Genomic DNA, 55,513 nt, shown 5'->3' on the forward strand with positions numbered 1-55,513 from the left:
CAAGGCGCGCGAACCGACCGGCAGGCCGTCGGCGATATATCGCTCGACCAGGGCTTTCAGCAGTGTTTGGGCACGTGTATCGAGTTGCATGGTGTTTTATTTAGGCAAGTATTTTGTTAAGCAAGCGGCAACGAAAGCGGCCGAACGTGCATCAACAGCGCCTATTATGCACGTTCGCCCGGCCTGCGGCGATCAATCTTCCAGTTGCCCTTGCAGCCACAGCAACAATTCATCAAAGTTGGCGCAGATGGCGTCGGGCTGCACGCCGGCCGCCAGGTGCGCATCGCTGCCCTTGCGGTTCATCCAGACGGCGCGCATGCCCGCCCCCTGCGCTCCCGTCACGTCGAAATACAGGTCGTCGCCCACATACACGGCTTCATGGGGCGCGACGTCCAGCGCGGCGCAAGCTGCCAAGAAAATGCTGGCGTCGGGCTTGGCCACGCCAAAATCGCTGGCGGCGATCGATACCTTGAAATGCTGCGCCAGGCCGATAATGTCAAGGTCCGCATTGCCATTCGAGATCGAACCGACCAGCATGCGCTGGCGCATCCAGGCCAGGCCCGGCAAGACGTCGTCATACGGCTGGACGCGGTTGCGCGCGGCCAGGAATTGCAGGATGGCGCCGTCGACCAGGGCGGGATCCTCGCCGGCAGCCTCGAAGGCGGCCAGCAGGCCCGCGCGGCGCAACTCGATCAGGTTGCCATGGAAATGCGGTTGTTCCTTGAGCATGGCCAGGCGGTGCTGGCGCAGCACCTCGATGGAAAACTGCCGCGCCACCTTGGGCGCATGCGTGGCCAGCCAGTCGTGCAGCAGGGTTTCCGCGGCGGCGATCACGGGCGCGATGGGCCACAAGGTATCGTCGAGGTCGAACAGGATGGCCTTGGGCGGCACGGCGGGTTTTACAGGGGCAAGGGACATGGGACTCACAATGGGATGCTGCGTCACGTTGCGCAGGGTGCGTCTATTGTCGCACCGATCGACGCCGCCGGCATGGCTGCGCCCCCGTGAAATGGGGCCGGGCCAGCGCTTCCCGGCGAAAAATTGTTACAGGGTGATACAAGGCAAGGTCATCCAGCTTGCCAGATAGACTAAAATAGGCGCCATTCCAATGCGGCGCCAGCGTCCGCGTTGCGCTACCCAACTTAATTCGTTTTGGAGAATGTATGAAAAATTTGTACCTGCGCTCGATGCTGGCGGCGGCTTGCGCCGTCACCCTGGCAGCCTGCGGCGGCAGCGGCGGCAACCTGTATCTGCAAGTCTCAGTCAGCGGCCTGGCCAAGGATGGCCTGATTCTCCTGAATGACGGGGAACGCTTGCCGGTTCCTGTGGGCCAGGGCACCGTCGTCTTCACCAAGCTGGTCAAGAACGATGACCGCTACAATATTACCATCGCGGAACAGCCCAAGGGCGCCGTTTGCACCATCGCCAATGGCGCCGGCAAGGCATCGAGCTATTCCGTGAACACGGCCTTGGTGAGCTGCACAACCAACAGCTACCCGCTGAATGGCACGATCACAGGCCTGAGCGCCGATGGCTTGCGCCTGGTGATGGGCCCCAAAGGCATCACCCTATCGGCTGGCGCCACCGCCTACACATTCACTTCGGTAGCTGACGGCGCCCCGTACGGTATTTCCATACTGACTCAGCCAACGGGCCTGACGTGCCGCTTCCAGGGTTCAAAGAGTACCGACGCCAGCGATACGGTCGGCACGATGGGCTCTGCCGCCACGACCGCGGCCACACTTGACTGCACGCCGCAGTAATCCTTGCGATCCGTCACCTATTTTTTGGAGAAATACATGAAGTTATCTTGCTTGCGCCCACTCGCCGCGCTGCTGCTGACCCTGGGACTGGCCGCTTGCGGCGGCAAGGCCTCGTATGAGGTCGGCGGAACGATCTTTGGCTTGACCAATGAAGGGCTGATCCTGGCAAATGGCAGCGACACCCTCCCGGTTCCTGCGGGCAAAACGTCGTTCACTTTTATCAAGCGCATCGACTATGGCACCGACTACAACATCACCTTCAACAAACAACCGGCCCACATGACTTGCAGCATCAGCGGCGGTTCCGGCTCGGCTGGTCATTACATCAATATTAGCGCCGCTGTTACTTGCTTGCAAAACAAATATACCGTGGGCGGCACGATTTCCGGCCTGACCGTGGATGGCCTGGTGCTGATTAACGGTAGCACAATAACAACGGTGGCCAAGGACACCACGACGTTTACCATGGCCGGCCCAGTCGACTATGGCGACACCTATGCCGTCAGCGTCTCCGTTCAGCCGAAGGGTCTGCAGTGCGACCTGGCCCCAGGTACCGAAAAAGGCACCATGGGCGAAGGGAATGTAACGGCGGTGAAGATCGCCTGCAAACCCGTCTGAGTTGCGGCAACGGTAGCCGCCAGGCGGCTACCGGGAAGAGATATCATGGAAATCTATAGTTGATATTCCAAAGATAAATTGGAGTTATATGTGGCGATGCAGCATAATGCATCTGTCTCCTCCAACTCTTCCAAGAATTGGATTTAGCCCGCTTTTACCAGCGGGCTTTTTTTTGCCCAGAATTTCTCACGCGGGTTTATTCAAGCCCGGCTGCAACATCTGCACGATGCTGGAAAAATCCTGCTGCGCATAACCGGCTTGCGCATGCATCTGGTACATCTGCCGCACCAGGCCGCCCAAAGGCGTGGGCGCGTTCGCCGACAGGGCCGACTGCTGCGCCAGGCCCAGGTCTTTCAGCATCAGCGCCGTGCCAAAGCCGCCCGTGTAATTGCGCGACGCGGGCGTGCCATCCATGACGCCGGGCCACGGGTTGTACACTTCCAGGGTCCAGTTGCGGCCCGAACTCTTGGCCATGATGTCGGACAACACTTTCGGGTCCAGGCCATGCGCCACGCCCAGGTTCAGCGCTTCGGCCGTACCGGCCATCAAGATGCCCAGCAGCATGTTGTTGCAAATCTTCGCCACCTGGCCCGCGCCCGCCTCGCCCGCATGGAAGATGTTCTTGCCCATCTTTTCCAGCAGGGGACGCGCCTGCTGCAAGGCCGCTTCGCTGCCGCCGACGATAAAGGTCAGGGTGCCGGCCGCCGCGCCCGCCGTGCCGCCCGAGACGGGCGCATCGATCATGGTAAAGCCCCGCTCGCTGGCCGCCTGCGCCACCTGCCGCGCCACATCGGCGGCGATGGTGCTGCAATCGATGAACAGGGCGCCGGGCTTGGCCGAGTCCAGCACGCCGCCCGCCGCCAGGTACAGCTCCTGCACGTGCTTGTTGGCTGGCAACATGGTGATGACGGCGTCAGCCGTCTGCACGGCCGCGCTGGCGGAGGCGGCCGCCGTGGCGCCCGCCTCGACAAGCGACGCCACTGCCGCCGGCGTCAGGTCGAATACGGATACGTGGAAGCCGGCGGCCACCAGGTTGCGGGCCATCGGCGCGCCCATGTTGCCCAAGCCGATGAAAGCGATATGTTGCATTTTAAAATCTCCTGTTGTTCTTTTAATGTAGGTCGCGCAAAGGATGGCTATCCCACGGCGCCGTGAAATACCCATTGAGATACGCGTCGCCGACGTCGGCCAGGCTGGCTGGCTGCCACTGCGGCGCGTTGTCCTTGTCGATCAGCAAGGCGCGCACGCCTTCGCTGAAGTCCGCATGGGCGCAGCACTGCACGGCAACGATCAATTCCAGCTGGAACACTTGCGCCAAACTCATATGGCGCGTGCGTACACGCATGGCCCAGACCAAAGCGGCGGAACTGGGCGCGCCCTTGTGCAGCGAGTGGGCCGCCTTTTGCAGCCAGGCCGAATCGCCGTCATACGCGGCGATGGCGGCCACCACTTCGGGCAAGGTGGGCGCTTGCGTCAGCGCGGCGATGGCGTCGAAGTTGGCGCGCACTTCGGACACGGGCAGCAAGGACGCGGGAGCCGAGAAGCCGCGCAGCAGGCGGTCCAGCTGCTCGCTGTTCGCCTGCGGGCTGGCTTGCCATTGCGCCAGCGCCAGCGCGTCGAGCACCATGTTCCGCTCTTCCTGGCGCAGGAAATAGTCGCCCAAGCCCGCAAACAGGGCGTCTGCCGCGTTCATCGGCGCCCCCGTCAGCCCCAGGAACAGGCCGCTGCGACCCGGCATGCGGCCCAGGAACCAGCTGCCGCCCACGTCCGGGAACAGGCCAATCGTAATTTCCGGCATGGCGATGCGCGTGCCTTCCGTCACGACGCGGTGGCTGGCGCCCGCCATCAGCCCCAGGCCGCCGCCCATGACGATGCCGCCGCCCCACACCAGCAGCGGTTTCGCATACGTGTGGATGCGGTGGTCGAGCCGGTATTCCTCGGCAAAGAAGGCCAGCGCCTGCGGATTCGGCACGACACCCGCTTGCTCGACGACGGCCGAACGCAGGCTGCGCACGTCGCCGCCCGCGCAGAAGGCCTTGTCGGTCGACGATTGCAGCACCACGCAGGCGATGGCGTCGTCACCGGCCCAGCGCACGAGGGCGCCATCGATGGCGCGGATCATGTCCAGGGTCAAGGCATGCAAGGACTTTGGCGCATCGAGGGTGATGACGCCCAGCTTCATGCCGCCGGGACAGTCGCGTTCCTCGATTTTCACAGTTTCAATCAGGGTACTTTCAGCCATTCTTCCACTCCGCCGGACGTTTTTCCAGGAACGCTTGCACGCCTTCTTTCTGGTCTTGCGTATCGAACAGGCCGAGGAACAGGGTGCGTTCATCGGGCAAGGAAGCGACCAGCGGATGGCTGCGCGCGCCCTGGATCAGGGTCTTGCACGCCGTCACGCTGCTGGGGCTTTGGCGGGCCACCTTGGCGGCCAGGGCCAGCGCCGTGGCGGCAGCCTTGCCGGTTGGCACGACTTCCTCGACGAGGCCGATGGCCAGGGCCTTGGCCGCATCGACCCGCTCGCCGCACAGAATCATGCGCTTGGCCCAGCCTTCGCCCACCAGCCACGGCAAATGCTGCGTGCCGCCCGCGCACGGCAGCAAGCCGACGGAAGCTTCCGGCAAGGCCATCTGCGCATGTTCCTCGGCAATGCGGATATCGCACGCCAGCGCGCATTCCAGGCCGCCGCCCATGGCGTAGCCATTGATGGCGGCGATGCTGACGCCGCGAAACGCGGACAGCGCCTCGAACGCCTCGCCAAAGGCGGCGGCCATGGCGAACGCCATATCCTTGTCGCCGTCGGCAAACACCTTTAAATCGGCGCCGGCCGAGAAGAACTTGGCGCCGCCGCCCGTGATCACGAGCGCATACACGTCCGGGTCCCCATTCAGGTCGGCCACCAGCTCCTTCAGGGCGCGCAGGCTGTCCAGGGTCCACGTGTGGGCGGGCGGGTTGTCGAGGGTCACCAGGGCCGTATGGCCACGGCGTTCCAGCAGCAGATTGGTATACACTCTGGTCATCGTAAGGTCTCCGTGGCGCCGTCTTTCAAAATCGCTCGCGCGACGATCAGGCGCATGATTTCATTCGTCCCTTCCAGGATCTGGTGCACCCGCGTGTCGCGCACGTGGCGCTCGAGCGGATACTCGCGGATATAGCCGTAGCCGCCATGCAATTGCAACGCATCGTTGGCCACATTGAAACCTACATCCGTGGCGAAACGTTTTGCCATAGCGCAATATGCCGTGGCGTCCGGGCTTTCCTGGTCCAGTTTCCAGGCCGCCAGGCGCACCATCTGGCGCGCCGCCACCAGTTCCGTCAGCATGTCGGCCAGCTTGAATTGCAGGGCCTGGAATTGCGCCAATTCGCGGCCGAACTGCGTGCGCTCCTTCATGTACGCCTGCGCCCGCGTCAGGGCCGCCTGCGCCGTGCCCACCGAGCACACGGCGATATTGATGCGTCCGCCATCGATGCCCTTCATGGCGATGGCAAAGCCTTCGCCTTCCGCGCCCAGCAAGTTGCCAACAGGCACTTTCACCTGGTCGAAGCTGATGATGCGCGTGGGCTGGCTGTTCCAGCCCATCTTTTCTTCTTTCTTGCCATACACGATGCCGGGCAGGTTCGCCGGCACGGCAAATGCGGAAATGCCGGCCGCGCCCTCGCCGCCCGTGCGCGCCATGACGATCAGCATGTCCGTCTGGCCCGCGCCGGAAATGAAGGCCTTCGTGCCGTCGAGAACATAAAAATCGCCCTCTTTCACTGCCTTGGTGCGCAGGGACGCCGCGTCGGAGCCTGATTGCGGTTCCGTCAGGCAATAGCTGGCCAGCTTCTGGCCGGCCGCCAGAGCAGGCACCCACTCGTCGCACAGGGCTTCCTGCCCCCAGCGCGACAGCATCCAGGTGGCCATGTTGTGGATCGTGATGTAAGCCGTGGTCGAGGTGCAGCCACCGGCCAGCTCCTCGAAGACGATGGCCGCATCCTGGCGGGACAGGCCCAGGCCGCCCCAGCGCTGCGGCGTGTACAGGCCGCAAAAGCCCATCTCGCCCGCCTTGGCGATGGTTTCCACCGGGAAAATCGATTCCGCATCCCAATGCGCCGCGTGCGGCGCCAGTTCGCCTTCGGCAAACGCGCGCGCCGCCTGCTGGAACTCGCGCTGCTCGTCGCTCAGTTCAAAGTCCATGCCAGCTCCTTATTTGAGGCTGATGGTGGTGTTGACCTTGCCCACCGAGGCCGCGTCCGTGAACCAGCGCTGGGTAATCGTCTGCGTCTGCGTGTAGAACAGCACGACTTGCTTGCCGAACGGGCCCAGGTCGCCCAGTTTCGAGCCGCGCGACCCCGTAAAGCTGAACAGGGGCACGGGCACGGGGATGGGCACGTTGATGCCCACCTGGCCCACGTCGATTTCTTCTTGGAAATAACGCGCGGCCGCGCCGCTTTGCGTAAACAGGGCCGTGCCGTTGCCATTCGGATTCGCGTTCACCAGGGCAATCGCTTCATCGAGCGTGTCGACTTCGACGACAATCAGGACGGGGCCAAAGATTTCCTGGTCATACACGACCATGCCGGGTTTCACGCCAGACAGAATCGTCGGTCCCACGAAGTTGCCGTTCGGATAGCCATCGACCTTCACGTCGCGGCCGTCCAGGGTCAGTACGGCGCCCTGCTCGATGCCCTTGGCGACGAGGCTGTGCACGCGATCCTTGGCTGCGCAGGAAATCACGGGACCCAGGTCCGGATTGTCCTTGCCCGCGCCCACGGTCAGGGTTTGCGCCTTGGCCGCCAGTTCCGGCAGCCAGTCGCGCGCTTCGCCCACCAGCACGGCGACGGACGCGGCCATGCAGCGCTGGCCGGCGGCGCCGAAGCCTGCGCCCAGCAACTGGTTCAGGGTTTGTTCCTTATTTGCGTCAGGCAAGACGACGGCGTGGTTCTTGGCGCCCATCATGCATTGCGCACGCTTGCCGTTGAGGCTGGCGCGCTGGTACACATGCGTGCCCACCTTGCTCGAACCCACGAACGAAATCGCCTTGATGTCCGGATGGTCGCACAGGGCATTGACCACGTCTTCGCCGCCGTGAATCACGTTCAGCACGCCGGCAGGGATGCCCGCCTGCAAGGCCAGGCGCACGAGTTTTTCCGTCACCAGCGGATCTTGCTCCGATGGTTTCAACACGAAAGTATTGCCGCAGGCAATCGCCATCGGGAACATCCACAGGGGGATCATGGCGGGGAAATTGAACGGGGTAATGCCCGCGCACACGCCCAGCGGCTGCATCACGCTGTAGGTATCGACGCCGCCGGCCACGTTTTGCGCGTACTCGCCCATTTGCAGGGTGCCGATATTGGCCGCATGTTCCACCACTTCCAGGCCGCGGAAGACGTCGCCTTCCGCGTCGAGCAGGGTCTTGCCCTGTTCCATCGTCAAGGTGGCGGCCAGGTCGGCCATGTTTTCACGGATCAGCTGCTGCAATTTGAGGAAGATGCGGGCGCGCGCGCCGATCGGCGTCTTGCGCCAGGTCTTGAAGGCGCGCTGGGCAGAGGCGATGGCGGCGTTGACTTCCTCCGGCGTGGCGAACGGCACACGGGCCAATACTTCCTGCGTGGCAGGGTTGACGACGTCGCGCCAGACGGTGGTGGTCGATTCGACCCACTCGCCGTTGATCAGCAGTGGAACGGTAGGGATGGCAGTTTGCGTGGTCACTCGGTGTCTCCTCGTTGGGGGTATAGGTCTGTTTGCATTATTCGCACAATACGGGCCGCAAACAAGGCGTGAAAATGCGAGATAATGCAAAGCTGAATCTGTTAATCTGCAAAGATTGTAAATTTGCAGATTCCACAAACCGGGGAAGGAGAAGCGCGATGGCAAAGGTTTTCATGGGCGTGCGCCTGCAGCGCCTGCGCGAGGAACGGCGCATGACGCAGGTGGCGCTGGCCAAGTCCCTGGGCATCTCGCCCAGCTACCTGAACCAGATGGAGCGCAACCAGCGCCCGCTGACGGTGCCGATTTTGCTACGCATCGGCAGCGTGCTGGGGGTCGATCCGCAGATCTTTTCCGAACACGACAGCGCCAGCCTGGTGGCCGACGTGCGCGACGTGTTCGGCGAATTGCCCGACGCGCCGCCCACCTCGATGGCGGAATTGAAAATGCTGGTGGAAAACATGCCGGAACTGGCGCGCTCGATTTTGCTCTTGCAGCGGCGCTACCGGGTGATGGCGGAGCGGGCCGACACGCTGGCCGCGCGCCTCGACGACGGCAGCCGCGGCGCCAGTTCGGCCGCGCCGTCCACGGACGAGGAAGTGCGCGAATACCTGAACCGGCGGCAAAATTACATCGATGAGCTGGACCGGGCGGCGGAAAGCGTGGCGGGTGAACTCGATCCGGCCCTGCGCACGCTCGATGCGCTGCAAGGGCGTCTGCTGGATCGCCACGGCATCCGGGTGCAACTGTCCGATGGCGACGCGGGCATGGTGCGCAAGCACCGCTATGACGCCCAGCAACACATCTTGTGGCTGCCCGACACCCTGACGGGCGGCCAGCGCGCCTTCCAGATGGCGGCGCAGATCAGCCTGCTCGAGCACAGCGAGCTGATCGACGCCCTCGTGCTGACGGCGGGATTCTCCGGCGCGGCCGCGCAAACGAGCGCGCGCCTGGCCTTTTCCAATTATTTCGCCGGCGCCCTGCTGATGCCGTACCAGCGCTTCCTGCAGGCGGCGGAAACGCGCGCCTACGATATCGAGCGCCTGGCACACCAGTTCGGCGTGGGTTTCGAAGCCGTATGCCACCGCCTGAGCACCATGCAGCGCCCCGAGGCGGCGGGACTGCCATTCTTCTTTGTGCGCGTCGACCGGGCCGGCAATGTCTCGAAGCGCCAGTCGGCCACGGACTTCCATTTTTCAAGAGTGGGCGGCACGTGTCCGCTGTGGATCGTCTACGACGCCTTCAGCCATCCGGGCCAGGTACTGACGCAGGTGGCCAGCATGCCCGACGGCTGCACCTATCTGTGGATCGCGCGCCAGGTCAGCACGGCGTCGCCGGGCTTCCGCGCGCCGGGCAAGACCTTTGCCGTGGCGCTGGGCTGCGATATCTCGCAGGCGCACCGGCTGATCTATTCGAAGGGACTCGATCTGCACGACCCCACCAGCGCCACGCCCATCGGCACGGGCTGCAAGGTGTGCGAGCGGCAAAGCTGCCCGCAGCGGGCATTTCCATCGCTGCTGGCACCGCCGCCAGCGTCCGCCTGACTTACTCGACGACCCGGGCGCGCAGCGCGTCGAACTCGCGCGCAAATTGCGCGCGCCAGTCGCGCCGCGTGGATTCGGCTATCCAGGCCGCGTCGAGGCCATTGAGCATGAAGCCGCGCATGTCGTCCAGGCCGAAGCCGAATTCGCGCATCATCATCCAGGCACCGGTGGGCGTCACGTGGTGCAGGGTCGGGTCGTCCGTGTTCGGATGCAGTTTCAGGCCCAGTTTGGCCATGGCGCGGATCGGGTGATCGAGGGCCCAGCGCTCGGGCGCCAGGGTGCGCAGGTAATATGAATTGGTCGGCACCACGGTAAACACCAGGCCCCGCTCCACGCAGCGCTGCGCCAGTTGAGGATTATCAACAATCGTGTAGCCATGGTCGACCCGGTCCACCTGCAACTGCTCGATGGCCGTCTCCACGTTCATCCACGGCATGCCGAATTCGCCCGCGTGCGCCGTGCACTTGAAGCCGGCCTCGCGCGCGGCGCGGTAAGCTTCGATGAAGAGTTCTGGCGGGCGGTCGTTTTCGCGGTAATCGATGCCGATGCCGATGACTTCCGGCGCGCGGTAAGCCTTCATCCATTCCACCATCTGCACGGCTTCGGCGGGACTCGCTTCGCGGTCGATGCTGGGGATCAGACGGCCGATCACGCCGAAATCGCGCTGCGCGTCGCGGATGGCGGCCACGATGGCGTCTTGCGCCGCGTCATAGCGGATGCCCGACACGCGCACGGTGCCGGTGGGGTTCCAAAAGAATTCCGCGTAGCGCACGCCGTGGCCATGCACGTCTTCCAGGTATTCGTAGGCAAGGCAATACAGGTCTGTCGGCGAGACGATCAGGTGCGCGTCGAGCGCGCGCAGCACGCGCAGCACGCCGACAGGCTTGTCGCCGCGCGTGTAAAACGCGTCGATTTCCTCGGGAGTGACGACATTGCCCGTCTTGGCGGCCAGCGCACGGAAAGTGGCTTGCCGCACCGTGCCGAACAGGTGGCAATGCAGCTCCACTTTCGGCATGGCGCGTAAAAACTGTTCGATGCTCAGGGCAGGCAGGGTGTCGGCAGGATGACTCATGAAGCTCGCTTCGTTAGTGGAAAAAGGGTCAGACGAGAATGGCGGCCAGGCGGCGCATCAGGCGCTCGATGGCGGCCGGGCCGTCGGCCAGCATCGCCACTTGCGTGTTGATGGGTGCGCGGCGCGGCACGCGGAACTCGCACACCGTCATGCCGCGCGTCAGTTCGCCCGTCAATTCGATGGCCACGTGGGCGCTCTGGAACTGGAACAGCTGCGGCGCTTCCAGGTACAGGGCCACCACGGGGTCGTACATGGGCATGGGCACGGAACCGTCGGCACTGCGGATGCGTACATACGCTTCCAGGTAGCCGGCCAGACGCTGCGCGCGCGGCGTGCCGATGGCGCGCAGGCGTTCCACTTCCACGTTCGTCACCAGCAGCTGGCGGCACAGGTTCAAGCCGAACATGCGCAGCGGGATGCCGGCCTGGAAGACCTGGGCGGCCGCTTCCGGATCCGCATAGATATTGAATTCCGCCGCCGCCGTGTGGTTGCCCTGGTCGGTCGAGCCGCCCATCAGGATGATTTCGACGATTTTTTCCGCGATGTCCGGCGCGCGGGTCAAGGCTGTCGCCAAGTTCGTCATCGGCGCGATCGCCATGATGGTGATCTGGCCAGGATACTTGCGCACGGCGGCGATCAGCGCGTCGACGGCGTGGCCGGCAGCGTCGCTGGCGGCGCCGGGCGGCAGGATCTCGCCCGTCGTCGGCATGCCGCTGTCGCCGAGGATGCGCTGCGCCGTTTCGATGACGCCGGCCAGCGGCTCTTCGCAGCCGCGGTAGATCGGCACCGTCAAGCCATCATGGGCCTTGATGCGCAAGGCGTTGTCGTAGGTGATGTCGACGGGCGCATTGCCCGCCACCACGCTCACGCCCAGCCACTCGATATCGGGATTGCTGCCCAAGAGCAACATCGTCAGCCAGTCGTCGAAACCGGGATCGGTATCGAGCCAGATCTTTTTCAAGGATTGGGTCATGATGCTTTCCAGTAAGAAATTACGCGCCCAGCCACAGGGCGCTGTCGGACGGCAGCACGAAGGAGACGGCCGTGCCTTCGCGCCAGGCGGCGCCACCGGCCGCGCAAATGCCCTTGACCTGGCCCAGCGGCGTTTGCAGCAGGTATTCGACAGTGTCGCCGAGGAAGCCCCGCGCCAGCACGGTACCCGGGTATTGACCGGCCGCGTCGTCGGGCGCGCAGACGCGCACCTTGTCCGGACGCCAGCCCAGCACCGTGGTGCCGGCCGCGACGGGCGATGTGTACGGCAGGCTGGCGCCTGCGTGGTGCAGCGCGCCGTCGCGGTAGTCGAACAGGTTTTCGAAGCCCATGAAGTTGGCGACGAAACGCGTCGACGGCGTATTGAAGACGGCTTCCGGCGCGGCCAATTGCTCGATGCGCCCGCCATTCATGACGACGATGCGGTCGGACAGCGCCAGCGCTTCTTCCTGGTCATGCGTCACGTACAGCATGGTGATGCCCAGCTCGCGCTGGATGCGGCGCAATTCGGCGCGCATCTGCACGCGCAGCTTGGCGTCCAGGTTCGACAGCGGTTCGTCGAGCAGCAGCAGGGCCGGCTCGACGACGATGGCGCGCGCCAGCGCCACGCGCTGCTGCTGGCCACCGGACATCTGCGCCGGCAGGCGCGTTTCAAAACCCGTCAGGCCGACGGCGGCGATCACGGCTTCCACCTTCGTTTTCAGCAAAGCTGGCGCGACCTTGCGCAAGCGCAAACCGAAAGCGATGTTGTCGTATACATTCAAGTGTGGGAACAGCGCATACGACTGGAAGACCATGCCGATATTGCGCTTGTTCGGCGCCAGCTTGCCGATTTCGCGGCCGTCGAGCACGATGCGGCCCGACTGCAGCGGCATCAGGCCGGCGATGGCGCGCATGGTGGTGGTCTTGCCGCAGCCGCTGGGGCCCAGCAGGGAAATCAGTTCGCCCTGCTCGACGTGCAGGTCCAGGTCTTTCACGGACGTCGTGTTCTTGGCGTAGCCGAGGTTCAGCTTGTGCAGTTCCAGATAACTCATGGTGTGTTGCCTCTTACATGTATTTAGAAATGCCCAGCACCTTCTCGGTCACCATCACGAAGGCCATGGTGAACAAGACCAGCAAGGTCGACAGGGCAGCGATCGACGGATCGAAACTGTTTTCCATATGTCCCAGCATCTCGATCGGCAAGGTGCTGATGCCCGGGCCCGTCAAGAACAGCGAGACGGGCACCTGGTTGAACGAGGTGACGAAGGCGAGGAAGAAGGCGGCGATCACGGCGTTGCGGATATTCGGCAGCACGATCATGAAGAACGCGCGCAAACGCGACGCGCCCAGCGTGATGGCGGCATCCTCGATATCGACGCGCAGGTTCACCAGGCTGGCGTACACGACGCGCACCGAGTACGGAATCAGCAGCGCGATATGGCCGATCAAGAGGCCCACGTAGACGGGCGCGTTGATGGTCAGGACCAGGTGGTGCAGCAGTCCCAGGCCCACGAGGATGGCGGGAATGATCAGCGGCGACGTCAATATCTGCCGGATGGCGCCGATGCCCGGCGGCGGCATGCGCGAAAACGCATACGCGACGGGAATGCCCAGCAACAGCGCGATGACGGTGGCAATCAGGCCGATTTCCAGGCTAGTCTGGAAGGCGCGGCGGAACTCGGGCGCCGACCACACTTCCAGAATCCAGCGCAGCGAATACGACTCGGGCGGAAACGCCAGGGTTTCGCCGCCGGAAAAACCGGCCAGCACGACGATGGCGAAAGGCCCCAGCAGGAACAGGAATACCAGCCATAAAACGGCACGTGAAAACAGGCTTTCTTTCATACGGAACTCCGGCTCGAGGAAATACGTTTAAGGCCGGCATTCACCAGCAAGGTCATGCAGACGAGGATGACGGCGATGACATTCGCCGCGCCGAAATCGCTCTCCACGCTGACCTTTTGGTACAGCAGGGTTTCCAGCATCAGCACCTTGGTGCCGCCCAGCAGGGCCGGCGTCACATAGGCCGTCACGCAGCCCGTAAACACCAGGGTGCCGCCGACGACCAGGCCTTCCTGCGTCAGCGGCAGGGTGACCTTGCAGAATACTTGCCATGGATTGGCGCCCAGGGTGGCGGCAGCCGGTTCCACGTCGCGCGGCAGGTTTTCCAGCGCGCCCGCCAGCGACATCAGCATCAGCGGCAACAGCAGTTGCAGCAGGCCGACAAACACGGCGAACTCGCTGAACAGCAGGCGCAGGGGCTCTTCCGTCAAGCCCATGTTGACCAGCGCCGCGTTGACGGCGCCGTTGCGGCCCAGCAGCACGATCCAGGCGTAGGTACGCGCGATCGGCGAGACCATCAGCGGCAGGATCATCATGCCCACCACCAGGCCGCGCCACTTCGGCGACACGCGCGCCACGGCTTGCGCGGCCGGGTAGCCGAGGATGATGGAAGCGAGCGTCACCAGCGCGGCGATGCGCAGGGTACGCCAGAAGATGGTGCGGTTGAACTCTTGCGAAAAGAATTCGACGAAGCGGTCCACGCCCCACTGCATGCCATCGCCGACGCGGAAGGCGTCGACCAGCAAGGCCAGCACGGGCAGCAGGAAGCAGACAACGATAAAGATCAGCGCCGGCAGGACCAGCAGCAGTCCCAGGCGCTTTTTTGGATCAGCAAACATGGTGTTTTCTCCTCGTCACCACTATTTGCTCATGGCCTTGTTCCACTGCGTCATCCAGTTGCTGCGCTGCTTGATGATGGTTTCCGGTTTGACGAATTTCAGCGAATTGATCTGGTCGGCGCCATAGGTGTTGAATTGCGCGGCAGCCACGGACAGGCGCACGTCCTTGTTGACGGGCGAGTCGACCAGGTTGGTCGCCAGCTGCGTCTGCACTTCCTTGGACAGCCAGAAATCCATCAGCTGGTACGCCAGGTCCGCATTCTTCGAGCCAGCAACGATGCCCATCACGTTCATGCCGGCCGCCTGGCCTTCGGCCGGGATGCTCCATTTCAGGGGCAGGCCAGTCTTGAGCATTTGCGACCAGGTGAAGCGCGCCACGGGCGCGGCCCAGATTTCATCCTGGGCAAACAGGGCGGCCAGCTGCGCGCTGTTTTTCGAGAACGTGACGACGTTGCCCTTCATGCCGACGATCTTGGCAAAGCCGGTGGCGTAATCGTCCGTCTTGCCGCCCCAGGCCGCATCGGCCATGCGCAGCATCAACGGGCCCTGCGTGGTGCTCACGTCGGGGAAGGCCACGCGGCCCTTCAGTTCGGGGCGCCACAGGTCCTTCCAGGACGTCAACGGGGCGATCTTGTCGCTGCGGTACACCAGGCCGACCGAATACAGGGTGTAGCCGACGGCGAAATTGCCGCCGACGGGGTTTTTCGCCACGTCGTACAGCGCCTTGTAATTGCTCAGCTTGGAGTAATCCATGGGCTGGATGACGCCCTTTTGCGCCGCTTCCAGCATGCCGGAATCGGACAGCAGCACCAGGTCGATCACCGGATTCTTGGCGTGCACCACCAGCTTGGCGATGCGGTCCGCATTATTCCCCGTTTCCACCTTGATATCGCAACCGCATTTGGCCTTGAACGGCTCGTACACATACTTCATGAACAAGGGCTGGGCAATCGGGTAGGCCGAAATGACCAGCTCGCGTTTTTCCGCGTGGGCGGCGTTGGCCAGCAAGCCTAGGCTCAACGCCAACATGAGGTGCTTTTTCAAGATGCTTCCTTTCAGGGGACGGCGCTGCGGGACAGCGCCTGTAAAGATGAATCAGACTCAGAAATAATGTCGCATGCCGACGATCAGCACGCTTTGCGTCTTGCCGCCCGAGGCGCCGAAGCCGAACACGCGCGCGAACGTCGCATCGCCGGCCGCTTTCTGGTAGCTCCAGGTGATGGCGACATCGGTGCGCTTGGACAGGAAATAATCGGCCTGGAAGTTGACCTGATGCCATTTCGGCGTCTTGTTGATCACATCATATTTACCAGTGGTAAAGAAATACGACGCGCCCAGGTTCAACGCTTCCGTCAGCTTGTGGTTCACGTTCAAGTCCACGTTTTGCAGGGTCAGGTTGCTTTGATCCAGGTAGTGGTAGCGCACGTTGGTGTACAACGCGCCGAACTTGGTCCTGCCCACATTATAAAAGCCTCCCGTGCCGGCGATGGCCTGGCTGTCCACGCCCGCGCCCTTGACGGCGCTCTTGTTGAAGATCAACAGGGAACTGCCGTAGTCATTGCCGATGGCGCCATTCGGCGCGTCCGGGCTGTTCGGGCGATCCATCTTGGTGTAGGCGACGGCCCAGCTGAAGGCATCGACTTTGTAGCCGGCGCCCATGCTGTAGACGCGGTTGCGGTTGGAATCTGCCGGATTTTCGCTGAAACCGTACAAACCCGTAAACGACAGGTTGCTGATGTTCGGGCTGACATACTTGACGGCATTTTGCACGCGCAGGTTGTTGTAGCCATTGTCGTTGTCGCCAATGTGCACGCCGTTACTGGCGATGACTACAGGACCCAGCAAGTCCTTGACGGCTTCGTACTGGCGGCCCAGGGTCAGGGTGCCCTTGTCGTTGCTCGACAGGCCCACATACGACTGGCGACCGAACAGACGGCCGCTTTGCGAGGCCGTTCCCGTCATGACGTTAAAACCGTTTTCCAGCGCGAAGATGGCCTTGGTGCCGTTGCCCAGGTCTTCCTGGCCACGGAAACCGATGCGGGGATTCTGATTCGTGCCGCTCAGCGCATGCGTGCGGCTGCCGTTACCCTCATCCGATACATAGCCGATACCGGCCGACAGCAAGCCATACACTTGCACGCTGCTTTGCGCCTGCGCCGCGCCCTGCGCCGCCAGCAAGCCCCCAACTACCATCGTTCCAGTCATCCATTTGTTCATCGCCGCCGCCCTAAAAAGAATAAACCCTGAGTTTTTTTGGAATTATTTTATTGATGCGTCCCTTGCCTGGCGCACCGCCGCGAGTGCCGGCGCCGCATTCCAGGCTCTTCTCCCGAATATTGTTGCATTCAAGACAAGTAAAGACCAGTCCAGAATATGGTAAATTGCGGGATAAGAAAATTTGTTTATTTTTATAAATCCATTACTTTTTCTAATAAGCAAAACCATGCATGAGTTGAGCAAGAAGATTTCCTTACGACATTTACAAGCGTTTGCCACCTTAGCCCGGGTAAACAGCTTCAGCAAGGCTGCACAGGAATTGTGCGTGACCCAGCCGGCCCTCAGCGCGTCGATCAAGCTGCTGGAAAATCAACTGGGAAAAAAGTTGTTTAACCGCACAACCCACCAGCTGGAACTGACGCGCGAAGGCAAGCTGGCGCTCGATTACGCCACGCATTTATTGAATACGGCGAGCAATACCTTTGCCGACATCCAGCGCGCCATCGGCAGCGGCCGCCACCGCATCCGCATCGGCGCCATCCCCTCGGCCATGGCGATGACGGCTGTGGTGGTGGCGCGCTACTGCGAGCAGCATGGCGATGAAGTGGAAATCGTCCTGTCGGACATGCCCAACGATGGCTTGCTGCACGCGCTGCATTCGGGCCAGCTGGACTTTTGCGTGGGCATCGAGGTGCCCGGCTCCGTGTCGCTGGAAAGCGTGGGCCTGTTCGAGGACGAGCTGGTGCTGGTGACGGCGGGACGCCATGCGCTGGCGTCGCTCAAGGAAGTGCGCTGGGAACAGTTGGCGGGGCAGGAAATCGTCGTGTTTACCAAGGGCAGCATCTGGGAGTTCGCCTCGAGCGCCCTGCGCCAGCATGGCTTGAGTCCGTCGAGCCTGTACCAGATGATCCACAGCGAGTCGCTGTATGGCGTGGTGCGCGCCGGCATCGCCGTGGGCATCATGCCCAGCCTGTACACGACTTTCCTCAATGACGAGGACTTGCACGTGGCGCCGCTGCGCCAGCCTACGTGCAAGCGCAAGATCGCCTTGATGCGGCGCAATGAAATCAGCCGCAACCACCATGTCGACGATTGCTTTTCAGCGTTGCGGCAAGATCTGCAACAGGTCGACCAGTGGTTTTGAGTTAAACCGGGGGCTTAGGCTGGCGCCTTCAGCAAGTTCGCCAAAGCAACATATTGCTCCAGGCCCACGGTTTCCGGACGCAGGGTCGGGTCGATGCCGGCCGCCTTGATCTGCTCTTCCGTAAACATCCCGGCCAGGCAGTTGCGGATCACCTTGCGGCGCTGCGAGAAGGCCTTCATGACCACCGCTTCCAGGGTCGCCTGGTCGCACGCCAGGCGCTCGGCCACGGGGATCATGCGCACGATGGCCGATTCCACTTTCGGCGGCGGGTCGAAGGCCGTCGGCGGCACGATGAACAGCAGCGACATGTCGTAGCGCCATTGCAGCATCACGGACAAACGGCCATACGCCTTGCTGCCCGGTTCGGCCACCATGCGCTCGACGACTTCCTTTTGCAGCATGAAATGCTGGTCCTGCACCAGCGGCGCGAAGTCCGCCAGGTGGAACAGCAGCGGGCTGGAGATGTTGTACGGCAAGTTACCCACGATACGCAGCTTCTGGCCGGCCGGCACGGGAATTTGCGCGAAATCAAACTTCAGCGCATCGCCCGAGTGGATCGTCAGCTTGGCCGGATTGAAGGTCTTTTCCAGGCGCACGATCAGGTCGCGGTCCAGCTCGACCACATGCATCTGTTTCAAATGGCGCAGCAGCTGCTCCGTCATGGCGCCCAGGCCGGGACCGATCTCGACCATGGCATCGTCCGCCTGCGGCGCGATGGCGGCCGTGATGTCGTCGAGGACGAAGCGGTCATGCAGGAAGTTCTGGCCAAAGCGTTTGCGGGCAACGTGTTTCATATTCTGTTTTTCTATTCTAGAGGCGGTGTAGCGGGGTAAAACCGGGGGCGGTCAGGCGCGGGTGCTGGCGCGCAGCATGGCGAGCGCCGTTTGCAGGGCTTGCTCCATGCTGTGGCAATCGGCCAGCCCCAGCCCTTGCGCGGCCAGGTCCAGCGCCGTGCCGTGGTCGACCGAGGTGCGGATCAGCGGCAAGCCCAGCGTGACATTGATGCCGCGCCCGAAGGTCGCGTATTTCAGCACGGGCAAGCCCTGGTCGTGGTACATGGCCAGCACGCAATCGGCATCGGCCAGGTATTTGTGCTGGAACAAGGTGTCGGCAGGATACGGTCCGCGCGCATCGATGCCGCGCGCTTGCGCCGCGGCAATCGCCGGAGCGATGACATCGATTTCCTCGCGTCCCAGGTAGCCGCCCTCGCCCGCGTGCGGGTTCAGGCCGGTTACCAGGATGCGTGGCGCGGCGATGCCGAATTTCTGTTGCAGGTCGCGCTGGATAATGTCCAGGGTGACGGCCAGGCTGTCCAGGGTGATGGCGGCGGACACGTCCTTCAAGGGCAGATGCGTGGTGGCCAGCGCCACGCGCAGGGCCGGTTCGCCATGGCCGGGTTCGCCGGCCAGCATCATCACCACCTGCGGCGTATCGGTTTTTTCTGCCAGGTATTCCGTATGGCCGGAAAAAGCCACGCCGGCGTCGTTGATCGTGCTCTTTTGCAAGGGTGCCGTGACCATGGCGCCAAACCAGCCGGCCTGGATACCTTCCACGGCCGCGTCCAGGGTAGCGAGCACGGAGCGCCCGTTTTCCTTGTCCAGCACGCCAGGGATGACATTGTTGACGGTGGGAATATCGATCACGGCTAGGCGGCCCGGTCCGAACTGGGGCAAGCCGCTGTTGCGCACGGCTTGCAGCGACAGCGCCGCCAGGCGGATATCCGGGTCGATCAGGCTGGCCGTCAGCGCCAGGAAGGCGGCGTCGCCCAGCAGGATGCAGTTGACTTCATTGCGCATGGCCCAGGCCGCGCGTATGGAGATTTCCGGGCCGACACCGGCCGGTTCGCCACAAGTGATGGCGATGGCCGGGCGGCGTGCAAGGGGCAAGTTACTCATGCGCAATGAATCAGCAGCATTACTGGTCGTCCGCGCGGAATTCGACGTAGGCACGGTCGCGCACTTCGCGCGCCCAGTTTTCCGTCGCCTCTTCCAGCTTGCGTTCGCGCAAGGCATTGCGTGCGGCGGCGCGCTGTTTCTCTTTCGAGACGTCATCGCTCTTGCGTTCCAGCACTTCGATCAGGTGGAAGCCAAAGCTCGATTCGATCGGCTGGCTCACTTCGCCCGGTTTCAGCGCATTCATCGCCGTTTCAAATTCCGGCACGGTGTCGCCTGGATACAGCCAGCCCAGGTCGCCGCCCTTGGCCGCGGAACCGTCGTTCGAGAACAAGCGGGCCAGGTCTTCGAACTTGGCGGCCTTGTTATCGAGACGCTCTTTCAATTCCAGCAATTTGCGCTTGGCTTCGGCAGCCGACAAGGTCGGGGTTACTTTCAGCAAGATATGGCGGGCATGCGTCTGCTGCACGGCAGCGACGGCTTGCGCTTCGGCCGCGCTGCGGCGGTCCACCAGCTTGAGGATATGGAAACCGGTGTTGCTCTTGATGATAGGCGTGATCTGGCCCGGCTTCAGTTTCAGCAACTGTTCCGTGAACAGGGGCGGCACGCGGTCGCTATGGCGCCAGCCGATATCGCCGCCGCTCAGCGCATCGCTGGCATCGGAATAGGTGGCGGCCATCTTGGCGAAATCGGCGCCCGTGCGCAGCTGGCGGCTGACTTCTTCGGCGCGCGCGCGGCGCGCGGCGATCTGTTCGGGGCTGGAATTTTCCGGAATGCGCACGAGAATCTGCGCCAGGTTCAGTTCCACCTGTTCGCTGGCGGCCGCTTTTTCCGCTTCCAGGAAGTTATCCACTTCGGAATCGGAAATCTGGATCTTGGCATCGACTTCATGCTCGCGCAGGCGCTGCATGATGATTTCATCGCGGATTTGTTCGCGGAAAGTCGCAAACGGCGTGCCTTCCTTTTCCATCTGGTTGCGCAGTTCCTGTACCGTCATTTTTTGCTGTTCAGCAATACGGCTAATCGCGCGGTCCAGGGTCAGGTCATCCACGCGCACGCCCATTTCCTTGGCCAGCTGCATTTGGGCGCGTTCAACAATCATGCGCTCCAGCAATTGACGACGCAGGTCGGCAGGATCGGGCAAGGGCACGTTCTGCGCCTTCATGCGCTGCTCCACGCTCGTGATGCGGGCCGCCACTTCATTACGCGTAATCACCTCGTCATTGACGACGACGGCGATGGAGTCGATGGTCTGGCCACTGCTCGAGGCCGGTGGCGTGAACCCCTTGGCCGGTGCCGCGGCGGCGGGCTTGGCGACAGGCGCTGACGCAGCCTGTTGCGCCCAGACACTACTGGTCGTGGCGCCGGAAATGGCGCACAACAAAACCGTTGCAATTTTGAGTTGGTGCATACTGGCATTACGCATAATGTGTAGAGCGCTCATGAGTTCAGGTGAATAAAAAAACCGGTTTGTGCCAGCGCCGGGAACACCGGCGGCGGCAACGGTGCCTATCTTAACGGAGTGGCTGGCTCAGTGTCTGGTAACCAGGGATGGTTTTTGTAAAAGTTTCCAGGCCATTCGCGCCCAGACCCAGGCCATTCGACAAGCCCGTCAATTCCAGCTGGAAGAAGATCGGCGTCGAAACGGTATTGGACGTCGTCACGAAACGCTGCGCGCCCATGCGGAACACCCAGCAATCGCCCTTGTATTCCAGGCCGACCAGGCTTTCCAGCATGCTGCGGTTCTTCAAGGAGTAACTGATGCGGCCCACGCCATACAGGCGGTCCGTCAACGGCCATTGCGTCGATACTTCCGCATTGCGCCAACCAGCATCCCCACGCTGGAAACGATTGCTGAAATTCAATACTTTCTTGGCACCTGGCTGATATTGCAAGGTGTAGTTGTAGTTCATCAACTGGCGATCGCTGGGATTGTACTGCACCAGGCTGTCGGCGGTCCAAGTCTCGGACACGCGGCCCGTCGCGGCCAGCAGGATGTCCGAACGCGACTGGTTGACGGGCGTGGTCGAATTGAGTTGCACGCGCTGGTCGGCAAAATAGAAACGCTGGCCGAAGGTCAGGCGCATGCGTTCCGTACCGTCCGCCTGCAGGAAGCGCGATACCAGGGCGGCCGTGACCTGGTTGGCGTCGCCGATGCGGTCGCTGCCGACAAACCGGTTTTCCGTGAAGATTTGCGTCAGGTTGAAGGTGCCGTCGGCCGTATCGAATTTCGGGAACTGCGACTGGTCGCGGTACGGCGTATAGACATAGAACAGGCGCGGTTCCAGAGTTTGCGTGCCGCCCTTGGCGCCAAACAGATTCGTGTCGCGTTCGAACACCAGGCCGCTGTCGACCGAGAAAGTCGGCACGGCGCGCGTAAACGAGGTCGTATTGAACAGCAGCGCCTTGGTCCTGGCATCGTTATCAAGCTGATATGCGCTGGCATTGAGCATCAGCTTGGGCGTGACGAAGTAGCCAGGGCGCACGATGGGGAAACTCACCTGCGGCACGGCCACGAGGCGCGACCCTTGCACCTGGGTCGGATGGGCGAAACGCGTCGCTTCCGCGTCGAAGGTCCAGTCGAAGCCGCCCCAGACGTCATATTTGCCAGCGTGGAAGTTCACCGCCGGCAAGCGGTCATACGGGCGCGGCACGGTCGCCGTGGGATCGGGATCCTGCAGCACCTGGTAATTCTGCACGCGCGCCGTCAGGCTCCAGTCCTCGGTGCGGTAATCGGTGCGCAATTCGCGCAGCAACTGGCGCTCGGTGGCGGTGGCGACGGTTTTCGAAAAATCGTTCGGGTAATTATTGTCGGACGCCTCGCGCAAATCCCAGCTGTAACTCCAGCCCTTGGCCAGCGCCTGCTCATGCTTGGACTTGATCATGTAGCGGTTGGTCTTGGTTTGCTTGTCGTTAGGCAAGAATTCAAACGACGTTTCGCCCTGGTACAGGCCGGCATCCGTCTCGCCCATGTAGCGGCCCGTCGCACCGAGCTGGATGCCGCGCCGCTGGATGTAGCGCGGGTACAGGGTCAGGTCGCGGTTCGGCGCGATATTCAGGTAATACGGCATCAGCAGCTCGAAACCGTTCTTCGAGGCAAAGCCCGGCGTGGGCGCCAGCCAGCCCGAGCGGCGCGCGCCCGACAGCGAAAACGAGATGCCCGGCGTGCCCAGGATCGGCACGTCCTTGAAATAGATGATGGTCTTGCTGCCGGTACCCACGTCGCGGCCCGTATCGAGGTTCAAGGTGCTCGATTTCAGGTACCAGTCCGGGTTCGGCCCTTCGCAGGTACTGTAGGTACCGTCGATGACATTGGCTTCGTCGGGGTTGATGAAGTCGACGCGCTCGGCCTTGCCCTGGCCGCCGCCCACTTCGAAGCGGTATGTCGGGTTGAGCAGGAAACCCTTGCCGGTCTCCATGTTCAGCTTCAGGACGTCGCCCGTGTAGTAATCGCCGAAACGCCACATCTTGATATGGCCCTCGGCGTCAAACTCATCTTCAACTTGTTTGTAACAAGCTGTATCGGCCGTCATTTTTGTGGTTTTTCCGCGCTCAATCACGACATTCTGGTCGAGATTGAGCTCCCTTTCGGGGCGTCCCTTCATGCTGTTTGCCGTCATGACGGTGGGCGCGTCGGGATCTTCCACATGAACCGGACGCGGCGCTTTCTGGGCGTGGACAGGCACCGTCGTGGCGGCGACAAGCGCGCTGATGGCGAAAGCCCAGCGCTGCGAAGGGGGGGAGGCCGAAAACCAGCTCATGAATTGGAAGGGGCAAGCACCATTGACAGGCGATTTTTTGATTTGAATCCCTTATTATATGGGAATCTGCACCATCAACCCGATTCCACAGGCCGCTTAATGTCATTCTCCCCCAATTCCCCTGCCGCGCCGGCCTCCGCCGACGCTCGCCTGACCCTGTTGAAAGCCTGGTTGGCCCCGCTGAACCTCGTTGCGCCCGATTCCGCCCGCCCCGCTTCCAGCGATGCGAGCTTCCGCCGCTACTACCGTCTCGACGTGCTGCCAGGCAATACAACCTTGCCAGGAAGTACATTGATTGCCATGGATGCGCCGCCCGAGCGCGAAAACGTGCCCGCCTTCGTCAAGGTGGCCGGCTTGCTGAAAGGCGCCGGCGTATCCGTGCCCGAAATCATCGCGCAAGACCTGGACAATGGCTTCCTGCTGCTCTCCGACCTGGGCACGACCACCTACCTCGACGCCCTGAACCACGACAATGCCAGCGTGCTGTACGCGGAAGCGCTCGAGTCGCTGATGAAAATCCAGCTGGCCAGCCAGCCGGACGTCTTGCCCGAATTCGACCGCGCCTTCATCCTGCGCGAAATGAATTTGTTCCCGGAATGGTTTATTGGCAAGCACCTGGGCGCCACCTTGACGGATGTGCAACAAACCCAGCTGGACAAGGTCTTCGAAGCCATCACGGCGAATATCTTGTCGCAGCAGCAAGTGTTCATGCACCGCGACTACCATTCGCGCAATTTGATGCACATCAACGATGGCTCGATTCCCAATCCCGGCATTCTCGATTTCCAGGACGCCGTCTTCGGCCCCGTCACCTACGACATCGCCTCGCTGCTGCGCGATGCGTATCTCCAGTGGGATGAAGAACTGGTGCTCGACTGGGTGATCCGCTACTGGCAGCGCGCCAAGCAGCTGGGCTTGCCAGTCAATCCCGATATCGACGCTTTCTACCGCGATTTCGAATTCACGGCCCTGCAGCGCCATTTGAAAATCCTCGGCCTGTTCGCGCGCCTGAATTACCGCGACGGCAAGGATTTGTACATGGGCGACCTGCCAACCGTGCTCGACTACGTGCGCAAGACGGCCAACCGCTATACGGAACTCAAGCCGCTGGTGCGTCTGCTCGATGCATTGGAAAACAAGACTCCGCAAGTCGGCTATACATTCTAGGCACCTTCCCGCTGCGCGGCGTGCCCGCGCAGCCGACTTACCGATACAGAAAACGACTACCCATGAAAGCCATGATCTTTGCCGCAGGCCGCGGTGAACGGATGCGTCCGCTTACCGATACCTGTCCCAAACCGCTGCTGAAAGTGCGCGGCCGCCCGCTGATCGTCTGGCATGTGCTGAACCTGGTGCGCGCCGGCATCACGGACATCGTCATCAACCATTCCCACCTGGGCCACCTGATCGAGGAAACCCTGGGCGACGGCAGCGCGTATGGCGCGCGCATCGCGTATTCTCCCGAGAGCACGCCGCTGGAAACGGCGGGCGGCATCGCCCAGGCGCGCCACCTGCTGGGCGAGGAACCATTCCTCGCCATTTCCGGCGACATCTATTGCCCCTACTTTGATTTCAAGCAAGTACTCGACGTGCTGGCCGACAAGGACGTGCTGGGCACGCCGTATCCGGCCGACCAGCGCGACATCGCCTGGACGTACCTGGTGCCCAATCCCGACTTCCATCCCACAGGCGACTTCGGCCTGACCTTGTTCGCGATCAACAATACGGACGATACCAAGTGGACCTTCGCCAACATCGGCGTGTACCGTCCCGAGATGTTCGACGGCATCGCGCCCGGCAGCCACGCCAAACTGGGCGATTTGCTGCGCCAGTACGCGGACCAGGGCCGCGTGGGCGGCGAAGTCTATCCGGGCGAGTGGACGAATGTGGGCACGCCGGCACAGCTCGACGCCCTCAACGGCGTCACGGCCAAGGCCAGCGCAACATGATGGCCAACTACGCGGCGCGGCGCGCGGCGCTGCTGGCGCAGATGCTGCCGGGCAGCGTAGCCATCCTCGCCACGGCGCCCGAAGTGCCGCGCAACAGCGATTGCGATTATCCGTACCGCCACGACAGCTATTTCTATTACCTGAGCGGCTTTACGGAGCCCGACAGCGCCGTGGCACTCGTGGCCGCCAGCGCCACGGCGCCGGCGCGCGCCATCCTGTTTTGCCGCGCCAAGAATACGGAGCGCGAAATCTGGGACGGTTTCCGCCACGGCCCCGAGGCGGCGCGCGCCAGCTTCGGCTTCGACGCCGCCTTCCCCATCGAGGAACTCGACGTGGAAATGACGCGCCTGCTGGCCGACGTCCCCGCCATTTACTATGCGCTGGGCGGCAGCCTCGATGCACAGGTCAAGGTCTGGCGGCACAATGTGCGGCAACAGGCCCGCAGCGGCGTCACGGCGCCCGCCATCGCGCATGACATCCATGGCATGCTCGACGCCATGCGCCTGCTGAAAGACACGCAGGAACAGCAGTTGATGCGCCGCGCGGCCGCCATTTCCAGCGCGGCCCACGCGCGCGCCATGCGCGCCACGCGGCCCGGCATGCACGAATACGCGCTGGAAGCGGAGCTGCTGTACGAATTCCGGCGCAGCGGCGCGCAATTCCCCGCGTATTCCTCCATCGTGGCCGGCGGCGACAACGCCTGCATCCTGCATTACAGCGCCAACAACGCGGTATTACAGGACGGCGAGCTGGTACTGATCGACGCCGGCTGCGAACTCGATGGCTACGCCTCCGACATCACGCGCACCTGGCCCGTCAACGGCCGTTTCAGCGGCCCGCAGCGGGCCCTGTATGAACTGGTACTGGCCGCGCAACAGGCGTCGCTGGACATGGTGCGCCCCGGCTTGCCGCACAGCGCCATCCACGAGGCGGCCGTGCAGGTGCTGGCGCAAGGCATGCTGGACCTGGGTTTGCTGGACCGGCAGAAAAGCGGCAGCGCGCAGGACGTCATCGCCGACAAGGCCTATATGCCCTTCTACATGCACGGCACCAGCCACTGGCTGGGCATGGACGTGCACGACGTGGGGGCCTACCGCGACACGGACGCGCCCGGCAAGCCATGGCGCCCGCTCGAAGCGGGCATGGTGCTGACGGTGGAACCGGGCATCTATGTGCGTCCCGGCGCGGGCGTGCCGGAGCAGTTCTGGCATACCGGCATCCGCATCGAAGACGATGTGCTGGTCACGCCGCAAGGCCACGAAGTCTTCAGCACGGCGCCCAAGGGCGTCGCTGAAATCGAACAACTGATGTCACAGGATTAACGCCGCCGCATGCATACACCGTCCACTTTCGATCTCGCCATCTGCGGTGCCGGCCCCGTCGGCATGGCGCTGGCCGCCCTGCTGGTGCAGCGCGGCAGCCGCGCCGCCGGCATCGCCCTGCTCGACGCCAAATCCCTCGACCAAGCCAGGCGCGACCCGCGCACCATCGCCCTGTCGCACGGCAGCCGCCAGATTCTCGAGGAAGCGGGCGCCTGGCCCGTGGCAGCGACGCCGATTCATCAGATTCACGTTTCGCGGCGCGGCCAGTTCGGGCGCAGCCTGATGGACCGCGGCGAGCATGGCGTCGAGGCGCTCGGCTATGTGGCCCGTTACGGCGCCGTCGTCAGCGCGCTGGCCGACGTCTGCGAACGCCTGGGCGTGGCCAGTTTGCGCCCGGCCCTGGTCACTGGCAGCGTGGAAGACGCCGATGGCGTCAGCGTGCAGCTGGAACAGGAGGGCGCCGCCTCGAGCTTGCGCGCCAGCCTGCTGGTGCAGGCCGAGGGCGGTCTGTTCGGCCAGCAGCCGGAACGCGCCGTCAGCCGCGATTATGGTCAAAGCGCCATCATTGCCCACGTGCGCACCAGCGATCCCGTCGCCCACCGCGCGTACGAGCGCTTCACCGATGAAGGGCCGCTGGCCCTGCTGCCGCAGGACGATGGCTACGCGCTGGTCTGGTGCGTGCCGCCCACGCGCGCGGAACAGTTGCTGGCGCTCGACGAGGCAGCCTTCCTGGCGCGCCTGGGCGCCGCCTTCGGCAGCCGCCTGGGGCGGTTTACCCACACGACGCCGCGCCTGGCCTATCCGCTGGGCCTGAACGCGCAGGCGGGCGGCACGGCGCGCACGGTCGCCATCGGCAATGCGGCGCAAACCCTGCACCCGGTGGCCGGACAAGGCCTGAACCTGGGCTTGCGCGACGCCGCCGTGCTGGCCCGCGTGCTGGCGCAGGACAGCAGCCCGGCCGGGCTGGAACGCTACGCCAGCCTGCGCCAGGCAGACCGGGGGCTGACCGTGCGCGTCACCGACACCATGGCGCGCATCTTCACGGGCAACGCGCCCACGCAAGGCTTGCTGGGCCTGTCGCTGGGCCTGCTGGACGCATTTCCCCCTGCGCGCAAGACGCTGGCCGAGCTGATGATGTACGGCCGCCGCTGAGTCTTAGCAATAAGGAAAGGGCACGGGCGAAAAAGAAACAGGCGGGCGATCCGGCATGGAGTAAACGGCCCGCGGATGCGACAATGGCTGTCACCTGGCTTTTGGCGACCGTTCCATGACAGATGCATTGCCCGCAGCACCGCCTGCCGCTCTTCCCGAAGTCCTCTTTTCCCGCCTGCTGGAAGACGCCCTCGACGCCGTCATCATCATCGACGAGCAGTGCCGCATCCGCTATATCAATGGCGCCATGCAAACGCTGTCGGGCTATGCCAGCGGAGAATTGCTGGGCCAGACCCTGAACGGCCTGCTGCCCGACGCCGTCGGCGCGCAGCACGACAACCACGTGCTCAACTACATCCGCAGCTCGCGCACCTCCAGCGTGCTGGGCAAGATACGCGAATTCGCCATCCGCCACCGCGACACGCAAATGATCCCCATCGAAATGAAGGCGATGGACCTGGGCGTGGTCGACGGCATGCGCTATTTCGGCGCCTTTTTGCTCGACGTGCGCGAACGGCGCGAACTGGCGGCGAAAAACGCCAGCCTGCTGGCGCAGCTGGAACAGCAGGCGCTGCACGATGCGCTGACGTCGCTGCCGAACCGGCGCGCCTATGAAGCGCAAGCCGAGCAGGCGATGGCGCGCGCGGCGCGCAGCGGCGCCGCCCTGAGCGTGGGCGTGGCCGACCTCGACCACTTCAAGAAGATCAACGACCGCTATGGCCATGCCGTGGGCGACGCCGTGCTGCGCACGGTGGCGCAGGCGCTGCGCGACACGGGACGCATCACCGACGTGGCGGCGCGCCTCGGCGGCGAGGAGTTCGGCCTGCTGTTCCCCGACGCCAGCCTGCAGCAGGCACACCAGGTGGCCGAACGCATCCGCGCAGCCGTGGCGGCGGCGGTCACCGTGCTGCCCGACGGTTCCCCGCTGCACGTCACCATCAGCATCGGCGTGGCGCCGCTGGTGCAGGGCGCCAGCCTGGATGCGGCCATGTCGGATGCCGACAAGGCCCTGTATGTCGCCAAGCACCAGGGACGCAACCATGTCGTCGCGGCAGCGGCCGGCCAATAAAAACGGCCCGCGCAAGGCGGGCCATCTTCAATTGACCAAGGCATTGCCTTAATCGATTGCCTTCACCATATCCTCGATCACCTTCTTGGCGTCGCCAAACACCATCATCGTGTTCGCCTGATAGAACAAATCGTTGTCCAGGCCCGCATAGCCGGATGCCATCGAGCGCTTGTTGACGATGATGCTCTTGGCCTTGTAGGCTTCCAGGATCGGCATGCCGGCAATCGACGATTTCGGGTCTTTCGCCGCCGGGTTGACCACGTCGTTCGCACCCAGCACCAGCACCACATCCGTCTGGCCGAATTCGCCGTTGATGTCTTCCATCTCGAAGACCTGGTCGTACGGCACTTCCGCCTCGGCCAGCAGCACGTTCATGTGGCCCGGCATGCGCCCCGCCACGGGGTGGATCGCATACTTGACGGTGACGCCCTTGTGCGTGAGCTTTTCCACCAGCTCTTTCAGCGAGTGCTGCGCGCGCGCCACGGCCAAGCCGTAGCCGGGCACGATGATGACGGTTTCCGCATTGCCCATGATGAAGGCGGCGTCGTCGGCCGAACCCGATTTCACGGGACGCTGTTCCTGCGCGCCCGCCACGCCGGCGGCCGGCGCATCGCCGCCGAAGCCACCGAGGATGACGTTGAAGAACGAGCGGTTCATGGCCTTGCACATGATGTACGACAGGATGGCGCCGGACGAGCCGACGAGCGAACCGGCGATGATCAGCATCGAGTTATTCAGCGAAAAACCGATGCCGGCCGCGGCCCAACCCGAGTAGCTGTTGAGCATGGACACCACCACCGGCATGTCGGCGCCGCCGATGGGGATGATGATCAGCACGCCCAGCGCAAAGGCGATGACGGCCATGACGATGAACGGCGTCCAGGCCGGCTCGGCGCCGTCGGCAAAGCAGAACACCAGGCCCAGCGCGATCATCACCAGCGCCAGCACCAGGTTGAGCATGTGCTGGCCCTTGAAGCTGACGGGCGCGCCCTGGAACAGGCGAAACTTGTATTTGCCCGACAGCTTGCCGAAGGCGATCACCGAACCGGAGAAGGTGATGGCGCCGACAAAGGTGCCGATGAACAGCTCGAAGCGGTTACCGATGGGCAGCGCCTCGCCCTGTTTGGCGATATTGAAGGCCCATGGCTCGGAGACGGCCGCCACGGCGATGCACACGGCCGCCAGGCCGATCAGCGAATGCATGGCCGCCACCAGTTCCGGCATCTTGGTCATTTCCACGGTTTTCGCCAGGTAGGCGCCGATGGCGCCGCCCGTGACGATGCCGATGATGACGAGGGTCAGGCCCATGCCGCCCGCTTGCTGTTCCTTCAGTTTCAGGATCAGCGCCACGGTGGTGACGGCGGCAATGGCCATGCCGCTCATGCCGAAGGCATTGCCGCGGCGCGCCGTCGAGGGCGACGACAGGCCTTTCAAGGCCTGGATGAAGCACACCGAGGCGATCAGGTACATCATCGTCACCAGGTTCAGGGTGACGAAGCTCATGGCGTGACTCATTCTTTTGCTCCTTGCTTGGCTTTCGGTTCTTTTTTACGGAACATCTCGAGCATGCGCTGCGTGACGAGGAAGCCGCCAAACACGTTGACGGCGGCCAGGGCCACGGCCAGGGTGCCGGCTGCCTGCGCCAGCGGGCCTTGCGTCAGGCCGGCCGCCAGCATGGCGCCGACGATGATGATGGCGGAAATGGCATTGGTGACGGCCATCAGCGGCGTATGCAGCGCCGGCGTGACGGTCCAGACGACGTGGTAGCCGACATAAATGGCCAGCACGAAGATGATCAGGTTAATGATGGTGTGACTGATTTCCATGATGTGGTTCTCTCCCGGTGCCGCGTTGTTTTTGTAACTTATTTACGTAAGATTTCGCTGCCCGCACACACCAGGCTGGCCTTGATGATTTCATCCTCGCGGTCGATCAGCAACTGGTCGTCCTTGTCGATGATGAGCTTCAAGAAGTCCAGCACGTTGCGCGCATACAGGGCCGAAGCATCGGCCGCTACCAGGGTCGCCAGGTTCGGTTCGCCCACGATGTAGACGCCGTGCTTGAGCACCGTCTTGCCCAGTTCCGAGAGCGGGCAGTTGCCGCCCTGCTCCACGGCCAGGTCGACGATGACGGAACCGGGTTTCATGGCCTTCACCGTTTCTTCGGAAATGAGCACGGGCGCGGCGCGGCCGGGAATCAGCGCGGTGGTGATGATGATGTCGGCCAGTTTCGCCCGTTCATGCACCAGTTCCGCCTGGCGCCGCATCCAGTCGGCCGGCATGGCGCGCGCATAGCCGCCCGAACCCTTGGCGATCTCCTTTTCTTCATCCGTGAGGAAAGGCACGTCGAGGAACTTGGCGCCCAGCGATTCCACTTGTTCCTTGACGGGCGGGCGCACGTCGGACGCCTCGATGACGGCGCCCAGGCGCTTGGCCGTGGCGATCGCCTGCAACCCTGCCACGCCCACGCCCATGATCAGCACGCGGGCCGCCTTGACGGTGCCGGCCGCCGTCATCAGCATCGGCATGAAGCGCTGGTAAGTGTTGGCCGCCACCAGCACGGCCTTGTAGCCGGCGATGTTCGCCTGCGACGACAGCACGTCCATCGACTGCGCGCGCGTGATGCGCGGCACGGCTTCCAGGGCGAAGGCGGACAGGCCGGCCGCGGCCATGGCGGCGATATTGTCCGCGTCAAACGGGTTCAACATGCCGATCAGCACCGTACCGCTGGCCATCAGGGCCCGTTCATCGGCATCGGGCGCGCGCACCTTGAGCACGATGGCGCAGCCATAGGCTTCCTGGGCGGTGCCGATCTGCGCGCCGGCGGCGGCATACGCGTCGTCGGGAATCGATGCTTGCAGGCCCGCTCCCGATTGCACGACGATCTGATGTTTGGCTGCCAGCTTCTTGACTGTCTCGGGCGTTGCTGCCACCCGTGTTTCACCAGGCCGTGTTTCGGCCGGTATGCCTATCCTCATGATGCCTCCGCTAATTGATAAACTGACTAGAATCTAACACGGAAAGCAGCGCGTTAAACGTTTGTGAACCAGCAACTTTTAGTCGTACGACACTAATTTCACCAGCATCCCACGATTCGTTTCACCATGCGGCGCGGCGCCCATATTGTGGGAAAGGTGTGTCAATCTCACCACAGTCGAGCGTGCGTGCGCGCTTGTTTTGGCCACAGGGAAAGCCTATATTAGCGGGCGTTTCCTGCCATCTTGGCGACTAAGCCCCCATGCTAGTGCGCTCCCCGGGAAAGACGTAAGTACCTCCCACCGCTATTTGCTAAAACGTTGTCATTTATCAATATGTCCGCGCAACAGAAGGCCGGGTTCAAACCGCGCGCGCAGAACAAGATAAAATGTCGGCTCTTTCAAGGATGGAATCATGCCGAGAATCTGGAAACCCTCTGTCACCGTTGCCGCCATCGTCGAGCGCGACGGCCTGTTTTTACTGATTGAAGAAGAGACCAGCGAAGGCATCAAGCTCAACCAGCCGGCCGGTCACCTCGACCCGTTCGAGTCGCTGGAACAGGCGGTGATCCGCGAAACGCTGGAAGAAGCGGCCTACGATTTCATCCCCACGGCACTGGTCGGCATGTACATGTCGCGCTATCAGTCACTGCGCACGGGCGAGGACGTGACCTATTTGCGCTTCACCTTTTGCGGTACGGCCGGCGCCGAGCATGACCGCCCGCTGGACGAAGGCATCATCCGCACCCTGTGGATGACGCGCGACGAGCTGGCGGCGTGCCAGGAACGCCACCGCAGCCCGCTGGTGCTGCAGTGCGTGGACGAATACCTGGCGGGCCGGCGCGCGCCGCTGGCCCTGCTGCACACGCATGCGTCCGTTTTCAATAGCGCATAGCTACACGCATTGCCATATTATTAAAGTAACTGGAAAGCAAGATGAGCAAGAAGAAAGTCGTTATCGGCATGTCGGGCGGGGTCGATTCCTCGGTCGCGGCATGGATGCTGAAGGAACAAGGCTATGAAGTCATCGGCCTGTTCATGAAAAACTGGGAAGATGACGACGATTCGGAATACTGCTCCACGCGCCAGGACTGGATCGACGCGGCCAGCGTGGCCGACGTCATCGGCGTCGATATCGAAGCCGTCAATTTCGCCTCCGAATACAAGGACCGCGTGTTCGCCGATTTTTTGCGCGAATACCAGGCCGGCCGCACGCCGAACCCGGACGTGCTGTGCAACGCCGAAATCAAGTTCAAGGCCTTCCTCGACCACGCCATGACCCTGGGCGCCGACCTGATCGCCACCGGCCACTATGCGCGCGTGCGCCAGGCGCCGACCGATGCGGGCCGCTACGAGCTGCTGAAAGCCGTCGACGCCAGCAAGGATCAAAGCTACTTCCTGCACCGTTTGAACCAGGCGCAGCTGTCCAAGACCTTGTTCCCGCTCGGTGAAATTCCGAAGACGCAAGTGCGCCAGATCGCCGAGAAACTGGCCCTGCCGAACGCGCAAAAGAAGGATTCGACGGGCATCTGCTTCATCGGCGAACGCCCGTTCCGCGAATTCTTGAACCGCTACCTGTCGTACAAGCCCGGTCCCATGAAGACGGCCGACGGCAAGACCGTGGGCGAACACGTGGGACTGAGTTTTTATACGCTGGGCCAGCGCAAGGGCATCGGCATCGGCGGCGTGAAGTCGTACCAGAACGCGGACGGCAGCAGCGACGCCTGGTATGTGGCGCGCAAGGATATCGCCAACAACACCCTGTGGGTGGTGCAGGGCCATGACCACCCGTGGCTGCTGTCGCCATCCTTGACCGCCGACCAGGCCAGCTGGGTGGCAGGCAGCGCGCCGCAGGCGGGCGCCTTGAGCGCCAAGACGCGCTACCGCCAGGCCGACGTGGCTTGCCAGCTGCTGCCGGACGGGAATGAACAGTTCAGCCTGGCGTTTGACCAGGCGCAATGGGCCGTCACGCCCGGCCAGTCGGCCGTGCTGTATGACGGCGACGTCTGCCTGGGCGGCGGCATCATCGCCAGCGCCACAGGCCTGAGCGGCGTCTAGGAATTGCCTTGCGCGGCGGCAGCGAGTGCCTGCTGCTTGCGCACCATGGCAATGACGGTATTGCGCACGGTTTTCAGGACCGTGTCGGCCATGAACGGTTTCACGATGAAGCCCGACACGCCCATGGCGTGGGCCGCCTGCAGCGAGGCGGCGTCGATGCCGCCCGAAACCATGAAAATGAGCGTCTTCGGATACTGGGCGCGGATGGTCTGCACCACATTGGTCCCGTCTTCCACCTGCTCGCGCGCGATGCACACGAAATGCGGGTGGTGCTTGACCAGCAGCGCCAGCCCCAGCGCACTGGTATGCGTCTGCCCGCAGACATCGTAGCCGCCATCGGTCAGGACCGTGTTCAGCAGGCCGCGCGCCACGGCGCTGCTATCGATCAGGACTGTCTTTAACATCATGATTACTTTCCTTGCTTGATTTATTCCGTGTTCTGGCCAAAAGAGCTCTATTTTTCCCACACGAGCTTGTTCCAGGTCACGCCTAACGTGACATCCGTTTTCAGCGCCACTAACTTTCTTGAAAGATACAGTATTTCCCGCTCTTTTCGCAGGCTTTCGCCCAGCGCGCCCGGCAAAATGCCCGCGCCGGCCATCACGGCATCGATATTGCCGTAGGCGCGCAACAGTTTCGCGCCCGTCTTCAGGCCGATCTTCGACACGCCGGGGATGCTGTCGGTGACGTCGCCCATCAGCGCCAGCAGGTCGGGCAGCAGTTCCGGCGGCACGCCGAACTTTTTCTCGACCCAGGCGTGGTCGTGCCAGACGCCCTTGAAATGGTCCCACACAAGCGCGCCGTGGGCGATCAAGCCGTGCAAATCCTTGTCGGTGGTGGCGATGACGGCCGCGCCGCGCCCCTCGTGCAGCCAGCGCATGACGGCCGTGCCGATCACGTCGTCGGCCTCGACCTCGGGAATGCTGACCACGTGCATGCCGAAGCTGGCCAGCGTGGCGTAAAAGCCGGGCAAGGCGTCGCGCAGCACCTGCGGCATGGGCTGGCGCCCCTCGCGGTAACCGGCATACAGGGCGTGGCGCCAGGTGGGGCCGCCAAAGTCGAAGGCCGGCAGGATGTGCGTCGGCTCGTGGTCGTTGATGAGGGTGCGGAACGACGACAGCGCATGGCGCAGCGCGATCTCCGCCTTCAGGTCGGAATCGGGTTCAGGACTGGCTTCGTAGACGCGGCGTACGATATTCAAGCCGTCGATAGCGAGGAGTCTGGCCATGCGGTAAGTGGATACAGGTTGAATCGGGCATTTTACCGTATGGTTCCCCGCATATCGGCCTTGAATGCCGCTTATTTGACGAAATCGTAGGGCCCGCCTTTTTCCAGCGCGCGCTGGTAGGCCGGGCGTGCATGGATGCGCTGCAGGAAGGCCGTCAGCTTGGGCAGGCGCTCGTCGAGTCCGCCGCGCATGGCCGCCGCTTCCAGCGGAAAGCTCATCTGGATGTCGGCCGCCGTGAATTCATTGCCGGCAAACCATTTGGTTTTTTCCAGCTCCGCTTCCATATAGGCCAGCTGGCTGTTGATATTGGGCATGATGAAGCTGCTCTTGACCTTACTGGCGATGCCGCGCGCGATGGGTTTGACGAAAAACGGCATCGGCGACGACTCGACCTTGTCGAACACCAGCTTCAGCAGCAACGGCGGCATGGCCGAGCCTTCCGCGAAATGCAGCCAGTAGGTCCAGCGCAGCTTGTCCGGCGTGCCCGCCGCCGGGATCAATCGGCCATTGCCGTAGCGCTCGACCAGGTAGTCGATGATGGCGCCCGATTCGGCGATGGTGTTGGCGCCATCCGTGATCACGGGCGACTTGCCCAGCGGATGCACGGCCTTCAGCGAAGCGGGTGCCAGCATGGTCTTCGGGTCGCGCTGGTAGCGCTTGACCTCGTAGTCGAGGCCCAGTTCCTCGAGCAGCCAGAGCACGCGCTGCGAGCGCGAATTGTTCAGATGGTGGACGACGATCATGGTTTTCCCGGTAACAATGGTTGAGTTCCAGTATAGCCGGGGATGGCCGGATCGGGTCAGCGCAAGCGAATCGACGAAAATATTGCGAAAAACAGTATTTTCAATTGATAACTTTTCAATAATCCCTTATCTTGTTTTGTTTCCAATAAGTAAGGAAACCCCTGTGGATTTCGACGCAAACAACACTACTCCCCGACAAGAAGCCATCACCTTCAGTGCCACCGGCAGCGAATACTTCCGTATCTGGATCGTCAACCTGCTGCTGAGCATCGTCACCCTGGGCATTTATTCCGCCTGGGCCAAGGTGCGCCGCAACCGCTACTTTTATTCGAGCACCCACCTGGCGGGCGGCAGCTTCGAATACCACGGCAACGCCGTCGCCATCCTGAAAGGCCGCATCGCCGCCGTGGTGCTGATCGCCGGCTACAACATCGCCTTCCAGGTCTCGCCCATCGTGGGCTTGCTGATGTTCGTGCTGCTGGCCGCCATCCTGCCCTGGCTGGTCTGGAAAAGCCTGCAATTCAAGCTGTACAACACCAGCTACCGCGGCATCCGCTTCGGCTTTGGCGGCAGCGCCAAGGAAGCCTACAAGTACTTCCTGTGGCTGCCCATCCTGAATACCTTCACGGGCGGCCTGATGACGCCTTTCCTGCACCAGCGCCTGAAGCGCTTCCAGCACACGCAAAGCCGTTTCGGCGCCACCCATTTCAGCTTTGACGCCACGGTCGGCAGCTTCTACAAGACCTATTTGCTGTTCTTCGCCCTGCTGCTGGGCGGCTTGCTGGTCCTGATTTTCGTCGTCTTCGGCAGCGTGTTCGCCTCGTTTGCGGCCAATGCGAATGACAAGACCAAGGTTGGCAGCCTGCTGTTTGCCATCGGCGCCCTGTACCTGTGGGCGTTCACCGTGCTGCCGCTGTTCCTGACCATGATCCAGAACCTGATCTGGAACCACACGCGCCTGCAGCAGCACCAGTTCCAGTCGCAGCTGACGTGGGGCCGCACCACCTTCGTCATGCTGAGCAACCTGCTGGGCATCGTCGTCACCCTGGGCCTGTTTACGCCATTCGCCCACGTGCGCTGGCTGAAGTACCGCCTGGAAGCGACGTCCATGCTGGTGCACGGCAGCCTGGACGAATTTGTCGCCGCCACGGGCCAGCAAGTGTCGGCCACGGGCGAAGGCGTGGTCGACCTGCTGGACTTCGACCTGTCGCTGTAACATGACGCTCGATCACCACGCGCCGGGCGCGGCCCCCGTGCCCGCGCGCTATTTCGACGGCCAGACCTCGCGCCTGTACCACGTGACGCTCAGCGTGCGCGATGGCCAGGCCGTGCTGGCCGGCGACATCGAGCGCAGCTGCCCGCTGGACGAGCTGCACGTGTCCGAACGCAGCAGCCACGCCGTGCGCAAGGTCAGCTTTGCCGACGGCGCCTACCTGGAAATCGCCGACCAGGCAGCCTTCAACAGCCTGCTGCACGACACGGGCCACCGGGACGGCTGGGTGGTGCGGCTGCAGCAAAGCTGGCGCGGCGCCCTGCTGGCCACCGTGGCCACCATCGTGGCCCTGTGGCTCAGCTATCAATACCTGCTGCCGCTGGCGGCCAAGGGCATCGCGTATACCCTGCCGCAGTCGGTCGAACGGCAGCTGGGTCAGGGCGTGCTCGACATGCTGGACCGCCATGTATTCGCGCCCAGCCAGCTCGATGGCGCGCGCCAGCAAGCCTTGCGCGCCCAGTTCGCGCGCCTGGCCACGCCCGGCGACAGCACGCCCGAGCACCGCATCGTGTTTCGCAAGAGCAAGATCGGCCCGAACGCGTTTGCCTTGCCGTCGGGCGACATCGTGCTGACCGATGAAATGATCGAACTGCTGCCGGACGACCAGGCCATCATGGGCGTGCTGGCGCATGAGCTGGGGCATTTGCAGCAACGCCACCTGACGCGGCGCATCATCCAGACCTCGGCCGTGGGCGCCGGCGCCGCGCTGCTGTTCGGCGACGTGTCGACGGTGGTGGCGACCCTGCCGCCGCTGCTGCTGGACTTGAAGTATTCGCGCGACGTGGAACGCGATGCGGACGACTACGCGATCGCCATGCTGCGCCAGAACGGCATCCCGCTGGAACACCTGGCGCAAGTGTTTGTCGCCCTAGGCAAGCTGGACCACGGCACGCCGTACCTGTCGAGCCATCCGGCCAGCGCCGAACGGGTCGAGCGCATCCGCGCCGCACAACGGTGAACACCCGACCAAACCTACTGCGCGTCGCGCTTTGCGGCCGGCGATGCTCACCGTACTAAAGTACGGTTGCGCTTCTCGGCCACAAATCGCTGCCGCTCGCTACGGTTTTGTCAGGTGTCGCACGTATGGATAGCGTCACTCTGACAGTACACTTTGCCAGTCAGCAAGATCTACAAATCACCGGTACACTCAGCAATATCAGCCTGACTTCCCCGGAGTGCCCATGCACCTAGTACCATTTCGCTACCTGACCTTCATTGCGACGGCAGCCATCTTTGTCCTGTCCCTGTTTTACTACGATCACTACTGGCTGCCCGTGCTGGCCGGTGCGCTGACCCTGGTCGGCATCAGCGACCTGCTGCAAACGAAGCGCGCCCTGCGCCGCAATTACCCCATCCTCGCGCACTTCCGTTTTTTCTTCGAGAGCATCCGCCCCGAAATCCGCCAGTATTTCCTGGAAAGCGACAGCGAAGCGACACCGTTCTCGCGCAGCCAGCGCAGCATCGTCTACCAGCGCGCCAAGGAGCAGACGGACAAGCGCCCGTTCGGCACCCAGCTCGACGTGTATGAAGCGGGCTATGAATGGATCAACCATTCCATTGCCCCCGCCAAGGTGACGGGCCACGATTTCCGCATCGAGATCGGCAACCATCCGGACTGCCCGCGTGCAAAACCGTATTCGGCCAGCGTCTTCAATATCTCGGCGATGAGCTTTGGCGCCCTGTCGGCCAATGCCATCCTGGCCCTGAACGGCGGCGCGCGCAGCGGCGGCTTCATGCACGACACGGGCGAAGGCAGCATCAGTCCTTATCACCGCGAAAACGGCGGCGACCTGGTGTGGGAAATCGGCTCCGGCTACTTCGGCTGCCGCAACCAGGACGGCACGTTTTCCGAGGAACGCTTCATCGCCAACGCCAGCTCGGAGCAGGTGAAAATGATCGAGCTGAAAATGTCGCAGGGCGCCAAGCCGGGCCACGGCGGCGTGCTGCCGGGGCCGAAAGTGACCATCGAGATCGCCACCACGCGCGGCGTGATGGTGGGCGAGGATTGCGTCTCGCCGGCGGCGCACAGCGCCTTTTCCACGCCGCTGGAAATGCTGCACTTTATCGACCGCCTGCGCACGCTCTCCGGCGGCAAGCCGACGGGCTTCAAGCTGGCCATCGGCCACCCGTGGGAATTCTTCGCCATCGTCAAGGCCATGCTGGAAACGGGCATCACGCCCGACTTCATCGTCGTCGACGGCAGCGAAGGGGGCACGGGCGCCGCGCCCCTGGAATTCACGGACCACGTGGGCACGCCGCTGCAGGAAGCGCTGGTGCTCGTGCATAACACCCTGGTGGGCGCCAACCTGCGCGACAGGATCAAGATCGGCTGCTCGGGCAAGATCATCACGGCCTTCGACATCGCCCGCCTGCTGGCGCTGGGCGCCGACTGGTGCAATTCGGCGCGCGGCTTCATGTTCGCGCTGGGCTGCATCCAGTCGCAAAGCTGCCACACGGACCGCTGCCCCACGGGCGTGGCCACGCAAGACCCGCAGCGCCAGCGCGCGCTGGTGGTGTCGGACAAGATCTCCCGCGTGGCGCACTTCCACCAGAACACCATGAAGGCGCTGGCCGAACTGATCGCCGCCGCCGGCCTGGCGCATCCGCAGGAACTGCGCCCGCACCACCTGGTGCGGCGCATCTCGCCGAACCAGGTGAAACTGGCCTCGGCCCTGCTGCCCTTCCTCGAAGCGGGCCAGCTGCTCGACCCGAGCCAGCTGCCGCAGCTGCCGCCCGTGTTCGGCCTGTACTGGCCGAAGGCGCAATCGGCATCGTTCCAGCGCCTGGATTGAACCCGGCTTTGCGCAAGTGGAGCAATACCACTTAATAACCACTTGCGCAAAAACCCAAATCCAATACAATACCAAAATAAGGTCAAAACCAAGGCAGCTTTCCGGTGAGCGCTCCATTGCGCCACCGCGGGCCACAATACGGACTTGTCGTCATCAGAATGAATACCGGAGGAGTTGCAGCATGGAGCAGGGTTTGCGCGAGAAAGTAGGACAGCTATTCATGGTGGGCTTCGACGCCCTGCAGGCGGACGAGCATATCAAGACCTTGATACGCGACAAAAAGGTAGGCGGCGTGATCCTGTTCCGCCGCAACGTGCACACGCCCGCGCAAGTGTCCGCCCTGTGCCGCGAGCTGCAGGAAATCAATGCGGAAGTGTCCGACATTCCGCTGCTGATCTCCATCGACCAGGAAGGCGGCATGGTCATGCGCATCGAGCAGGGCGTCACGCCGATTCCCGCGGCGATGGCTTTCCAGGCGGCCGGCTCCATCGACGATTGCGAACGCATGAACCAGATCAGCGGCGATGAAATGCGCCAGGTGGGCATCAACCTACTGCTCGCCCCCGTACTGGACGTGAACAACAACCGCAACAACCCCGTTATCGGCGTGCGCGCGTATGGCGAGGATGCCGCCACCGTCATCGACTACGGCATGGCGGCCATGCGCGGCCAGCGCGCCAGCGGCATGGCCGTCACCGCCAAGCATTTCCCCGGCCACGGCGACACGGCCATCGACACGCATTACGCCATGGCCCTCGTCCCGCACGACAAGGAACGCCTGCGCGCCGTGGAACTGGCGCCCTTCCGCGCGGCCATTGCCGGCGGCGTGGACGCCATCATGACAGCGCACGTGGTCTTCCCCGCCTTCGAAGCCGATACCAGCGTGCCGGCCACCCTGTCGAAAGGCGTGCTGACGGACCTGCTGCGCGGCGAGTTGAAATACCAGGGCGTCGTCATTACCGATTGCCTGGAAATGGCGGCCATCGCCGACGGCATCGGCATCGCCCAGGGCGCCATCGCTACCTTGCAGGCAGGCGCCGACATCGTCCTCATTTCGCACCGCGAAGCACAGCAGACGGCGGCCATCGACGCCGTCATCGCCGCCGTGGAGCGCGGCGACATCGCGCTCTCCCGCATCGACGCGGCCTGTGCCCGCGTGGCTGAACTCAAGCGCAACCGCGCCGTGCGCGACTGGCGCGCCCGTCCGCTCACGCCGCCGGCGCTGATGCAGCCGGCCGCGATGGCCCTGTCGCAGCTGCTGCAAAAAGCGGCATTGCGCGTGCAGGGCGACTACCGCCCGCTCGACGCGGGCCTGCCCGTGACCCTGCTGACGGTGGAAGTGCGTTCGCGCAGCGAAATCGACGAAGTGGCGCTGGGCCGCAACAAGGAAGCGCGCAGCTCGATGCTGCCGGCGCTGCTCGAAGCGGGCCTGGACGTGCGCGAGTACGCCTTGTCGGCCGAGGCGCTGGACGAAGAAGTCAATGCAGCCATCGCCTTTGCGCAAGGCGCGCAGCAGATCGTGCTGCAAACGTATAACGCCATGTTTGTCGACGGCCAGCGACGCCTCGTCGACGCCCTGCCGCACGATAAACTGTGGCTGGTGGCGGGCCGCCTGCCGTATGACCTGGACCTGGCGCCGAATGCGCAAGGCCGCCTGGCCGCCTTCGGCTGCCGCCCGGCCGCGCTGGTGCCCGTGGTGGAAAAACTGGCGGGCAAGGCGTAAAGCCACGCCCCCTCCTGCACATGCCGGGCCTTGCCCGGCATTTTTTATGCCGCGTCGCAATCGAAGCGCACGCCCGTCATCTGTTCGCTCAGCATCCATAGCCGGCTTGCCTGCCCGGGATCGATGGCCCAGCGCCGCACGCCCGGCCCCATGCTGTCGTCCTCCACCAAGGGGGCGATATCGCCATCCTCGCAATACACGCCGCCAATGCCCTCAAGCTGCGCGCTGGTGGCGCACCAGACGGTGGTGGCCGCTCCCTGCGCCACATTCTTGAAACCCGACTGCGGCGGCGGATTCACGTGGCCCGCATCGTCAAGCGCTCCCACCCTGCGCAAATCATCCTGGTCCAGGTGGCGCACCAGCGGCGTCAGGATGGCGCCCGGATGCAGCGAAAAGGCGCGCACGCCGTGCGCCGCGCCGCGACGGTCCAGTTCCACGGCAAACAGCGCATTGGCGCTTTTCGACTGCGCATACGCGCGCCATTTATCGTATGGCTGGCGCAGGAAATGCGGATCGTCCAGGTCGACGCCCGCCTGCCGGTGTCCCAGCGACGACACGCACACGACGCGCGCGCCCTGCGCCTGCCGCAAGGCGGGCCACAGGCGCGCCGTCAGCTGGAAATGCCCCAGGTGATTCGTCGCGAACTGCGCCTCGTAGCCGCGCGCATCGCGCAGCAAGGGCGTGGCCATGATGCCGGCGCCGTTCACCAGCAGGTGCAGGGGGCGGCCGGTGGCAAGGAAGACGGCCGCGAATGCGTCGATCGATTGCGGATCGAGCAAGTCGAGCGCCGCGACCTCCACACCAGTCATGCCGGCCATGGCCGCTTGCGCCTGATGCTGGTCGCGCGCCGGCACCAGCACCCTGGCGCCGGCGCCAGCCAGCACGCGCACCGTTTCCAGCCCCAGGCCCGACGCGCCGCCCGTGACGATGGCCTGCACGCCGGACAGGTCGCGGCCGGCCAGCACCTCGCTGGCGGTCGTGGCCGCGCCGAAGCCGGAATGAAGGGGAATTTGCCTGTGATCGCCGTATGTCATGTCTGCCTCTGCATGTGGGTGGCCAGCGCAGGATGGCTGGCGACATGCGTATTTTGCGCGAGCAGTTCTGGACGGTGAATGGCGTAAAATCCGCAATACTATCGCCATCGTCCAGAATTGCCGCCACCATGGATTTGCTCTCCGATGTACTCTCGCTGTTTGATACGCGTAGCTCCTACTTTGCCGGCCTGAAGGCGGGCGGCGAGTGGGCCATCGATTTTCCGCCGCCGGACGGCATCAAGTTCAACGCCGTGATCGAAGGCGCTTGCTGGCTGACGGTCGCGGGTATCGACGCTCCCGTGCAGCTGCAGACGGGCGACTGCTTCCTGCTGGCGCCGGGACGCGCGTTCACCCTGGCCAGCACGCCCGGCTTGCCGGCCGCACTAGCGCTGGAAGTGTACCGGCACACGCAGCAGGGCGTGGCCCGCCACGGCGCGCCGCAGCACGATTTCTTCCTCATCGGCGGACGCTTCCACTTTGGCGACGAAGCAGCCATCCTGCTCGACTGCCTGCCGCCGCTGCTGCACGTGCGCGGCGATACGGACCAGGCCAGCGTGCTGCACTGGGCCTTGCAACGGCTGGCGCAGGAACTGCAGGCGACGGCGCCCGGCGCGGCGCTGATGACGCGCCACCTTGGCCACATGATGCTGCTGCAAATGCTGCGCCAGTATCTTGAAGCGCAGGCCTCGCACCCGGTGGGCTGGCTGTTCGCGCTGGCCGATCCACGGCTGCGCGCCGCCATCGAGGCCATGCACGCGCAACCGGCGCGGCGCTGGACCTTGCAGCAGCTGGCCGCCGTCGCGGGGCAGTCACGCTCCGCCTTTGCCTTGCACTTCAAGAAGCGGGTGGGCGTAACGCCGCTCGACTATCTGCTGCGCTGGCGCATGCGCCTGGCCACGCGGCGCCTGAAGGACGGCAGCGCGCCCGTCACCTTGATCGCACAGGCGCTGGGCTACGATTCCGACAGCGCCTTCAGCCACGCCTTCAAGCGCGTCATGGCTTGCTCGCCGCGCCAGTACCGGCTGCGCCACGCGAACGCGCAGGCGTAAAAAAACCCGCGCTTGCGGGTTTTAATCATACAAGGTCAGCGCGCCGGCACGGGCGGCAAGGCTGCCACCGCCAGCAAGGCAAACGGCCCGAGAAACAGGCCGATGCCGAACCACAGTCCCCCGTGGCGGCCGCGCCGGCTGGCCAGCAGCCAGGTGGCGACCGCAAACAAAAACATGAAGATCAACAGTATCGCCATTGCCACTCCTTGCCATGCGGAAAGCCCAGTGTAGCCCACGGGCGCGCCCGTGGCTACACTGCAATTAGCGCTGCACCTGCATCAGTATCACGCGCTTGCTGCTGCCATCGGCTGGCGGCGCGCTTGACGGCGGCGGCGGGCTGTCGCACGAGCCGCAGGAACCGCAACCGCTGCCGCAGCCCGGCGCCACCTTGAAGAAGGTCGACATCTTCGCTTCATCGAGGCCGCAGCGCACGAGGCCCCGCACGATGGCGCGGCGCACGCCCGCCGGCAGGTACTTGGTTGAAAAATGCAACAGCGCGGCTGCGACGATCAGGGCGACGATGAGGGTTTGCCACATGGTTTTCTCCTAAGCGCCCAGCATCAGGGCGACACGGTACGTGATGAACGAGGCGGCATACGCCAGCGCGAACATGTAGCCGGCCATCAGCAGCGGATAGCGCCAGCCGCCCGTCTCGCGCTTGACCACGGAGAGCGTCGACAGGCACTGCGGCGCGAACACATACCAGGCCAGCAAGGACAACGCGGTCGCCAGCGACCACGAATGGGCGATCAGCGGCTCCAGGGTGGTGGCCAGCGCGTCGCCCGTTTGCGACAGCGCATACACGGTACCCAGGGCGCCGACGGCCACTTCGCGCGCCGCCATGCCCGGCACCAGCGCGATGCAGATCTGCCAATTGAAGCCGATGGGCGCGAAGATCACTTCCAGGCCGCGGCCCAGGATGCCGGCCAGGCTGTAGTAGATCGGCGGGTGGATGGCGTTATCCGGCGCGCCGGGGAAGGTGCTGAGGAACCACAGGATGATCATCAGGCTCAGGATGATGGTACCGACGCGCGTGAGGAATATCTTCGCGCGCTCCCACAGGCTGACGGCCAGGTTGCGCAAGTGCGGCCAGTGATAGGCGGGCAATTCCAGCATCAGCGGCTGGTTGCCGCGCACGCCCATGCCGCGCTTCATGACCCAGGCCACGGCCATGGCCGAGATGATGCCGGCGAAGTACAGGACGAACAGCACCAGGCCTTGCAGGCTCAGATAGCCCCATACCTGGCGTTCCGGGATGAAGGCGGCGATGATCAGCGCATACACGGGCAGGCGCGCCGAACACGTCATCAGCGGCGCGATCATGATGGTGACCAGACGGTCGCGCGGATTCTGGATGGTACGCGCCGCCATCACGCCAGGAATGGCGCAGGCAAAGCTCGACAGCAGCGGGATGAAGGCGCGGCCGGACAAGCCCACGCCTCCCATCAGGCGATCCAGCAGGAAGGCGGCGCGCGGCAGGTAGCCGCAGTCTTCCAGGCTCAGGATGAAGAAGAACAGGATCAGGATCTGCGGCAGGAACACCAGCACGCTGCCGACGCCGCCGATGATGCCTTCCACCAGCAGGCTTTTCAGGTGACCGTCTGGCATGTTCGCCGTCAGTACGGCGCCCAGGTGGCCCACGCCATCGGTGATCATTTCCATCGGCGTGGCGGCCCAGGCAAACACGGCCTGGAAGATCAGGAACATCAGCACGGCCAGGATGATGGGACCGAACACGGGGTGCAGCACCACGTCGTCGATCTTTTCCGTCAGGTTGCCCTTGTCGCTCGCGTCATTGCTGACGGCGGACAGGATGCGGCGCACTTCGCGCTGGGTTTCTTCGACGCTGACGGCATCGATGGCCGCCAGCGGTTTCGCTTCCACGGCCGGCAGCGGCAGCATGGCGTCGATGGCGTTCAGCAAGGCTTTTTCGCCATCGTGCTGCACCGCCACGGTTTCCACCACGGGCATGCCCAGTTCCTGCGACAGTTTCACCGTGTCGATCAGCATGCCGCGCTTGCGCGCCACGTCCGTCATGTTCAGCGCCAGCAGCATGGGCAGGCCCAGGCGCTTGACTTCCAGCACCAGGCGCAGATTCAGGCGCAGGTTGGTGGCGTCGACCACGCAGATGATGGCGTCCGGACGCGGGTCGCCGCGGCGCAAGCCGCCCACCACGTCGCGCGTGATGGCTTCATCGGGCGTGGTGGCCGACAGGCTGTAGGCGCCCGGCAGATCGAGCAGGCGCACGGGCTTGCCGGCTGGCGAGGTGAAATGGCCTTCCTTGCGCTCGATGGTCACGCCGGCGTAGTTCGCCACTTTCTGGCGCGCGCCCGTCAAACGGTTGAACAGGGCGGTCTTGCCGCAGTTCGGATTGCCCAGCAAGGCAATTTGTGGCTGATGCGGCGGCTTGTGCACGCCTGCATCCACGATAGTTTCGACAGCACCCATGGTCATTCCGGTTGAAGCAGCGGTTGAATCGTAATCAGCGCCGCTTCGAAGCGGCGCAGTGCGAACGTGGCATTGCCGACCTTGATGGCCAGCGGATCGCCGCCGGGAATGCCGCGCTTGAGCATGCGGAGTCGTTCGCCGGGAACGAATCCCAGCTCCATCAGGCGGCGGGCCAGGTCGACGCCGTCCTCCGTCTGTCCTGCCGTGTGGGGCGTGATATGCAACACCGTGCCGCTCTGGCCGACTGCCAGCGCATCGAGCGTCATCATGGGTGGAACTAGAGTCATGAGCAAATTCCGTTCAAATTAAGAACACCTGATACCGGCGACGGCGCAAGGCGCCTTGCACCGGTTCCAGGTTTGTGACGTAAAACGCAACTGTTGCGCATTACCGACAAGCGGCCATTCAATCTGTCCAGACGGCGACCGTCCGAGACAATACCAGCATTATAAACATGAATGCGAATAGTTTTTATTTAGCCCGGAGAGCCGCCCCCATCAAGGGCTGCGTCATTCGGAAACATGGCCTGTGAAGCTGCGGCGCCAGGCCGCCAACTGCCGCACACTTGATCAAAATCACTTGCATTGTCCCCCGCTTTGCGCGACAATGAAACGTAATGATAATGATTCTCATTAAAACACTAGCAACAATGCTTTCCAGCACTAGTGTCTGTTCATCCTCCAGCCAGAAGGTGTATCAATGATTGTATGTGTCTGCAACAACATATCTGATCGTGAAATCCGTCAAGCCGTCGATCTTGGCCTGTCCAGCATGGCCGAACTGCGCCGCGACCTGGGCGTGGCCACCTGCTGCGGCAAATGCCACACCTGCGCGCGGGAAGTGCTGAACGATCACCTGAACGCCACCGTGGCGCTGCAAGAAACCGTATTGATGCGAGCTGTACTGACAAACTAAAGAAAGCGATGAACGCCATGACGATGATGCCCCCGCCCGTAACGGTGCAGGCCGTGCAGCAATTTGCCGACTTCGACAAGAAGCGCAACAAATTCGCGCCGCTGATGGCCATCGTCGTCCTGCACATCGCCGGCTTTTACGCCATCCAGAGCGGCCTGCTGAGCCGTGTGGTCACGGCGGCCATGCCGACCATCACCACCATCAGCATCATCGCCCCGCCGGCGCCGCCCAAGCCGCCAGCGCCGTCCGTACCGAAAACCGTGGAATTGAGCGCCCCCGTGCCGCGCGCCGTGATCCCGCCGCTGCCGCTGATCGCCGTGGCGCCGAGCGAACCGACGATCACGCCGCCGCAGCCGACGCGCGCCGAAGCGGCACCGGTTGCCACCGCCGCGCCGACAGCGCCATCGACACCGTCGCCGACGCCACCGGCGCCGTCGACGCCGCGCACCGTCAGCAGCGTCGAATACATCAAGGCGCCGCAACTGATCTACCCGAATCTGTCGCGCCGCCTGGGCGAGAGCGGCACCGTGGTGTTGCGCATCCTGATCAATGAAAAAGGTTTGCCCGAGCAAATCCTGATCCATAAATCGACCGGCTACGGCAACCTCGACGAAGCGGGCCGCCAGGCCGCCCAGCGCGCGCTGTTCAAGCCGATGATCGAAAACGGCAAGCCTGTTCCCGTGTACGTGTTAGTACCGCTGACCTTCCAACTGAGCTAGCCTTCCGGCGGCCCTTGCGCCGCTGCCAGCCCGCAAGCACCGCACCCTGTGCCCTGCTTGCTTTTTTGCGCCCTGTTTTCTGTACCAGTCAAGCAACTGCTTGTTTCAGTCTGCCAGCCTACATCCCCGGGCCAGGCAGACTTTTTTTTGCGCGCTACATCTCCGCCCACATCCTGAGCAGGTTGTGATAATGCCCCGTCAAGCCCACCGTCGCCGGCGAATCGCCGTGTTCTCCGCGCACGCTCTGGATGTTTTGATCGAGCTCAAACAGCATGCTGCGCTTCCAATCCTCGCGCACCATGCTTTGCGTCCACAGGAAGGAGCAGATGCGCTCGCCGCTGGTGACGGGCAGCACCTGATGCACGCTGCTCGACGGATACACGATCACGTCGCCGGCCGGCAATTTCACTTCATGCGTGCCATACGCGTCGACCACCACCAGCTCGCCGCCTTCGTACTCGTCCGGCTCGCTCAAGAACACGGTCGACGAGACGTCGGCGCGCATCGATTGCATGCCGTTTTTCGGCGTGCGGATGGCGCCGTCGATATGCAGGCCATAGTGCTCGCCGCCCGCATAGCTGTTGAAGAACGGCGGCAGGATGCGCAGCGGCAGCACGGCGGAAAAGAACAGGGGATTGGCCATCAGCGCGCGGCTGACGATCTCGCCCAGTTCCAGCGCCAGCGGCGAACCTTCCGCCAGCTGGCGGTTGCGCTTGACTTGCGCGCCTTGCGCCCCGACGCTGGCGCGCCCGTCGACCCAGTCCGTCTGCGCCAGGCGCTGGCGAAACTGCGTGACCTGTTCCGGCGTCAGCACGCCGGGTATATGCAGCATCATCTTGCTATCCTTTTTCAGTAAATATCGCTGCCTGATTATCGCATCGCCGGCAGCGGCCAAGAAGACACAAAAGCAAGAACGGAGCAACATTTCCCGCCTTTTCAGCGCGGCCATGCAGGCGCGCCAGCAGCAGCAAAAAAGCGCCAGGAACGCGAATGAGAATGGCCTTCATTTTCCTTAACAAATAAAAAACGGAAAAATGTGGCAATCCATTTGAGAATGGGTTTTATTCGCACGATATTTACGTTAAAAAGACGGAAAAATGCCGTTTACCGCCCGAAATCGCCCATATTTTGCGCTATCATGCGGGCATAGCGAAACCGGCAACCTGCGCGCCACCAGGCAGCCAGCGCCACCCGGCAGTGAACGCCAGCAGCCTCCGGTTTCATCATCGAACGCGACACAGAACAAAGGAAATCCCATGAAGGGCGATAAAGAAGTCATCCGCATGCTCAACGCACAGCTCACCAACGAACTGTCGGCCATTAACCAGTACTTCCTGCATGCGCGCATGTACAAGCACTGGGGCCTGGAGAAGCTGGGCAAGAAGGAATACGAAGAATCGATCGGCGAAATGAAACACGCCGACAAGCTGATCGACCGCATCCTGATGCTCGACGGCCTGCCGAACCTGCAAGCGCTGCACAAGCTGCTGATCGGCGAGAACACGCCGGAAATGCTGGAATGCGACTTGAAGCTGGAACGCGCCGCGCACGCCACCGTCAAGGAAGGTATCGCCATCAGCGAAAAAGCGGGCGACTACGTCTCGCGCGACCTGTTCCTGATGATCCTGGAAGATACGGAAGAACATATCGACTGGCTGGAAACGCAGATCGACCTGATCGCCAAAGTCGGCATCCAGAACTACCTGCAAAGCCAGATGGCAATTGAAGAGTAATTTTTCTTCGAGGCAGATAAAAAAACCGGCAATCGCCGGTTTTTTTACGTCCGCGCCTTATTGCGGCACGGTGTCCTTGAACGATGGCCGCTCGGACAGTTTGTCGAACAGGCGGGCCAGCGCGGGGTGATCGGCGCGCCAGTCGATTTCCGGGAAGCGGAAGCTGAGCCAGCCCAGGGTGCAGCCCACGGCCACGTCGGCCAGGGTGTAGTTCTTGCCGGCGCAATATGCGCTCTCGCCCAGGCGCGCTTCCAGCGCCGCCAGGCCCAGGGTGACTTTGTCCAGCTGGCGCGCGATCCAGGCCGCGCTTTGCTGCTCGGGCGGGCGCTGCGTGCGCTCCAGGCGCACCAGCACACCCGCGTCGAGAATGCCGTCGGCCAGCGCTTCCCAGTTCTTGATATCGGCCCGCTCGCGGCCATTGCCGCCGGCCGGCAGCAGCTTGCACACGGGCGTGAGCGTGTCGAGGTATTCGACGATGACTTTCGAATCGATCAAGGTGCTGCCATCCTCCATCACCAGGCAGGGCACCTTGCCCAGGGGATTGGCCTGGGCGATGCGGGTTTCCGGCACCCACACGTTTTCCAGCTCGAAGACATAGTCGAGCTTTTTTTCCGCCAGCACGATGCGGGCTTTGCGGACATACGGGCTGGCGAGGGAGCCGATCAGTTTCATAGGTACTTTAAGGTAAGGGAGCAGCAAGCAGTATAGCATCGGCGGCAGCGCTGTTTGGCAGCACGCGCCCGGCGGCCCGGCGGGTGTGGCAGGCACGCCGCATCGGCGCCGGATTCGGTCCAAAAGCGGCGTGCCGGCGGCCAACGGACGGCTGGCCAGCGGCCAGCGGTGGTAAAATCGCCCTTTACTGTGGCGCCGTCAGTGTTGCTGTATTGCAATAGCCCTGCCCTCCCCGCGCGCCACACGCCAACCGTTTCTTTAACTTGCGTCCGCTCTCATGACTTCTACTACTCCGTATTCCACGCTGTCGGCCCTGTCTCCGCTCGATGGCCGCTACGCCAGCAAGACCGATCTGCTGCGCCCGATCCTGTCCGAAGCCGGTTTCATGCACCACCGCGTGAAAGTGGAAATCTCCTGGCTGCAAGCGCTGTCGCAAGCCGGTTTCGCTGAAATCAAGCCTTTTTCGGCAGAAGCGAGCGCCCTGCTCGACAAGATGGCAGCCGACTTCTCGGAAGCCGACGCGGCCCGCATCAAGGCCATCGAAGCGGTCACCAACCATGACGTCAAGGCCGTCGAGTACTGGCTGAAGGAACAAGTGGCAGACGTGCCGGAACTGGTGGCGGCGTCGGAATTCATCCATTTCGCCTGCACCTCGGAAGACATCAACAACACTTCGCACGGCATGATGCTGAAAGCGGCCCGCGATGGCGTGATGCTGCCGGCCCTGCAAAGCTTGGTGACCAGGCTGACGCAAATCGCGCACGACAATGCGGACGTGCCGATGCTGTCGCGCACGCACGGCCAGACGGCCAGCCCGACCACCCTGGGCAAGGAATTTGCCAACGTCGTGGCCCGCCTGCAGCGCGCCGTAAAACGCATCGAGCAAGTGGAAATCCTCGGCAAGATGAATGGCGCCGTCGGCAACTACAACGCCCACCTGTCGGCCTACCCCGGCTTCGACTGGCCGGCATTCTCGCAGGCCGTCATCGAACAGCGCCTGGGCCTGGTCTTCAACCCGTACACCATCCAGATCGAGCCGCACGACTACATGGCCGAGCTGTTCGACGCCTTCGCGCGCGCCAACACGATCTTGCTCGACCTGAACCGCGACATCTGGACGTACGTGTCGCTGGGCTACTTCAAGCAAAAACTGAAAGCGGGTGAAATCGGTTCCTCGACCATGCCGCACAAGGTCAACCCGATCGACTTCGAAAACTCGGAAGGCAACCTGGGCCTGGCCAACGCCGTGCTGAAACACCTGTCGGAAAAACTGCCCGTCTCGCGCATGCAGCGCGACCTGACCGATTCGACCGTGCTGCGCAACATCGGCGTGGGCCTCGGCTACACCCTGCTGGCCTATGACAGCTGCCTGCGCGGCTTGAACAAGCTGGAAGTGAACCATGCGCGCCTGGCGCAAGACCTGGACGCGACGTGGGAAGTGCTGGCCGAGCCCGTGCAAACCGTGATGCGCCGCTATGGCATCGAAAACCCGTACGAGCAGCTGAAAGAGCTGACGCGCGGCAAGGGCATCTCGAAAGAAGCGCTGCAAACCTTCGTCAATGGCCTGGCCATTCCGCAGGATGCCAAGGACGTGCTCCTGACCATGACGCCGGCTAACTACATCGGTATCGCCGCGCAATTGGCCAAAGCCATCTAAGCAGTTTCCACATGGGGATCTTCACGATCCCACTCCCACGGGGCGGCCAGCACACAAATGCTGCCCGCCCCGCGGTTTTTCCGGCAATCTTTCTTGTAGAATCTGCAGCACGCAGCGCAATTTGCTTTTCTTTGGTATATTAGGCCGAATTAGTCCTAACACGTACTACTTTCAAGAAAGCCGTCGATGCAACGCTACACCACCACCGCCATCATCCTGCACTGGCTGACCGCCCTGCTGATCATCAGCGCCTTCGTCATGGGCCTGGTCATGGTCGATATTCCCGGCCTGACGCCCACCAAGCTCAAATATTTCTCGTGGCATAAGTGGCTGGGCGTGACCGTGCTGGCCATCGCCGCCATCCGCCTGTTGTGGCGCAAGGCCAACGTGCCGCCGCCGCACCCTGCCAGCATGGTGGCCTGGCAAAAGAAGGCGGCCGACGCCATGCACGTGCTGCTGTACATCCTGATCTTCGCCGTGCCCGTCTCCGGCTACCTGTACACCCTGGCCGCCGGCGTGCCCGTGGTCTACCTGGGCCTGTTCCAGCTGCCCGTCATCATGGCGCCGAACCCGGAACTTAAGCCGCTTTTAAAAGAGATTCATTATGTTCTGAACATGACGATGGCTGCCGCCGTGGCCGCCCATGTGCTGGCGGCGCTGAAGCACCAGTTCATCGACCGCGATGGCGTGCTGAAACGCATGCTGCCATAAGAACGTCGAACCAAACCTGCTGCGCGTCGCGATTTGCGGTTTTGTCCGGCGTTCCAAGCCCTTCTTAATCTGCTTTGCTCACTGAAACTCCAGGAAAAATAAGATGAAAACCACCCAACGCATCGTCCTCGCTTCCCTGCTGGGCCTGTCCGTGGCCGCCACCGCCGCCACCCTGCTGAAAGTCGATCCAGCCAAGACCAGCGTGTCGGCCGTGTTCAAGCAAATGAACGTGCCCGTGGAAGCGAAGTTCAAGAAATTCAATATCGCCATCGATTACAACCCGGCCACGCCGGACGCGTCGAAAGCATCGGTGGAAATCGAGACGGCCAGCATCGATATCGGCGACCCGGAATACAACAAGGAAGTGGCCAAGAAAGAATGGTTTAACGCGGCCCAGTTCCCGAAAGCCACCTTCGTCTCGAGCAGCATCAAGGCCGCCGGCGCGGGCAAGCTGACGGTCAGCGGCAAGCTGAGCATCAAAGGCAAGACCACCGACGTGACCTTCCCCCTGACGGTGAAAGCCGACGGCGGCAAATATGCGTTCGACGGCGCCCTGCCGATCAAGCGCCTGACCTACAACATCGGCGAAGGCGAGTGGAAAGACACGAGCATGGTTGCCGACGAGGTCACCATCAAGTTCCACGTCGCCGCGCAGTAACACCTGAGAAAACGTCCATGGCTGCGTTGCTCTTGCCTCGTCGTACTATTCGTACTGCCTTCGGCAAGGCGCCTTGCCCTGAACGTTTTTCAACCGCTACTGATTAAAATCACACCACCAACCGATTCTTTTTAGGATATTGATGAAACTTAAGCACTTGATGATCGCCGTGCTGGCAGCCGCCGGCGCGGGTTCGGCCATGGCCGCTACCGACACCTACAACCTCGACCCGACGCACACGTTCCCCAGCTTCGAAGCCGATCACATGGGCATGTCCGTGTGGCGTGGCAAGTTCAACAAGACCAAGGGGACGGTCACCCTGGACCGCGCCGCCAAGGCGGGCAGCCTGGACCTCGTCATCGATGCCGATTCGATCGACTTCGGCCTGGACGCCATGAACACGCACGCGAAGAAAGCGGACATGTTCAACGTCGAGAAATTCCCTGAAATCACCTACAAGAGCAAGTCGCTCAAGTTCGACGGCGAGCAGCTGGTGGAAGTCGATGGCGAACTGACCCTGCTGGGCGTGACCAAGCCCGTCAAGTTGAACGTGAGCAAGTTCAAGTGCATCATGCACCCGCGCTACAAGCGTGAAGTGTGCGGCGCCGATGCGACGGCAGAATTCAAGCGCAGCGACTTTGGCTTGAACTATGGCATGCCGGCGTTCTCGCCGGAAGTCAAGCTGGCCATTCAGGTGGAAGCCATCAAGGCCGATTAAACACTGCCTTGTCGCATGACAAGCCCGCCTCGCTGCCCGCAGCCAGGCGGGCTTTTGCATGCGCCATGCGAATCCGCTGGACTTTTCTATCGTGCGGCATCAGTATCAATTTGCCATGACGTGCAGGCCGCACCGCTCTGGCACAACCACTCATCCATCGCGCGGAGGATTACATGAATTTCATTATCTGGATCGTTATTGGCGGTGTCATCGGCTGGCTGGCCAGCATGGTCATGAAAACGGATGCGCAACAGGGCATCTTCCTCAATATCGTCGTCGGTATCGTCGGCGCCTTCCTGGGCGGCTGGCTGCTGGCGCCCCTGTTCGGCACGGGTACCATCAACAGCGACAATTTCAGCCTGTCTTCGCTGCTCGTCTCGTTCCTGGGCGCCGTGATCCTGCTGGGCATCGTGAATCTTTTGCGCCGCGGCAAAATACGCTAAGCAGACCAAAAGCAGCACATCCGCAAGTGGCCGGGCCGCGCAGGCGCCTGGCCATTTTTATTGCTGCCAGGACAATTGTATGGACAATACCACAGCCGCGGCACGGGAAAATGCCAGCTGGCAGCCGCTTTCTGCCCCTGCAATGTCGAAAATAGTGCCATTTAAACAAGCAACTACAAACATGCCGCCGGGAAAATGTGATTGACTAGTGCGAGTTCGGTGCGGATACTCTAGGTCGCCCGCTGAGAAAAAACACTGGGTACACGTTGGTTCCGACTTCCCTTCATGTAAAAGACTAGAACTCGAATGAAAAAATCTTTAATCGCGCTCGCTATCCTGAGCAACTTCGCACACGCCGACGAAGGCATGTGGATGCCCCAACAGCTGCCACAAGTAGCCAAGGAACTGAAAGCGGCCGGACTGAAACTCGATCCGACCACCCTGACCAAACTGACCGAGTTCCCGATGGGCGCCATCGTCAGCCTGGGCGGTTGCTCGGCCTCGTTCGTCTCGCCGCAAGGCCTGGTTGCCACCAACCACCATTGCGTCTACAACAGCGTGGCGGTCAATTCGACCAAAGAGCGCGATTTGCTGGCCAACGGGTTCCTGGCCAAGACGTTCGCTGAAGAATTGCCGGCCGCCCCAGGCAGCCGCATCTTCGTCACCTCCGCCGTGACCAATGTCAGCGACAAGATCATCACCGCCGACGTGGCCAAGCTGCAAGGCAAGGCACGCATCGACGCGATCGAGAAAAACCAGAAGAAACTGGTCGCCGAATGCGAAAAAGAAGCCGGTTTCCGCTGCACCGTGTCGAGCTACTACGGCGGCCTGGAGTTCTACCTGATCAAGCAACTGGAAATCCGCGACGTGCGCCTGGTGCACGCGCCTCCGGCCGGCGTGGGCAAGTTCGGCGGCGACACCGACAACTGGATGTGGCCACGCCACACGGGCGACTACGGTTTCTACCGCGCCTACGTCAGCAAAGACGGCAAAGCTGCCGACTTCAGCAAGGACAACGTGCCGTACCAGCCAAAACACGTGCTGAAACTGGCCAAGGATGGCTTGAAAGAAGGCGATTTCGTGATGGCGCTGGGCTACCCTGGCCGCACCAACCGTC

Annotated in this window: 56 protein-coding genes (2 of these 56 only partly in view); 25 read left to right on the plus strand and 31 right to left on the minus strand. The window is 62.9% G+C overall.

Annotated features, from left to right (window positions below; translation table 11 throughout):
- Positions 1–90, minus strand: the beginning of a protein-coding gene (gene hrcA, locus VPH40_RS16040) for a heat-inducible transcriptional repressor HrcA (protein ID WP_034745713.1). Its footprint begins 927 nt before the window's first position; only the first 90 of its 1,017 coding nucleotides appear in the window; it begins with the start codon at positions 88–90; its stop codon lies off the left edge, out of view.
- 102 nt (positions 91–192) lie between these two features.
- On the minus strand, positions 193–918 hold the full coding sequence (locus VPH40_RS16045; RefSeq protein ID WP_251351296.1) for an HAD family hydrolase: 726 nt from the start codon (positions 916–918) through the stop codon (positions 193–195).
- A 245-nt stretch (positions 919–1,163) separates the two neighbouring features.
- Between VPH40_RS16045 and VPH40_RS16050 the strand changes: the two genes are divergently transcribed.
- Both VPH40_RS16050 and VPH40_RS16055 read left to right on the plus strand, forming a co-directional pair.
- The gene (locus VPH40_RS16050; RefSeq protein WP_328573938.1) at positions 1,164–1,763 is read left to right on the plus strand and encodes a hypothetical protein; all 600 of its coding nucleotides are present in this window, start codon (positions 1,164–1,166) and stop codon (positions 1,761–1,763) included.
- Positions 1,764–1,766: 3 nt separating this feature from the next.
- Positions 1,767–2,381 carry a hypothetical protein gene (locus VPH40_RS16055; protein WP_251351298.1) on the plus strand — a complete coding sequence of 205 codons (615 nt, stop codon included), beginning with the start codon at positions 1,767–1,769 and terminating at the stop codon, positions 2,379–2,381.
- 186 nt (positions 2,382–2,567) lie between these two features.
- On the opposite strand, the gene mmsB is transcribed toward VPH40_RS16055, so the two are convergent.
- Genes mmsB through VPH40_RS16080 form a run of 5 tightly spaced genes read right to left on the minus strand, consistent with a single transcriptional unit; the run spans position 2,568 to position 8,076 of the window.
- Positions 2,568–3,470, minus strand: coding sequence for a 3-hydroxyisobutyrate dehydrogenase (gene mmsB / locus VPH40_RS16060; RefSeq protein ID WP_289907309.1), 903 nt, complete (start codon positions 3,468–3,470; stop codon positions 2,568–2,570).
- Between the two features lie 22 nt (positions 3,471–3,492).
- Positions 3,493–4,623 (minus strand): enoyl-CoA hydratase/isomerase family protein, encoded by a 1,131-nt coding sequence (locus tag VPH40_RS16065; protein WP_328573939.1) that lies wholly within the window; start codon positions 4,621–4,623, stop codon positions 3,493–3,495.
- Positions 4,616–5,401, minus strand: coding sequence for an enoyl-CoA hydratase (locus tag VPH40_RS16070; protein WP_305062894.1), 786 nt, complete (start codon positions 5,399–5,401; stop codon positions 4,616–4,618). The genes VPH40_RS16065 and VPH40_RS16070 overlap by 8 nt, the downstream gene beginning before the upstream one ends.
- The gene (locus tag VPH40_RS16075) at positions 5,398–6,558 is read right to left on the minus strand and encodes an acyl-CoA dehydrogenase family protein (protein ID WP_251351301.1); all 1,161 of its coding nucleotides are present in this window, start codon (positions 6,556–6,558) and stop codon (positions 5,398–5,400) included. Before VPH40_RS16075 ends, VPH40_RS16070 begins: the two co-directional genes overlap by 4 nt.
- Before the next feature lie 9 nt (positions 6,559–6,567).
- The gene (locus VPH40_RS16080; RefSeq protein ID WP_099666261.1) at positions 6,568–8,076 is read right to left on the minus strand and encodes a CoA-acylating methylmalonate-semialdehyde dehydrogenase; all 1,509 of its coding nucleotides are present in this window, start codon (positions 8,074–8,076) and stop codon (positions 6,568–6,570) included.
- 158 nt (positions 8,077–8,234) lie between these two features.
- Here VPH40_RS16080 and VPH40_RS16085 point away from each other — a divergent pair, with 158 nt between their 5' ends.
- Entirely contained in the window at positions 8,235–9,617 is a 1,383-nt protein-coding gene (locus tag VPH40_RS16085) for a short-chain fatty acyl-CoA regulator family protein (protein ID WP_328573940.1), read from the plus strand.
- Position 9,618: 1 nt separating this feature from the next.
- On the opposite strand, the gene VPH40_RS16090 is transcribed toward VPH40_RS16085, so the two are convergent.
- The 7 genes from VPH40_RS16090 to VPH40_RS16120 are packed head-to-tail and all read right to left on the minus strand — an operon-like array spanning position 9,619 to position 16,547.
- Positions 9,619–10,689 (minus strand): adenosine deaminase family protein, encoded by a 1,071-nt coding sequence (locus VPH40_RS16090; protein ID WP_251351304.1) that lies wholly within the window; start codon positions 10,687–10,689, stop codon positions 9,619–9,621.
- Between the two features lie 28 nt (positions 10,690–10,717).
- Positions 10,718–11,662, minus strand: coding sequence for a nucleoside hydrolase (locus tag VPH40_RS16095; RefSeq protein WP_328573941.1), 945 nt, complete (start codon positions 11,660–11,662; stop codon positions 10,718–10,720).
- 19 nt (positions 11,663–11,681) lie between these two features.
- A complete protein-coding gene (locus VPH40_RS16100) occupies positions 11,682–12,713 on the minus strand; it encodes an ABC transporter ATP-binding protein (RefSeq protein WP_099666258.1) in 1,032 nt (343 codons plus the stop codon).
- Positions 12,714–12,726: 13 nt separating this feature from the next.
- Positions 12,727–13,506, minus strand: coding sequence for an ABC transporter permease (locus VPH40_RS16105; RefSeq protein WP_035822719.1), 780 nt, complete (start codon positions 13,504–13,506; stop codon positions 12,727–12,729).
- Positions 13,503–14,342 carry an ABC transporter permease gene (locus VPH40_RS16110; RefSeq protein WP_099666257.1) on the minus strand — a complete coding sequence of 280 codons (840 nt, stop codon included), beginning with the start codon at positions 14,340–14,342 and terminating at the stop codon, positions 13,503–13,505. The genes VPH40_RS16105 and VPH40_RS16110 overlap by 4 nt, the downstream gene beginning before the upstream one ends.
- Before the next feature lie 21 nt (positions 14,343–14,363).
- Complete coding sequence (locus tag VPH40_RS16115; protein ID WP_289900629.1) at positions 14,364–15,386, minus strand: ABC transporter substrate-binding protein; 1,023 nt, start codon at positions 15,384–15,386, stop codon at positions 14,364–14,366.
- Between the two features lie 57 nt (positions 15,387–15,443).
- A complete protein-coding gene (locus VPH40_RS16120) occupies positions 15,444–16,547 on the minus strand; it encodes a porin (RefSeq protein ID WP_099666255.1) in 1,104 nt (367 codons plus the stop codon).
- A 238-nt stretch (positions 16,548–16,785) separates the two neighbouring features.
- Here VPH40_RS16120 and VPH40_RS16125 point away from each other — a divergent pair, with 238 nt between their 5' ends.
- Complete coding sequence (locus tag VPH40_RS16125; protein WP_328573942.1) at positions 16,786–17,703, plus strand: LysR family transcriptional regulator; 918 nt, start codon at positions 16,786–16,788, stop codon at positions 17,701–17,703.
- A gap of 14 nt (positions 17,704–17,717) precedes the next feature.
- On the opposite strand, the gene rsmA is transcribed toward VPH40_RS16125, so the two are convergent.
- The 4 genes from rsmA to VPH40_RS16145 all read right to left on the minus strand — a co-directional run bounded on the left by rsmA (position 17,718) and on the right by VPH40_RS16145 (position 23,356).
- On the minus strand, positions 17,718–18,497 hold the full coding sequence (gene rsmA / locus VPH40_RS16130; RefSeq protein WP_076573213.1) for a 16S rRNA (adenine(1518)-N(6)/adenine(1519)-N(6))-dimethyltransferase RsmA: 780 nt from the start codon (positions 18,495–18,497) through the stop codon (positions 17,718–17,720).
- Between the two features lie 51 nt (positions 18,498–18,548).
- Positions 18,549–19,598, minus strand: a complete 1,050-nt coding sequence (gene pdxA, locus VPH40_RS16135; RefSeq protein WP_289900628.1) for a 4-hydroxythreonine-4-phosphate dehydrogenase PdxA — start codon at positions 19,596–19,598, stop codon at positions 18,549–18,551.
- Between the two features lie 19 nt (positions 19,599–19,617).
- The gene (locus VPH40_RS16140; RefSeq protein WP_099666253.1) at positions 19,618–21,021 is read right to left on the minus strand and encodes a peptidylprolyl isomerase; all 1,404 of its coding nucleotides are present in this window, start codon (positions 21,019–21,021) and stop codon (positions 19,618–19,620) included.
- 88 nt (positions 21,022–21,109) lie between these two features.
- Positions 21,110–23,356, minus strand: a complete 2,247-nt coding sequence (locus VPH40_RS16145; RefSeq protein ID WP_251351310.1) for an LPS-assembly protein LptD — start codon at positions 23,354–23,356, stop codon at positions 21,110–21,112.
- Between the two features lie 99 nt (positions 23,357–23,455).
- Between VPH40_RS16145 and VPH40_RS16150 the strand changes: the two genes are divergently transcribed.
- From VPH40_RS16150 to VPH40_RS16170, 5 genes are all read left to right on the plus strand, one after another.
- Positions 23,456–24,523 (plus strand): aminoglycoside phosphotransferase family protein, encoded by a 1,068-nt coding sequence (locus VPH40_RS16150; RefSeq protein ID WP_099666250.1) that lies wholly within the window; start codon positions 23,456–23,458, stop codon positions 24,521–24,523.
- Positions 24,524–24,585: 62 nt separating this feature from the next.
- Positions 24,586–25,305 carry an N-acetylmuramate alpha-1-phosphate uridylyltransferase MurU gene (gene murU / locus VPH40_RS16155; RefSeq protein WP_099666249.1) on the plus strand — a complete coding sequence of 240 codons (720 nt, stop codon included), beginning with the start codon at positions 24,586–24,588 and terminating at the stop codon, positions 25,303–25,305.
- Positions 25,305–26,627, plus strand: a complete 1,323-nt coding sequence (locus tag VPH40_RS16160; RefSeq protein WP_328573982.1) for an aminopeptidase P N-terminal domain-containing protein — start codon at positions 25,305–25,307, stop codon at positions 26,625–26,627. Before murU ends, VPH40_RS16160 begins: the two co-directional genes overlap by 1 nt.
- A gap of 9 nt (positions 26,628–26,636) precedes the next feature.
- Complete coding sequence (locus VPH40_RS16165) at positions 26,637–27,779, plus strand: UbiH/UbiF/VisC/COQ6 family ubiquinone biosynthesis hydroxylase (protein WP_328573943.1); 1,143 nt, start codon at positions 26,637–26,639, stop codon at positions 27,777–27,779.
- Positions 27,780–27,894: 115 nt separating this feature from the next.
- Positions 27,895–28,848: a GGDEF domain-containing protein gene (locus tag VPH40_RS16170; protein WP_099666246.1), complete on the plus strand. Its 954-nt coding sequence runs from the start codon at positions 27,895–27,897 to the stop codon at positions 28,846–28,848.
- Between the two features lie 48 nt (positions 28,849–28,896).
- On the opposite strand, the gene VPH40_RS16175 is transcribed toward VPH40_RS16170, so the two are convergent.
- The 3 genes from VPH40_RS16175 to VPH40_RS16185 are packed head-to-tail and all read right to left on the minus strand — an operon-like array spanning position 28,897 to position 31,825.
- Positions 28,897–30,351 (minus strand): NAD(P)(+) transhydrogenase (Re/Si-specific) subunit beta, encoded by a 1,455-nt coding sequence (locus VPH40_RS16175; RefSeq protein ID WP_328573983.1) that lies wholly within the window; start codon positions 30,349–30,351, stop codon positions 28,897–28,899.
- A gap of 8 nt (positions 30,352–30,359) precedes the next feature.
- Positions 30,360–30,674 carry an NAD(P) transhydrogenase subunit alpha gene (locus tag VPH40_RS16180; protein ID WP_034778841.1) on the minus strand — a complete coding sequence of 105 codons (315 nt, stop codon included), beginning with the start codon at positions 30,672–30,674 and terminating at the stop codon, positions 30,360–30,362.
- 38 nt (positions 30,675–30,712) lie between these two features.
- Entirely contained in the window at positions 30,713–31,825 is a 1,113-nt protein-coding gene (locus tag VPH40_RS16185) for a Re/Si-specific NAD(P)(+) transhydrogenase subunit alpha (RefSeq protein ID WP_328573944.1), read from the minus strand.
- Between the two features lie 412 nt (positions 31,826–32,237).
- On the opposite strand from VPH40_RS16185, the gene VPH40_RS16190 reads away from it, so the two are divergent.
- The gene (locus VPH40_RS16190) at positions 32,238–32,717 is read left to right on the plus strand and encodes an NUDIX hydrolase (protein ID WP_010401817.1); all 480 of its coding nucleotides are present in this window, start codon (positions 32,238–32,240) and stop codon (positions 32,715–32,717) included.
- A gap of 41 nt (positions 32,718–32,758) precedes the next feature.
- A complete protein-coding gene (gene mnmA, locus VPH40_RS16195) occupies positions 32,759–33,880 on the plus strand; it encodes a tRNA 2-thiouridine(34) synthase MnmA (RefSeq protein WP_328573945.1) in 1,122 nt (373 codons plus the stop codon).
- Here the strand turns inward: mnmA and VPH40_RS16200 are convergent.
- The 3 genes from VPH40_RS16200 to VPH40_RS16210 all read right to left on the minus strand — a co-directional run bounded on the left by VPH40_RS16200 (position 33,877) and on the right by VPH40_RS16210 (position 35,851).
- A complete protein-coding gene (locus VPH40_RS16200; RefSeq protein ID WP_077409312.1) occupies positions 33,877–34,284 on the minus strand; it encodes a response regulator in 408 nt (135 codons plus the stop codon). The two genes, mnmA and VPH40_RS16200, sit on opposite strands and share 4 nt — an antisense overlap.
- Before the next feature lie 50 nt (positions 34,285–34,334).
- The gene (locus VPH40_RS16205; protein WP_034778849.1) at positions 34,335–35,108 is read right to left on the minus strand and encodes a 5'-3' exonuclease; all 774 of its coding nucleotides are present in this window, start codon (positions 35,106–35,108) and stop codon (positions 34,335–34,337) included.
- Positions 35,109–35,179: 71 nt separating this feature from the next.
- Positions 35,180–35,851 carry a glutathione S-transferase gene (locus VPH40_RS16210; RefSeq protein WP_099666242.1) on the minus strand — a complete coding sequence of 224 codons (672 nt, stop codon included), beginning with the start codon at positions 35,849–35,851 and terminating at the stop codon, positions 35,180–35,182.
- Between the two features lie 163 nt (positions 35,852–36,014).
- Here VPH40_RS16210 and VPH40_RS16215 point away from each other — a divergent pair, with 163 nt between their 5' ends.
- The 4 genes from VPH40_RS16215 (at position 36,015) to nagZ (ending at position 41,639) form a co-directional block, all read left to right on the plus strand.
- Positions 36,015–37,067, plus strand: a complete 1,053-nt coding sequence (locus VPH40_RS16215; RefSeq protein WP_305062901.1) for a YjgN family protein — start codon at positions 36,015–36,017, stop codon at positions 37,065–37,067.
- Position 37,068: 1 nt separating this feature from the next.
- Positions 37,069–38,082: a M48 family metallopeptidase gene (locus tag VPH40_RS16220; protein WP_289912717.1), complete on the plus strand. Its 1,014-nt coding sequence runs from the start codon at positions 37,069–37,071 to the stop codon at positions 38,080–38,082.
- A gap of 223 nt (positions 38,083–38,305) precedes the next feature.
- Positions 38,306–39,916 carry an FMN-binding glutamate synthase family protein gene (locus tag VPH40_RS16225; RefSeq protein ID WP_305062903.1) on the plus strand — a complete coding sequence of 537 codons (1,611 nt, stop codon included), beginning with the start codon at positions 38,306–38,308 and terminating at the stop codon, positions 39,914–39,916.
- A 181-nt stretch (positions 39,917–40,097) separates the two neighbouring features.
- A complete protein-coding gene (gene nagZ / locus VPH40_RS16230) occupies positions 40,098–41,639 on the plus strand; it encodes a beta-N-acetylhexosaminidase (RefSeq protein ID WP_328573946.1) in 1,542 nt (513 codons plus the stop codon).
- Positions 41,640–41,683: 44 nt separating this feature from the next.
- Here the strand turns inward: nagZ and VPH40_RS16235 are convergent, their stop codons facing one another.
- Positions 41,684–42,673 (minus strand): oxidoreductase, encoded by a 990-nt coding sequence (locus VPH40_RS16235; RefSeq protein ID WP_328573947.1) that lies wholly within the window; start codon positions 42,671–42,673, stop codon positions 41,684–41,686.
- A gap of 44 nt (positions 42,674–42,717) precedes the next feature.
- Between VPH40_RS16235 and VPH40_RS16240 the strand changes: the two genes are divergently transcribed.
- The gene (locus VPH40_RS16240; protein ID WP_328573948.1) at positions 42,718–43,722 is read left to right on the plus strand and encodes an AraC family transcriptional regulator; all 1,005 of its coding nucleotides are present in this window, start codon (positions 42,718–42,720) and stop codon (positions 43,720–43,722) included.
- Positions 43,723–43,757: 35 nt separating this feature from the next.
- On the opposite strand, the gene VPH40_RS16245 is transcribed toward VPH40_RS16240, so the two are convergent.
- The 4 genes from VPH40_RS16245 to VPH40_RS16260 form a co-directional block, all read right to left on the minus strand.
- Positions 43,758–43,919 carry a hypothetical protein gene (locus VPH40_RS16245; RefSeq protein WP_161784184.1) on the minus strand — a complete coding sequence of 54 codons (162 nt, stop codon included), beginning with the start codon at positions 43,917–43,919 and terminating at the stop codon, positions 43,758–43,760.
- Between the two features lie 64 nt (positions 43,920–43,983).
- Positions 43,984–44,259: a hypothetical protein gene (locus VPH40_RS16250; RefSeq protein ID WP_099666235.1), complete on the minus strand. Its 276-nt coding sequence runs from the start codon at positions 44,257–44,259 to the stop codon at positions 43,984–43,986.
- Positions 44,260–44,268: 9 nt separating this feature from the next.
- Positions 44,269–46,170: a ferrous iron transporter B gene (feoB, locus tag VPH40_RS16255; protein WP_328573949.1), complete on the minus strand. Its 1,902-nt coding sequence runs from the start codon at positions 46,168–46,170 to the stop codon at positions 44,269–44,271.
- Positions 46,171–46,172: 2 nt separating this feature from the next.
- Positions 46,173–46,457, minus strand: coding sequence for a FeoA family protein (locus VPH40_RS16260; protein ID WP_328573950.1), 285 nt, complete (start codon positions 46,455–46,457; stop codon positions 46,173–46,175).
- Positions 46,458–46,869: 412 nt separating this feature from the next.
- On the opposite strand from VPH40_RS16260, the gene VPH40_RS16265 reads away from it, so the two are divergent.
- Both VPH40_RS16265 and VPH40_RS16270 read left to right on the plus strand, forming a co-directional pair.
- Positions 46,870–47,085, plus strand: a complete 216-nt coding sequence (locus VPH40_RS16265) for a (2Fe-2S)-binding protein (protein ID WP_034745611.1) — start codon at positions 46,870–46,872, stop codon at positions 47,083–47,085.
- A 17-nt stretch (positions 47,086–47,102) separates the two neighbouring features.
- On the plus strand, positions 47,103–47,804 hold the full coding sequence (locus VPH40_RS16270; RefSeq protein WP_077409313.1) for an energy transducer TonB: 702 nt from the start codon (positions 47,103–47,105) through the stop codon (positions 47,802–47,804).
- A gap of 154 nt (positions 47,805–47,958) precedes the next feature.
- On the opposite strand, the gene VPH40_RS16275 is transcribed toward VPH40_RS16270, so the two are convergent.
- Entirely contained in the window at positions 47,959–48,639 is a 681-nt protein-coding gene (locus tag VPH40_RS16275) for a Fe2+-dependent dioxygenase (protein WP_077408815.1), read from the minus strand.
- Positions 48,640–49,060: 421 nt separating this feature from the next.
- On the opposite strand from VPH40_RS16275, the gene bfr reads away from it, so the two are divergent.
- Positions 49,061–49,537 (plus strand): bacterioferritin, encoded by a 477-nt coding sequence (gene bfr, locus VPH40_RS16280; protein ID WP_034745609.1) that lies wholly within the window; start codon positions 49,061–49,063, stop codon positions 49,535–49,537.
- 57 nt (positions 49,538–49,594) lie between these two features.
- On the opposite strand, the gene VPH40_RS16285 is transcribed toward bfr, so the two are convergent.
- A complete protein-coding gene (locus VPH40_RS16285; RefSeq protein WP_099666233.1) occupies positions 49,595–50,209 on the minus strand; it encodes a glutathione S-transferase N-terminal domain-containing protein in 615 nt (204 codons plus the stop codon).
- Positions 50,210–50,486: 277 nt separating this feature from the next.
- Here VPH40_RS16285 and purB point away from each other — a divergent pair, with 277 nt between their 5' ends.
- The 6 genes from purB to VPH40_RS16315 all read left to right on the plus strand — a co-directional run.
- The gene (gene purB / locus VPH40_RS16290; RefSeq protein ID WP_099666232.1) at positions 50,487–51,866 is read left to right on the plus strand and encodes an adenylosuccinate lyase; all 1,380 of its coding nucleotides are present in this window, start codon (positions 50,487–50,489) and stop codon (positions 51,864–51,866) included.
- 186 nt (positions 51,867–52,052) lie between these two features.
- Entirely contained in the window at positions 52,053–52,577 is a 525-nt protein-coding gene (locus VPH40_RS16295) for a cytochrome b (protein WP_046684510.1), read from the plus strand.
- 103 nt (positions 52,578–52,680) lie between these two features.
- A complete protein-coding gene (locus VPH40_RS16300) occupies positions 52,681–53,235 on the plus strand; it encodes a YceI family protein (protein ID WP_034778891.1) in 555 nt (184 codons plus the stop codon).
- Positions 53,236–53,377: 142 nt separating this feature from the next.
- Complete coding sequence (locus tag VPH40_RS16305) at positions 53,378–53,953, plus strand: YceI family protein (RefSeq protein WP_328573951.1); 576 nt, start codon at positions 53,378–53,380, stop codon at positions 53,951–53,953.
- A 173-nt stretch (positions 53,954–54,126) separates the two neighbouring features.
- Complete coding sequence (locus VPH40_RS16310; protein ID WP_071075198.1) at positions 54,127–54,396, plus strand: GlsB/YeaQ/YmgE family stress response membrane protein; 270 nt, start codon at positions 54,127–54,129, stop codon at positions 54,394–54,396.
- A gap of 306 nt (positions 54,397–54,702) precedes the next feature.
- A protein-coding gene (locus VPH40_RS16315) for a S46 family peptidase (protein ID WP_099666231.1) crosses the window boundary here: on the plus strand, positions 54,703–55,513 show its start. 1,343 nt of this gene lie beyond the right edge of the window; the window shows 811 of its 2,154 coding nt (coding positions 1–811); it begins with the start codon at positions 54,703–54,705; the stop codon falls past the right edge of the window.

The sequence above is a fragment of the Janthinobacterium sp. P210005 genome, from assembly GCF_036231865.1.
In the GTDB taxonomy this organism is placed as follows: Bacteria; Pseudomonadota; Gammaproteobacteria; order Burkholderiales; family Burkholderiaceae_D; genus Janthinobacterium; species Janthinobacterium kumbetense.

Excerpts from the sequence above, each read along its gene's own strand:
- VPH40_RS16250 (WP_099666235.1), bottom strand. The coding sequence starts at position 44,259 with ATGTGGCAAACCCTCATCGTCGCCCTGATCGTCGCAGCCGCGCTGTTG.
- VPH40_RS16305 (WP_328573951.1), top strand. The coding sequence starts at position 53,378 with ATGAAACTTAAGCACTTGATGATCGCCGTGCTGGCAGCCGCCGGCGCG.
- rsmA (WP_076573213.1), bottom strand. The coding sequence starts at position 18,497 with ATGAAACACGTTGCCCGCAAACGCTTTGGCCAGAACTTCCTGCATGAC.
- VPH40_RS16275 (WP_077408815.1), bottom strand. The coding sequence starts at position 48,639 with ATGATGCTGCATATACCCGGCGTGCTGACGCCGGAACAGGTCACGCAG.
- purB (WP_099666232.1), top strand. The coding sequence starts at position 50,487 with ATGACTTCTACTACTCCGTATTCCACGCTGTCGGCCCTGTCTCCGCTC.
- VPH40_RS16220 (WP_289912717.1), top strand. The coding sequence starts at position 37,069 with ATGACGCTCGATCACCACGCGCCGGGCGCGGCCCCCGTGCCCGCGCGC.
- VPH40_RS16075 (WP_251351301.1), bottom strand. The coding sequence starts at position 6,558 with ATGGACTTTGAACTGAGCGACGAGCAGCGCGAGTTCCAGCAGGCGGCG.
- VPH40_RS16150 (WP_099666250.1), top strand. The coding sequence starts at position 23,456 with ATGTCATTCTCCCCCAATTCCCCTGCCGCGCCGGCCTCCGCCGACGCT.
- VPH40_RS16265 (WP_034745611.1), top strand. The coding sequence starts at position 46,870 with ATGATTGTATGTGTCTGCAACAACATATCTGATCGTGAAATCCGTCAA.
- VPH40_RS16190 (WP_010401817.1), top strand. The coding sequence starts at position 32,238 with ATGCCGAGAATCTGGAAACCCTCTGTCACCGTTGCCGCCATCGTCGAG.
- VPH40_RS16175 (WP_328573983.1), bottom strand. The coding sequence starts at position 30,351 with ATGAGCTTCGTCACCCTGAACCTGGTGACGATGATGTACCTGATCGCC.
- pdxA (WP_289900628.1), bottom strand. The coding sequence starts at position 19,598 with ATGAGTAACTTGCCCCTTGCACGCCGCCCGGCCATCGCCATCACTTGT.
- VPH40_RS16235 (WP_328573947.1), bottom strand. The coding sequence starts at position 42,673 with ATGACATACGGCGATCACAGGCAAATTCCCCTTCATTCCGGCTTCGGC.
- VPH40_RS16145 (WP_251351310.1), bottom strand. The coding sequence starts at position 23,356 with ATGAGCTGGTTTTCGGCCTCCCCCCCTTCGCAGCGCTGGGCTTTCGCC.
- VPH40_RS16300 (WP_034778891.1), top strand. The coding sequence starts at position 52,681 with ATGAAAACCACCCAACGCATCGTCCTCGCTTCCCTGCTGGGCCTGTCC.
- VPH40_RS16240 (WP_328573948.1), top strand. The coding sequence starts at position 42,718 with ATGCGTATTTTGCGCGAGCAGTTCTGGACGGTGAATGGCGTAAAATCC.
- VPH40_RS16120 (WP_099666255.1), bottom strand. The coding sequence starts at position 16,547 with ATGACTGGAACGATGGTAGTTGGGGGCTTGCTGGCGGCGCAGGGCGCG.
- VPH40_RS16225 (WP_305062903.1), top strand. The coding sequence starts at position 38,306 with ATGCACCTAGTACCATTTCGCTACCTGACCTTCATTGCGACGGCAGCC.
- VPH40_RS16245 (WP_161784184.1), bottom strand. The coding sequence starts at position 43,919 with ATGGCGATACTGTTGATCTTCATGTTTTTGTTTGCGGTCGCCACCTGG.
- VPH40_RS16160 (WP_328573982.1), top strand. The coding sequence starts at position 25,305 with ATGGCCAACTACGCGGCGCGGCGCGCGGCGCTGCTGGCGCAGATGCTG.
- VPH40_RS16260 (WP_328573950.1), bottom strand. The coding sequence starts at position 46,457 with ATGACTCTAGTTCCACCCATGATGACGCTCGATGCGCTGGCAGTCGGC.
- bfr (WP_034745609.1), top strand. The coding sequence starts at position 49,061 with ATGAAGGGCGATAAAGAAGTCATCCGCATGCTCAACGCACAGCTCACC.
- mmsB (WP_289907309.1), bottom strand. The coding sequence starts at position 3,470 with ATGCAACATATCGCTTTCATCGGCTTGGGCAACATGGGCGCGCCGATG.
- VPH40_RS16295 (WP_046684510.1), top strand. The coding sequence starts at position 52,053 with ATGCAACGCTACACCACCACCGCCATCATCCTGCACTGGCTGACCGCC.
- VPH40_RS16065 (WP_328573939.1), bottom strand. The coding sequence starts at position 4,623 with ATGGCTGAAAGTACCCTGATTGAAACTGTGAAAATCGAGGAACGCGAC.
- VPH40_RS16105 (WP_035822719.1), bottom strand. The coding sequence starts at position 13,506 with ATGAAAGAAAGCCTGTTTTCACGTGCCGTTTTATGGCTGGTATTCCTG.
- VPH40_RS16085 (WP_328573940.1), top strand. The coding sequence starts at position 8,235 with ATGGCAAAGGTTTTCATGGGCGTGCGCCTGCAGCGCCTGCGCGAGGAA.
- VPH40_RS16270 (WP_077409313.1), top strand. The coding sequence starts at position 47,103 with ATGACGATGATGCCCCCGCCCGTAACGGTGCAGGCCGTGCAGCAATTT.
- feoB (WP_328573949.1), bottom strand. The coding sequence starts at position 46,170 with ATGGGTGCTGTCGAAACTATCGTGGATGCAGGCGTGCACAAGCCGCCG.
- VPH40_RS16205 (WP_034778849.1), bottom strand. The coding sequence starts at position 35,108 with ATGGCCAGACTCCTCGCTATCGACGGCTTGAATATCGTACGCCGCGTC.
- VPH40_RS16045 (WP_251351296.1), bottom strand. The coding sequence starts at position 918 with ATGTCCCTTGCCCCTGTAAAACCCGCCGTGCCGCCCAAGGCCATCCTG.
- nagZ (WP_328573946.1), top strand. The coding sequence starts at position 40,098 with ATGGAGCAGGGTTTGCGCGAGAAAGTAGGACAGCTATTCATGGTGGGC.
- VPH40_RS16170 (WP_099666246.1), top strand. The coding sequence starts at position 27,895 with ATGACAGATGCATTGCCCGCAGCACCGCCTGCCGCTCTTCCCGAAGTC.
- VPH40_RS16285 (WP_099666233.1), bottom strand. The coding sequence starts at position 50,209 with ATGAAACTGATCGGCTCCCTCGCCAGCCCGTATGTCCGCAAAGCCCGC.
- VPH40_RS16125 (WP_328573942.1), top strand. The coding sequence starts at position 16,786 with ATGCATGAGTTGAGCAAGAAGATTTCCTTACGACATTTACAAGCGTTT.
- VPH40_RS16165 (WP_328573943.1), top strand. The coding sequence starts at position 26,637 with ATGCATACACCGTCCACTTTCGATCTCGCCATCTGCGGTGCCGGCCCC.
- VPH40_RS16050 (WP_328573938.1), top strand. The coding sequence starts at position 1,164 with ATGAAAAATTTGTACCTGCGCTCGATGCTGGCGGCGGCTTGCGCCGTC.
- murU (WP_099666249.1), top strand. The coding sequence starts at position 24,586 with ATGAAAGCCATGATCTTTGCCGCAGGCCGCGGTGAACGGATGCGTCCG.
- VPH40_RS16070 (WP_305062894.1), bottom strand. The coding sequence starts at position 5,401 with ATGACCAGAGTGTATACCAATCTGCTGCTGGAACGCCGTGGCCATACG.
- VPH40_RS16095 (WP_328573941.1), bottom strand. The coding sequence starts at position 11,662 with ATGACCCAATCCTTGAAAAAGATCTGGCTCGATACCGATCCCGGTTTC.
- mnmA (WP_328573945.1), top strand. The coding sequence starts at position 32,759 with ATGAGCAAGAAGAAAGTCGTTATCGGCATGTCGGGCGGGGTCGATTCC.
- VPH40_RS16100 (WP_099666258.1), bottom strand. The coding sequence starts at position 12,713 with ATGAGTTATCTGGAACTGCACAAGCTGAACCTCGGCTACGCCAAGAAC.
- VPH40_RS16185 (WP_328573944.1), bottom strand. The coding sequence starts at position 31,825 with ATGAGGATAGGCATACCGGCCGAAACACGGCCTGGTGAAACACGGGTG.
- VPH40_RS16140 (WP_099666253.1), bottom strand. The coding sequence starts at position 21,021 with ATGCGTAATGCCAGTATGCACCAACTCAAAATTGCAACGGTTTTGTTG.
- VPH40_RS16180 (WP_034778841.1), bottom strand. The coding sequence starts at position 30,674 with ATGGAAATCAGTCACACCATCATTAACCTGATCATCTTCGTGCTGGCC.
- VPH40_RS16310 (WP_071075198.1), top strand. The coding sequence starts at position 54,127 with ATGAATTTCATTATCTGGATCGTTATTGGCGGTGTCATCGGCTGGCTG.
- VPH40_RS16090 (WP_251351304.1), bottom strand. The coding sequence starts at position 10,689 with ATGAGTCATCCTGCCGACACCCTGCCTGCCCTGAGCATCGAACAGTTT.
- VPH40_RS16110 (WP_099666257.1), bottom strand. The coding sequence starts at position 14,342 with ATGTTTGCTGATCCAAAAAAGCGCCTGGGACTGCTGCTGGTCCTGCCG.
- VPH40_RS16200 (WP_077409312.1), bottom strand. The coding sequence starts at position 34,284 with ATGTTAAAGACAGTCCTGATCGATAGCAGCGCCGTGGCGCGCGGCCTG.
- VPH40_RS16210 (WP_099666242.1), bottom strand. The coding sequence starts at position 35,851 with ATGATCGTCGTCCACCATCTGAACAATTCGCGCTCGCAGCGCGTGCTC.